This is a genomic window from Reyranella sp. (genome assembly GCF_017305915.1).
In the GTDB taxonomy this organism is placed as follows: domain Bacteria; phylum Pseudomonadota; class Alphaproteobacteria; order Reyranellales; family Reyranellaceae; genus Reyranella.
In genome coordinates this window covers 1-55,858 of the sequence record NZ_JAFKJN010000021.1, presented here as the reverse complement: position 1 = coordinate 55,858, position 55,858 = coordinate 1, and the positions used below count along the sequence as shown (strand labels likewise).

Here is a 55,858-nt window from a genome sequence, read left to right as displayed (position 1 = left end):
TGGGCATCGGGTTGCCGTGATAGGTGCCGGACAGGGTCGCGACCGACGACCAGAAGCGGCACATCTGCGCCAGGTGGCGATCCCAGTCGTGCACCCTGGAATCGAACACCGGACCCAGCATCGTATCGGCGCGCGCCTTCTCATAGAAGCGATCGACCAGGCGCTCGATCATGGCCTCGTCGATGCCGGTCTGGGCGACGATATCGGCGTGCGTCAAAGTAGTATTCATGATACCTATTTGACGTCTGTTAAGTGGTATTTCCAATACGCAATTGTACGGAGCGACAATGCGCCTCACGGCCTATACCGACTTCGGACTGCGCGCCCTGATGCGGCTGGCGGGCGAGCCCGAGCGCTCCTTCACCACCGACGAGATCGCCGGCGAGTTCGCGATCTCGCGCCATCACCTGATCAAGGTCGTGCGCGGGCTGGCCGAGGCGGGCTACGTCACGACGCAGCGCGGCGCGGGCGGCGGCTTCCGGCTCGCCCGGTCGGCCGAAGCGATCACCCTGGGCGAGGTCGTGCGCGACCTCGAGGAGGACCAGGCGCTGGTCGAATGCTTCCGCGCCGACGGCGGCGCCTGCGTGCTCACCCCGCGCTGCCGGCTGAAGAAGCGGCTTGCTGCGGCGCGGCAGGCGTTCCTCGACGAGCTCGACTCGACCACCCTCGCCGATTGCGTCTACCGCGCATCACCACGCTGAGATGGCCTCTCGATCAGGGCAGGAGGATCGAGGGATGGCGATCACGATGCCGAGGAAAGACGTTCCCGTGCGTCTGGCGCTTCGAGCCGGTCAAGTCGTGACAACCGCGCGCCCATTCGGCATGGTCCCAGCCCATGCGGTTGATCAGCTTTCGCCATGCGGACGCGTCGAAATTCGGTGCGGTCGTCGACGGCGGCATCGTCGATCTCAGCGCGCGCTGGCCGAGCCTGCGCGACGCCATAGCGGCCAAGGCGCTGCCGTCGCTGGCAACGTCCGTGAAGGGCGCCAAGCCCGACTTCGCCCTTGGCGATGTCGAGCTGCTGCCGGCGATCCCCAATCCCGACAAGATCCTCTGCATCGGGCTGAACTACGCCAGCCATGTCGGCGAGGTCGGCCGCCAGCTGCCGACGGTGCCCAGCGTCTTCTCCCGCCTGCACAACACCCTGGTGCCGCACGGCGGCGACATCGTCCGGCCGTCGGCCTCGACCAACTTCGACTTCGAGGGCGAGCTTGCGGTGATCATCGGCGAGCGCTGCCGCCACGTGCCGCGCGCTCGGGCCCTGTCGGTGATCGCCGGTTATAGCTGCTTCCTCGACGTCAGCGTGCGCGACTTCCAGAAGCATTCGGTGACGGCCGGCAAGAACTTCCCGGCGACCGGGCCGCTCGGCCCGTGGATGGTCACGACCGACGTGTTGCCCGATCCGCAGCAGCTCACCCTGGTCACCCGCCTCAACGGCGCCGAAGTCCAGCGCGACACGACCGATCACATGATCTTCGACGTCGCCACCATCATCGAATACCTCTCGACCGTGACCTGGCTGGAGCCGGGCGACGTGATCGCCACCGGCACGCCGGACGGCGTCGGGCTCGGCCGCAAGCCGCCGCTCTGGATGAAGGGCGGCGACAAGCTCGAGGTCGAGATCTCCGGAATCGGGGCTTTGCAGGTCGATGTCGTCGACGAGTGAACCGCTTCAGTTGCCGGCCGACGCCGGCTGGCAGCGTGACGCCAAGGTGATCGGCATCGTGGCGACCGCCCACTTCGTCAGCCACGTCTACATCATGCTGCTGCCGCCGATCTTTCTTCTGGTGAAGGATCATTTCGGCGTCGGCTACACGGAGATCGCGCTCGCGCTGACGGCCTACAACGTCATGTCGGCGCTGCTGCAGACCCCGGCCGGCTTCCTGGTCGACAAGATCGGCGCGCGCATCATGCTGACGTCGGGCCTGATCCTGAGCGGCATCGCGATCTGCATCTCGGCGCTGGTGCCCGGCTACTGGGCGTTCCTGATCGGCTACGCGCTGCTCGGCATCGCCAACACCGTCTACCACCCGGCCGACTACTCGATCCTGTCGGCCACGATCGACGGCAAGCGCATGGGCAAGGCCTTCTCGATCCACACCTTCGCGGGCTACCTGGGCAGCGGCGTGACGCCCGCCATGGTGGTCACTGCGGTGGCGATCTGGGGCTGGAACGGCGGCTTCCTGGTCGCCGCTGTGCTGTCCTTCGCCGCCGCCGTGCTGCTGACGGTGACCGGCAGCGTGCTGCCGCGGGCGCCGCGCAAGGCTGCCGCCGCCGCCAGGATCGACGATGGCAAGGTCGGGTGGAACCTGCTGCTGTCCGGCCCGATCCTGCGCAACCTCCTCTTCTTCTTCTGCCTCGCCATGGCCAACGGCGGCATCCAGACCTTCGCGGTGGTGTCGCTGGCCGCCATCCACGGCACCTCGGCCGAGGTCGCCAATATCGGCCTGTCGGGCTTCCTGCTGTTCAGCGCGGCGGGCGTGCTGCTCGGCGGCATCATCGCCGACCGCACGCCGCATCACGAGCGCGTCGCCGCGGTCGGCTTCGCCTGCACCTCGACCATGGCGGTGCTGCTCGGCTGGGTCGACATGCCGGCGGCGATCCTGATCTTCGTGATGTCCCTGGGCGGGCTATTGAACGGCATGATCCAGCCCAGTCGCGACATGATGGTGCGCGCGGTCACCCCGCCTGGCTCGTTCGGCAAGGTGTTCGGCTTCGTCACCACCGGCTTCAATCTCGGCGGCATGGTGGCACCGCTGACCTACGCCTGGCTGATGGATCACGGCCAGCCGCAGGCGATCTACATCATCGTCGTCCTGTTCATCCTGCTGGCGCTGGTCACCTGCATGACGCGCCGCAAGCCTGGAAGTGTGCCGTCATGGACTCGCTGACCCCCGCCACGTCCTCCCAGAAGGAGGCGCTGCTGCGCCGCTACGGCGCCTCGGGCCTGCCGGCGGCGGGACCGTGGAACGAGGCGATCGCCGCGATGCTCGATCACCGCTCGGTGCGCGGCTACAAGCCCGACCCGGTGCCGCCGGGCACCCTGGAAACGATGGTCGCCGCGGCCCAGTCGGCGGCCACCAGCTCCAACATGCAATGGACCTCGGTGATCGCCGTCAGCGACCCGGCCAAGAAGAAGGTGCTGGCCGAGATCGCCGGCAACCAGAAGCACATCGAGCAGTGCCCGCTTTACCTGTGCTGGGTCGCCGACATGACCCGCAACGCGGTGATCTCGGCCGAGCAGAAGGTCGATTTCGAGACCATGCCGTGGCTGGAGACCTTCATGGTCGCCTGCATCGACGTGGCGCTGGCGGCGCAGAACGCCGTGGTGGCAGCCGAATCGATCGGCCTCCGCACGGTCTACATCGGCGCCATGCGCAACGATCCCGAGCGGGTCGCAGCCCTGCTCGGCCTGCCCAAGCAGTCCTTCGTCGTGTTCGGCCTGTGCGTCGGCTATGCAACCGCCGAGGCAGCCGGCGAGGTGAAGCCGCGCCTGCCGCAGAGCATCGTGGTCCATCACGACGCCTATGACGGCGATGCCAAGGCCGCCGAGCGGAAAGCCTATGACGGCGAGATGGCGACGTTCGCCGCCCGCCACGAGATGCAGGCCTCGACCTGGACCCAGCGGGTGCTGAACCGGTTGGGCCCTCTCAAGTCGATGAACGGCCGCGAGCGCATGCGGGTCGCCCTCAAGACGCTGGGCTTCGAGGTCCGCTAAGCTGCCGCAGGAACCGGCATCGGTTCCTGCCCATTCCTTTCCCACGGGGGTTGTTGTTGCAGCAGGCATATTGCCGGTCCGCACGCTCGAGCCATTCCTGCTCGAGCGTGCGCAGCCGGCGGATGGCGATCATCCCGTCGACAGGTCTTTCTCGTAGAACACCGAGTACTGCGAATCGGGGTAATCGAGCACCGGGCCGCAGCGCGTGAAGCCCGCGCGCTCGTAGACCGTCCAGGCCGCGGGATGGCGGTCGCCGGTCTCCAGCACCAGCCGCCTGAGGCCTTCGCGCCGCGCCAGCGCCTCGATGCGCTCGACGATCGCCGCGCCGATCTGGCGGCCGCGATGGCTCGGCCGCGTATACATGCGCTTGACCTCGCCGACCGCATCGTCATGACGCTTGAGCGCGCCGCAAGCCACCGCCGCGCCGCCGTCGCGCGCCACGAACAGCGTGGTCGACGGCTCGGCCATCTGCTCCACCGTCAGGTGGAAGCTGAATTCCGGCGGCGTCAGCGCCAGCAGGGTCTCGTTCAGCTCCGCCACCAGGACGCGCACGTCGTCCTGCAATGGCGTCTCGACAGCGACTGCTATCACCGGGCGATCATCCGTGCGGGACCAGCACCTGGCGAACGGTGGCGACGTCCTGCAGGCGGTCGAAGCCTTCGTTGAGCTCGTCGAAGCCGATGCGCTTGCTCATCATGCGATCGACCGGCAGCTTGCCCTGCTGGTAGAGCGCGATGAACCGCGGGATGTCGCGCACCGGCACGCAGCTTCCCATGTAGGAGCCCTTGATCGTCTTCTCCTCGCTGACCAGGCCGCTTTGCTTGAAGGCGAAGTCGGCGCTGATCGGCGACAGGCCGGCGGTCACCGTGGTGCCGCCCCAGCGCGTCACCAGGTAGGCCGTCTCCATCGATTTGATCGTGCCCGCCAGATCGAAGGCATAGTCGACGCCGCCATCGGTGAGATCGCGGACCTGCTTCACATGGTCGGCGTCCCTGGCATTCACCGTGTCGGTGGCGCCGAGCTGGCGCGCGAGGCCGAGCTTGTCGTCGGAGAGATCGATCGCGACGATGCGGCCGGCACCGGCCAGCACCGCGCCGAGCAGACCCGACAGGCCGACGCCGCCCAGGCCAACAATCGCGACAGCGCTACCCGGCTCGATGCGACCGGTGTTGATCACGGCACCGACGCCGGTGACGACCGCACAGCCGAACAGCGCCGCGAGATCGAGCGGCAGGCTCTTGTCGATCACCACCACCGAGCCGCGATCGACGACCGCGTATTCGGCGTAGCAGGACACGCCGGACTGATGGTTCACCGGCTTGCCTTCGTAATGCAGGCGATGCTTGCCCGAGAGCAGCTGGCCCGCGGCGCGCGGCGCGACCGAGCGCTCGCAGATGTACGGCCGGCCTTCGAGGCAGCGCCGGCAGCGGCCGCAGCTCACGTTGAAGGTGAAGCAGACATGGTCGCCGGCCTTGACGTCGTGCACGCCCGCGCCGACCTCGACGATCTCGCCCGCGCCCTCGTGGCCCAGCACGATCGGCGTCGGCCGCGGCCGATCGCCGTTCAGCAGCGACAGGTCGGAATGGCAGAGCCCGCCGCCGCCGACCTTGACCAGCACCTCGCCCTCGCCCGGCGGATCGAGGTCGAGCTCGAGAATATGGATCGGCTTGGACTTGGCGAACGGACGCGGCAACCCGCACGCCGTCAGGACAGCAGCTTTCGTCTTCATCGGGATCCTCCATCTGCAGCCTAGCAAATCCTGAGAGCACCTCCTCCCCATTTGAATGGGGAGCAGTCCACGAGAGTCCACTTCGGTGTGGACCGGTTGGAGGTCGATGGCACCGAGGTTTCCGCCCGGAGTCCACGAGTCCATCGACTCCCGGCCCCCTTGAAAAAGCACTCACATCGCTCTCCAAAACTGGACTTGACGTTAATTAACGTAAATCATATATGGAACAGATGCAGAACGCAACCGGTCTTTCCATCCTCACCGCCTCCCAGCTGATGGCGGCGAACCAGCCGCCGCGCAGCGATCTCCTGCCGCCCTGGCTCGCATCCGACACGTCGGCGCTGGTCTACGGACCTCCCGGCATCGGCAAGAGCTTCCTGGCCCTGGGCGTTGCCTGGGCGGTCGCCTCGGGCGGCAGCTTCCTCGGCTGGCGCAGCACCCGGCCGCACCGCGTGCTCTATGTCGACGGCGAGATGGGCGCCGCCGAGCTGCGCGATCGCCTCGCCCTGTTCGGGCCGCTGCCCGACCACCTCTCGATTCTCGCCCACGATCGCGCCGAGGGGTTGCTCGATCTCGGCACCGAGGACGGCATCGTGCGCCTGATGGCGGCGTGGAACGATCCGCAGCTCCTGGTCCTCGACACGCCGTCGGCGCCCGCCGGTCTCGACGGCGACCCCGCACGCCGGGACCGGCTGCACTGCTTCCTGCTGCACCTGAAGCAGAACCATCGCGCCGTGCTGATGGTCGACCACGCCAACAAGCGGGGCGCGCTGAACGGCACGGCGCGACGCGCCAGCGCGGTCGACCTGGTGATGGCGCTGCGCCGGCCGTCCGAATCGGAGCCGGCAACCGTCGGCGGCAACGCCCGCTTCGAGATCCATTTCGAGAAGACCCGGCAGCGCGCCCAGCGGATGAAGCTGCCCCTTTTGCCGATACGGGCCGAGCTGCAGACGGTGGACGGCGCCGGCGCCTGGCGCTGGGACGCGGCGGCGGGGCGCGTCGAGCGCCTCGCCGTGCTGGTCAGGCAGGGGCTCAGCCGGCGCGACGTGTGCGAGGCGCTCGGCATCGAGCGCAGCTGGTTCTTCAGGCTCAAGGCCGAGGCCCGCGCCCGCGGGCTGCTGCCGCCAAAGGGGACGTCATGAGCGACCGCAAGCGCGACGCCTTCGAGCTGCCCGACACGATCGACCTCGACTCGGTCAACGCGGCGCAGGTCGCGCTGATCCGGCTGGTCGCGCAAAACCAGCTCGACGCTCGCGAGGCCTTGTACATCAGCCGGATGCTGGAGCATCGCCGCCGCGCCATCGGCACCGCCACGCTGTGGCAGAAGATGAAGGAACTCGAGGCGCAGGGCCGGCAGATGCGGGACGAGGCGCCATGACCAGCGAACGTGTCATCCAGGCGCACCTCGACCGCGAGCGCGCCCGGCGCAACGCAGCGGCTGCGGGCAAGCCGGACAAAGCGACGCCGCAGCAGAAGCTGGTACGCGCGGCCGAGACCGGCCGGTTCGAGGCGATCGTGGCGGCGGCGCAGCCGGCCGAGCCCCCGAAGATGGTGACGCCGGAGGAGCGCGAGGCCGAGTTGCGCCGCACCGGCCAGTGGACCGACAAGTGGCAGAGCGAGAAGTCAGACTCCCCCTCCCCCGTCCAAGCGCCTTCTGAGGCGCGCGCGGGGAGGCAGGGAGAGGGAGAGCAACAGGACGTGCGTGTGGCTTTCCCCCACCTCGATCCTCCCCCGTCTGACGGGGGAGGAGGCCCAGAGCTGACTCCGAACGAGCAATACATCGCCGAGCACTGCCGGTGGCGCCGCCGCGGGCCGGGCGACTATCGCGAGCGCGTCCCCTACGGCCGCTGCCTGACCGAGTACGACGTCTTCACGGGCGAGCCGATCGGTGACGGCTACGAGCACAGCGAGGAGGACGACGAATGGTGACCTCTTCCACCTCCCCCGTCAGACGGGGGAGGCCGGGAGGGGGGAGGGCCGCACGACGTACGCGTGGCTTTCCCCCTCCTCGATCCTCCCCCGTCTGGCGGGGGAGGAGGAAAGCCATGAGCGAGACCGAGCTGCTGCGCGCCTGGAAGGCCGACCCGCGCCGCTTCGTGCGCGAGCAGTTCGGCGTGACGCCCGATCCGTGGCAGGACGAGGTGCTGGCGGCGTTCCCGCGCAACCAGCGGCTGGCGATGAAGGCGTGCAAGGGGCCGGGCAAGACCGCCGTGTTGGCCTGGCTCGCCTGGAACTTCCTGGTCGTCAACCAGGAGCCCAAGATCGCCGCCACCAGCGTGAGCGGCGACAACCTGGCCGACGGGCTGTGGGCGGAGATGGCGAAGTGGCAGGCGAAGTCGCCGCTGCTCAGCGCCGGCTTCAAATGGACTCGCGACCGCATCTTCGCCAGGCGCCGGCCGCAGACCTGGTGGATGAGCGCCCGCACCTGGGCGAAGTCGGCCGACCCGGCGAGCCTCGGCCAGACGCTGGCCGGTCTGCACAGCGATTCTATCCTGTTCATCCTCGACGAAAGCGGCGGCATCCCCGACGCCGTGATGGCGACCGCGGAAGCCGCCCTCGCCTCGTGCGTCGAGGGCCACATCGTGCAGGCCGGCAACCCGACGCATCTCGAGGGCCCGCTCTACCGCGCCTGCACCAGCGAGCGCCGCCTGTGGCACCTCACCGAGATCACCGGCGATCCCGACGACCCCCGGCGCGCGACCCGCATCTCGGCGCAGTGGGCCGGCGAGCAGATCGAGAAGTACGGGCGCGACAATCCGTGGGTGCTGGTCAACGTGTTCGGCCGCTTCCCGCCCTCCTCGCTCGACACGCTGATCGGGCCCGACGAATGCGCCGAGGCGACGAAGCGCGCCTACCGGGCGGAGGACATCGCCGAGCAGCCGCGCATCCTCGGCGTCGACGTGGCGCGCTTCGGTGACGATTCCAGCGTGATCTTCCCGCGCCAGGGGCTGGTCGCCTTCCCGCCGATCAAGGTGCGCAATATCGACGGCACGCAGGGCGCCGGGCTGGTGGCGCGCAAATGGGAGGACTGGCAGGCCGACGCCTGCTTCATCGACGACACCGGCGGCTTCGGCTCGAGCTGGATCGACAACCTGCGCCGCCTCGGCCGCGAGCCGATCGGCATCGCCTTCTCCGGCCGCGCCGCCGACCCGCGCTACGACAACAAGCGGACGGAGATGTACTTCCAGGCGGTCGACTGGATCCGCAAGGGCGGCGCGCTGCCACCCGACACGAGCCAGGAGCTGATCGCGGCGCTCACGCGCACGACCTACTCCTTCCGCGGCGACCGGCTGCTGCTCGAGCCCAAGGACCAGGTGAAGGCGCGGCTGGGCTACAGCCCGGACGACGCCGACGCCTTCGCCCTCACCTTCGCCCAGCCGGTGGCGGCGCGGGACCGATACTGGGACCGGACGATGGAGGCGGCCGGGATGCGCCGGCGCTGGCGGGTGGGGCAGTGCCTTACGGAGTATGATCCCCTTTCACGGCGGTAAAATGGGTTCGAATCCCGTGGGGAGCGTGCTGTTCCATGAGTGATGACTAACTTCAATGAAACGGACAGTCTTGGGAGCAAGGGAAATCTCCAACGTATTCTCCGTATGGAAGTACGATTTCTCCATTCGGTGTTTTGACGGCCTTTGTTCCCAAGACCTTCACTGCCAAAACGACAAGCTCATTGCCCCGAAATCGTGTAGTTGGAACATTGCCGACAAGAAGCTCCGTATTTAGTTTGAAGACTGCTTCTGACTCAGAAAGCATTCTCACAAATTTGGTTTGCACACCCACAATCTTGTTGCGGTACTGAAAAGGATTGGCACCGAGGTTGGTGTCATCAGTCGTTCCTTCGACATGAAACTTCTCGATGAAATTCGATCGAGCTAGTCGCCTCTCGTTTTCTTGACGGGCCCGCTCCGCTTCGGCAGCGGCGCGCCGTGCCTCCGCGGCTTGCTGCGCTGCCTGCTGAGCCAAAATGCCGTCCCTATAGTCGTTATGGATCGTCCAATGATTTTCACTGGCCTTGAACAGAGCTTCGAACTCTAAGAACAGACCCTGATTATTGCGAAACGCAACCAACCAATTATCGCTTATCCCTTGCGCTTGGCGTCGCCGCACAGATTCCTCACACCTCTTGCGCGCCTCTCCTTTTATGTGGTCAACGAGTTCCGCCACGAAGTTTGGATCAAGAAGTCGATTCCTATCGTTCGGACTGTCGAATCCAGTAACGACGAAATTGTAGTCGAACGGAAGGTTGCCGAACCACCTGACTTGGACGTTCACTCCTCCGGGCATACCGCAGCCTACTTGCAAGTGCCGCCAAAGCTTCGCACCCTTGAAGTTTGATTCATCTTCCGGCAACTGGTCTTGGTTGCGGGGCTCCTGCTTCGCGTTTCGAGCCGCAACGAGCTGCTCTGCGTAAGACTGCGGCACGCCGAGACTAACCAAACTAGATACACCTACGTCGCCTCCACCCATGGTGACCAGCTTCCACCCTTGAGAAGCGGAGTACGAGAAAAGTGCTACCCCCCCAGTGTCGCTGACCTTGTCGATCCAGTCTTGCAGCGCCCAAGTCTCGACGATGGTCGTTCTACGAAGGACGTGGTTCGCGGCGTCCCGTACCTGCTTTTGAAAGGCTTGGACTACCTGTCGCTGAGCATCAGCGATCTTCGTGGGCTCTGCTGTCGCTCCTCTGAGCGTCGTTTGCTGTTCTATCCGAGGCCCATCCTTGACGACGAACAGCGTCGGGCGCTTTTGCTGCGTCGACAGAACTTTCAAGCAATCGGTTCCGGGTTGATATCGGCAAATCGCGGCATTCAGAAGAAATTCGTTATCGCCCGTCCAGTGAAATGCTTCATCCATCCTCATATTCAACAGCCTGCTGGGATCGTCGTTTCGCCCCCAATTCGGAAAGTGCGCATGGGCGCCAGTACTATTCTCTAAGACATGGACAAGCTGAAATCCCTCCAACCTACTCGCCAGCAGCGCGTATCTTTCATTCGGTGACCACTGGATCGAATCTCCATCCGATGCGTACTTACCTGCATTCGTAATTCTTAGCTCCTTCGATTCGCGGTCGAACAAGAACTGGTTCAAGAGAAGGTCACCAGAAAAGGTTGTCACGTACCGGAATCGGCCCGATGGTGATGCAGGTGACAGGTACGCGCGCGTTACTTGTGTGCGTCCACCTACGGGAGATTGGCTCTGTGCAAGTGGCGTAGTAAGCACCGTTGCGCCGAACCGCAACCTTCCGAAATTGTAATAGTCGGCACCCGCGTATTGCGCACTTCTGCTAACGTAAGTCTCGTCATTCAGGATTGCAAAATCGCAAGAACGCTCAGATGGTGTAAGAATAATCTTCTTGGAGGCACAAGCTTGCCCGGCGTCGGCCTGTATAGGAGAAGCAGCTTGGGCCTGCTGTATAGAACCCTGTACCGTATCCGCTGACTCTCCTGCACTACGCTCCTTGTAGATGTCGCCGCTCCAGACGAAGAGAGTAGTTCGTTCACGCCCGCCGCCGGAATAGTCCTTCCATATGCTCGCAATGTCGGCAAAGCCATTGGTCTTGCTCTGAAGATATCGAAAGGCACGCCCCTCCAGGATGACACGCCAGCCCGTCGCATCTTTCAAAATAATCGCTCTTGGACACCCAGCGGACCCGCATGTGCCATCGAACGTCATTTCAAATGTAGGCTGGCTGCCATCGCCTAGTTTTAGAGGCATGACGATGAGTTTCTGCGGCAGGCTCGGCACTTCTAGTGAACATCTCTCTGTCTGGCACTGCCATGTATTCCGATTCAAGTACCGAGCCGCGTCCTTGAAGGCATCAAACGGAGAGTCGGCATTCGCTCCGGCAACAAGCATTAAAGCGGCCACCCCGCCGCATATCATTTGTTTAAGCATCGCAGGCATCGCGATGGTCCACCTATGGAGAGCGAGGAAAAGCGACCGCGACATCGACCAACCAAAGTTCTTGAACACCCCAATCGTAGTCCCAAGCATTTGCCCCCTCCGCTTCACCATTTGTCGCGCAGTTGGAGCAGTCGTTCGCGGTTCGCCACCCCAGTGGCGATGACTCCATGACCGGGAATGCCCATGGTGGTGCGCTTCCTGCGCTTGCTGAAGTTCACATTGTAGAAGGGGCCGCCGACACCGACGCTCATTCCGGACTTGCTAAAGTTGAGCCGCAACAAGCGGCCAAACCGCACAGTTTTTCGGAATCGGAATCCCATCCCGTCCAGCCCCCAAAGTTGTGGAACGTTACCCGTGGCCTACCAGCGCCGCAACTTTCTGCCAGCGCGCATGGCCGATCTCGACGTTTCCATCTACATCCGAATCACTGCATCTGAACGGGCGATCAAGCGTCTCTACCGGTCCGCAGGCTGGCTTGGCTGACCCTAATTGGGTTCACCCTGTACGGGGATACCCCACGTACGACGACGTAGAGCGCACCGAGCGCTGTGAAGTAGACACCAGCGCTGAGAGAGAGGCCGCTCAGGAAGGGATCAAGGACGTAAGTAGCGATGCTCAATCCCACAAGAATCTCAAGCATCCCGTAGGCTCTCGGTCTCCTGCATCGGAAACCATACAGCACTGTTCCGAGCGAGAGAGCACCTACGATCAGGCCGATCTCAATCGCGAGTGCGCCGCCATGTCGGTCCATGAAGCGCGCCGTCGCCCTGCCCGACACTTCGATATGGCCCCACGATGACAAATAGAACGAAGCCGGCGATGTAGATCGCTCACACTGGTGCTTCTTTCACGGCAACCTCTCGTAAGACTTGCCGCTTCTCTTGTCAGTTGCCGCCAAATCGGCCCCAGTCTTCGCCAACCGCGCATCTCATTCTCCCATCAGGCGACTGTTCGTCAGGTAGTGACCATAGCGGACCATCTTCGCGATGCCCGCAGCTGCCCCGCCGGGTGCCCCGCACCACAACTCAGCGCTTAAAGCATTCGGATCTCATCCAACGGCGATGGACTGCCCGAAACAATCTTCCTAGCTTTCATCGTTGGATTGGGGAGGCAACCGGCCGAAACCATGAGCCCGACACCGGACGTCGTGATTGCAGGCGGCGGGATTGCCGGCAGCGCGCTGGCGGCCGTTCTGGCGCGCGGCCATGTCCAGGTCGCGGTGCTGGAGCACGACCTCGCGCCCGTCGATCGCGTGCGCGGCGAGAGCCTGGCGCCGTGGGGCGTCATCGAGCTCCGCCGCCTTGGGCTGTACGACGCCCTGGTCGGCGCCGGCGGCGTGTTCACGAACCTGTCCGTGCCGCACGACGAGAACCTGCCGGGCGAGCAGGCCCTGCCGTTCGCCCAGAGGTTCACCGACGCCGTACCGGAGGTGCCCGGCATGTTGTGCATGAGCCATCCCGCGATGTGCCGCGTTCTTGCCGCGGCGGCCGAGGCGGCCGGCGCGGTCTTCCTGCGCGGCGTGACGGACATCGCGGTGACGGCCGGTGGGACGGGCGGTGCGCCGCCGCACATCGGCTTCAGCCACGGCGGGCAGCGCATCGCCTGGACGCCGCGCCTGATCGTCGGCGCGGACGGACGCAACTCGCCCGTACGCCGGCAGTTGGGCTTCACGGTCCATGCCGATCCGCCGCACAATCTGCTTGGCGGGATGCTGGTCGAGGGCGTGCCCGACTGGCCGCAGGACCGCCAAGTGTGCGGCACCGAGGGGCGCACCCATTTCCTCATTCTCCCGCTGGGCGGCGATCGCGTGCGGCTCTATCTCGGCTACGACTTTGCCGACAGGTCGGCCTACGCCGGCGCGCACAGGCGGCAGAAGCTGATCGACACTTTCGCTGGCCTCGCCTGCCTGCCCCAGGCCAGCATGATCGCCGCCGGCCGGCCCATCGGGCCATTCAATGCCTTCTCCAACGAGGACCACTGGATCGACGACCCGACGGCGCCTGGCGTGGTACTGGCGGGCGACGCGGCGGGTCACAACGACCCGATCATCGGCCAGGGCCTGGCGATCGCGCTGTGCGACGTGCGGCTGCTGAGCGAGATCATCCGAGAGGGCAGACGCGACCCAGGCGCCTTTCGTCCCTACGTCGAGGAAAGAGCCGAGCGCATGCGCCGGCTGCGCATCACCGCGCGGCTGCGGGCAAAGCCCAATGCCGAGTTCGGCGAGGAGGCGCGGCAAAGGCGCCCGCGGGCCGCACGAAGGGTCCGCGACGACAAGGCGCCGACACCCCTCGGCGCGATTCTGCTCGGGCCGGAAAAGCTTCCGGCCGCCTTCTTCGAGCCGTCCACAATCGACGCCCTGATGGCGCCGTAGCCGGCCGCCATGCAGCGAGATCGAGCCGCCGTCGATCTCTCTCAAACCTGGATCAACTCCAGGACGTCTGATCCTTTGGAAGGCGATTGCTGGGATCATAGACGTCGACCCTGTGCGGAAGGTCTGGACCCCATTTCCAAAGGACGAGATTGGTCATGCCGGGCTTGGCGCCGCGCGCAAAGGACGGCACGAGAATTCCTGCGTGACCACTCGCCCGGAGACGGTCGGCCAACGCCCAGGACGCCGGTATCCGTCCCTCCGAAACGTCGAGCATCCAGGGACAGTCCAAGTCGGCCAGACGCACGTTGTTCGCCTTCCGGCCAGCGTCATCTCTCAGATCGGCAAGGTCGTCGACGTCGACGTCATACGAGCACACCGTCAAAGGATCGAAACGACGAGAGAAGCCATGGCCCATCTCGGCAAACATCCCGTCGATCGTAAGCGCGAGGTAGAGAGCCGGCACGCCCTTGGCGTTGAACCGGCCCCCGTGGGCCTTCGCCCCTTCGCCCGAATGCGGTTTGAATGCCCATCGGGGATCGTGGGCGCGATAACACGTTCCTCGAAATCTCAAGCAAAGCCGCCGAGCGCCACATGATCGAGATAGTCCCGAACGGCGGTTGCTTTCCCGTCTTTCACGAGGGACTCCGCGGTGCGGCCCCCAAACTCGGGAATTGGCTCCGCACGATACCACGCCATTGCCTGATCCTTGCCGCCCGCCCAGTCCGAAACGCGATCGACGATCTCGAGCATTTCCCTGAGACGCGCCTGGGTCTTTCCGGAACCGGCGCGATTCGTCCGGTAGAGCGTGTCGACGCTGAGGCCCGCGGTCTCCGCCAACTGAGCCTTCGACATCCCGAGTGATTGCGCGACGACCTCCACGGGGAGCTTGCCGCCCTTAACGGCAACAATCCCCGACAAACGGCCTTTGAGCGCCCCCTTGAAACCGGAACCGCGCACCTTCGGCTCCGAGAAGCCCTTCTTCGGTCTCACCGTGAAGGCATGGTCCCCTGCCGCCGGAAGCCGGGATCGCCGAGGCTTGCCCTTGGATGTCATGCGATTTGTCCGTAATTTATGTCGTATTATATGGCGTCACGCGATCCTTGAACAAGGGCCTCCCCGCAGGACGTCAGGGCTATCGCATTTGGCCTCTTCCGTCGTCTCGACCCAGGCCCGAAGGGCCGCGCGGAGAGACCTTCGCTCAGCAATAGGCCGTTTATCGTTGAGAGAAGGTCTCTCCACTCCGCGCTTCGCGCTCCGGTCGAGACGACGGGGAAGGCCAAATGCGATTGCCCTGCGCAGGACGCGGAGTGCTTTGGGTGATGGCCCGCCTACGCGATCCCTCCATCGACACGGACCAGCGAGCCCGTGGTGAAGCTCGACGCGCTGGAAGCGAGATAGAGCGCGGCAGTGACGATCTCCTCCGGCTGCCCGCTGCGCTTCGCGGCCGCCGTCGCGTTCTTCTTGTGCTCTTCCGGCCAGGCCTTGCTGACGTCGGTCAGGAAGCGGCCGGGCGAGATGGTGTTGACCCGCACCTTTGGCCCGTACTCGTGGGCGAAGGCTTCGGTCAGCGCGTTGAGCGCCGCCTTGGCCCCGGCATAGGGCGCGATCTGCGGCCGCGGACGCAGCGCCCCGGCGCTGCTGATATTGATGATCGAGCCGCCGTCGCCCGCCGCCATGCGGCTGCCGACCAGCGACATCAGGCGGAACGGCGCCTTGAAGTTCAGCGACACGATGCGGTCGAACAGCTGCTCCGGCGTCTCCAGCGACGATGGTGCGAGCGGCGACGACCCGGCATTGTTCACCAGGATGTCGACCTTGCCGAAAGCGGCGTAGGCGGCATCCGCAAGCCCCTCGAGCTCCTGCCAGTTGGCGACGTTGCAGGCATAGGGCACCGCCTTGCGGCCCATCGCCTTCACCTCGGCCGCGACCTTCTCGCAGGCATCGAGCTTGCGGCTGGTCACGAAGACGTCGGCGCCATGGGCCGCGAAGGCCTTCACCATCTGGTAACCGAGGCCGCGGCTGCCGCCGGTTACCAGCGCCACCTTGCCCGTCAAGTCGAAGAGATTGGTCATGCTTTCTTTCTCCTCTCCCCCACCAGGGGGAGAGGATGGGTGAGGGGGAATCGAAAGCGCGTGCAACCCCCTCACCTAGCCTCTCCCCCTAGCGGGGGAGAGGAATATGAACCCATAGCGTCGCTGGCATGTCACTTGCTAAGTGTATCTGTGGAGCGAAACAGCCCGGGCCGTCATGAGCATCCACGTCGCGTTGCATCATCGCACGACCTACACCTACGACCGGCCGGTCGCTCTGGGGCCGCAGATCGTGCGCCTGCGGCCGGCGCCGCACAGCCGCACCCAGGTCCTGTCCTACGCGCTCAAGATCGAGCCGAAGGATCACTTCATCAACTGGCAGCAGGATCCGCAAGGCAATCACCTGGCCCGCCTGGTCTTCCCGGAGAGGACCACGACGTTCGAGGTCGCCGTCGACCTGGTCGCCGACATGACGGTGATCAACCCGTTCGACTTCTTCCTGGAGCCTGAGGCCGAGCAGTGGCCGTTCGCCTACGACCCCTCGCTTGCCGAGGAGATCGCGCCGTTCCGCAAGCTCGAGCCGCCCGGCCCGCTCCTGCAGAAGTGGCTCGACTCGGTCGACCGTAAGAAGAAGCAGCGCACCGTCGACTTCATCGTCGGCCTCAATGCGCGGCTGCAGAAGGAGATCGGCTACGTCATCCGCCTGGAGCCGGGCGTGCAGACCTGCGAGGAGACGCTGGGTCTTACCAAAGGCTCGTGCCGCGACACCGGCTGGCTGCTGGTCACCATCCTGCGCCATCTCGGATTCGCCGCCCGCTTCGCTTCGGGCTACCTGATCCAGCTCACGCCGGACGAGAAGCCGCTCGACGGTCCCGAGGGCCCGACGCACGACTTCACCGACCTCCATGCCTGGTGCGAGGTCTACCTGCCGGGCGCGGGCTGGATCGGCCTCGATCCGACGTCGGGCCTGCTCACCGGCGAGGGCCACATCCCGCTCGCCTGCACGCCCGAGCCGGCGAGCGCCGCGCCGATCGAGGGCGCGGTCGACGACAGCGAGGTGCAGTTCTCCTACGACATGACGGTGACGCGGGTGCGCGAGACGCCGCGCACCACCAAGCCCTACAGCGAGCCCGCCTGGCAGGCGCTGCTCGGCGTCGGCGAGGCGATCGAGCGCGACATCCGGACGGCCGGGCTGAAGCTCACCATGGGCGGCGAGCCGACCTTCGTGTCGATCGACGACATGGACGGCGCCGAATGGAACACCGAGGCGCTGGGCTCCGAGAAGCGGCGGCTGGCCGGCGTGCTGTTCCGCAAGCTCGCGCACCGATTCGCCCGGGGGCCGCTGCTGCATTTCGGTCAGGGCAAATGGTATCCCGGCGAGCAACTGCCGCGCTGGGCGCTCGGCTGCTACTGGCGCAAGGATGGCGAGCCGATCTGGCGCGATCCGGCGCTGACCGCGCTGGAGACCAGGCCGACCGGCGTCACGCCCGAGATCGCCAACCGCTTCGCCCTGGCCTTCGCCGAGCGGCTGCAGCTCAACCCCGGCCATCTGTTCGAGGCGTTCGAGGACACCTGGTACTACCTCTGGCGCGAGCGGCGGCTGCCCAGCAATGTCGAGGTCGACGCCAGCAAAGCCAAGGATCCGATGGAGCGCGAACGCCTCTCGCGCGTGTTCGAGAAGGGCCTCGAAACGCCGGTCGGCACTGTGCTCCCGATCGCACGCGAGTCGAACGGACGCGGCCGCTGGCGCAGCGGGCCGTGGTTCCTGCGCAGCGAGAAGTGCTACCTGATCCCCGGCGATTCGCCGATCGGCTACCGCCTGCCGCTCGATTCCCTGCCGTGGGCGGCGCCGGCAGACGCCGGTTTCATGGCCGAGCCCGATCCGATGATCAGCCATCCGGCGCTGCCGCCGCTCGACGCCTTCCGCCGCGCGCCGGTGCTGCGCCGCCAGGCGCCGCCGGTCGCGGCCGCCAATCCCAATGGCGACGTCAACGGCGATGCCTCGCGCGCCGAGATCTGGCGGCGGGCGCTGGCGTCCGATCTGGCCGGCAAGCCCGGCGTCGGCTCCTCGCCCGACTGGATCGTGCGCACGGCCATCGCCTTCGAGCCGCGCGACGGCCATCTCCATGTCTTCATGCCGCCGGCCGAGCGCACCGAGGACTATCTCGAGCTGGTCGCCGCGGTCGAGGATACCGCCGAGGAGCTCGGCCAGCCGGTGTTCATCGAGGGCTATCCGCCACCGGGCGGCGATTCGCGGCTGCTCAATTTCAGCGTCACGCCCGATCCCGGCGTCATCGAGGTCAACATCCATCCCTCGGCGGATTGGCGCGAGCTCGTGGACAAGACCGAGATCGTCTACGACGAGGCCCGCACGACGCGGCTGGGCGCGCAGAAATTCATGATCGACGGCCGCCACACCGGCACCGGCGGCGGCAACCACGTCACGCTCGGCGGACCGTCGGCGGCGGAGTCGCCGCTGCTGCAGCGGCCCGACCTCCTGAAGAGCCTGCTCGGCTACTGGCTCAACCATCCGTCGCTGTCGTACCTGTTCTCCGGCCTGTTCATCGGCCCGACCAGCCAGCATCCGCGCATCGACGAGGCGCGCAACGACGCGCTGCACGAGCTCGAGATCGCCTTCCGCCAGATCGAAGCGGGTCGCCAGACGCCGCCCTGGCTGGTCGACCGGCTGTTCCGCAACCTGCTGGTCGACGCCACCGGCAACACCCATCGCGCCGAGTTCTGCATCGACAAGCTGTTCACCCCGGAGAGCGCCTCGGGCCGTCGCGGCCTCCTGGAAATGCGCGCCTTCGAGATGCCGCCGCACTGGCGCATGAGCGTGGCGCAGCAGGCGGTGCTGCGCGGCCTGGTCTCGGGCTTCTGGCAGAAGCCCTACGACCGGCGGCTGAGCCGCTGGGGCACGCGCCTGCATGACGACTTCATGCTGCCGCACTTCGTCTGGCAGGATTTTTCCGACGTGCTCGACGACCTGAAGTCGGCCGGCTACCGCTTCGATCCGCAGTGGTTTGCCCCGCACTTCGAGTTCCGCTTCCCCCTGATCGGCTGTTTCACCCAACGCGGACTCGAATTGGAATTGCGCCACGCGTTGGAACCCTGGCACGTGCTGGGCGAGGAGCCGGGCGGCGGCGGCACCGTGCGCTATGTCGACAGTTCGCTGGAGCGGCTGCAGGTCAAGGTCGAGGGCCTGAACGACGCCCGCCACGTCGTCGCCTGCAACGGCTACCGCCTGCCCCTGCACGCCACCGGAAATGCCGGCGAGTACGTCGCCGGCGTCCGCTATCGCGCGTGGCAGGCCGCCAACGCGCTGCACCCGACCATCGGCGTGCATGCGCCGCTGACCTTCGACATCCACGACACCTGGAACGGCCGCTCGATCGGCGGCTGCACCTATCACGTGGCCCATCCCGGCGGCCGCAACTACGACCGCATGCCGGTCAACGCCAACGAGGCCGAGGCCCGCCGCCGCACGCGCTTCTTCCCGATCGGCCATACCGGCGGCCTCGCCCCCGAGCCCCGACCGCTCGACAATCCCGAGCACCCGCTGACCTTGGACCTGCGCCGGGCCTGAGATAGGGTCCGCGGCTGATGGAGTCGCTGCGCGGCCTTAGCTCCTCGCCGGAGCAGGCGTACGACGAGCTGGTCACCGGCCAGAAGTCGATCCGCTACCACTGGCAGGGCATTTTGAGCGTGATCCGCGCCCTGCCCGGCGACGGCCTGAGCGAGCGCATGGAAAGCGCGCGCCGCCAGCTCGAGGAATCGGGCGCGACCCTCAACCTGCTCGACGAGCGCGGCAAGCCGACCTGGAGCTTCGACCCGCTGCCCTTCGTCATCACTCCCGACGAATGGTCCGCCCTCGAGGACGGGCTGGTCCAGCGCGCCGCCCTGCTCGACGCCATCCTCGCCGACCTCTATGGGCCGCAGACCCTGCTGGCCGAGCGGCGGCTGCCGCCGATGCTGGTCCACGCCAACCGCCACTTCCTGCGGCCCTGCCGCATCACCGACGCCCAGCCGCCGGGGCGCTGGCTCGACCAGTACGCGGTCGACCTGGTGCGGCTCGGCAACGGCCGCTGGCATGTGCTGGCCGATCACACCGAGGTGCCGTCGGGCGCGGGCTATGCGCTGGAGATCCGGCGCGTGCTGGCGCGCAGCCTGCCCGAGGCCTTCCGCTCGATCCCGGTGCGCCATGTGCGCTCCTTCGTCGACCGCTGGCACAATTCGCTCGCGGGCCTGGCGCCGCCGGGCGTGGCGCGGCCCAACATGGCCGTCCTGACGCCGGGCTCGCTGTCGGCCAGCTACTTCGAGCATGTCTATCTCTCGCGCGCGCTCGGCGTGCCGCTGGTCGAGGGCGGCGATCTGGTGACGCGCGACGGCGAGGTGCTGATCAAGACGCTGGCCGGCCTGCGCCCCGTGCACATGCTGCTGCGCCGGCTCGACAGCTCCTTCGCCGATCCGCTGGAGCTGCGCGCCGATAGCGCGCTCGGCGTCACCGGCCTGGTGGAAGCCACGCGCACCGGCAAGATCGCCGTGGCCAACCCGCTGGGCTCGGGCCTGGTCGAGACGCCGGCGCTGATGCCCTTCCTCGAGCGGCTGAGCCAGCACCTGCTCGGCCAGCCGCTGAAGCTGCCGTCGCTCGACGTCTGGTGGCTGGGCGAACCCTCGGCCTATGCCTTCGCCAAGGCGCATCTCGATTCGATGATCGTGCGGCCCTGCCTCGGCCACGACCGCGAGCCGATCGTCGTCGGCATGCTGGAGGGCGAGGCGCGCCACGCGCTGGAGCAGCGCATCGCGGCCCACCCCGGCCACTTCGTGGCGCAGTACCCGGTCGTGCCGTCGCTGAACCCGAAGTGGGACGGCGAGGCGCTGGTGCCGTCGGCCGTGGTGCTGCGCTGCTTCGTGATCGCCGACCCCTCGGCAGACCTCGGGGCAGGCGGCGCGAGCTGGCGCGTGCTGCCGGGCGGGATCGCGCGCCAGCCGGCGGGCGACACGCCCCTGCACCAGCTCGGCCGGCTCAACGGCACGCTGAAGGACGTCTGGGTGCTGGCCGAGGACGCCGCCGACGTGCAGCTCCCGACCAGCCGCCGCTTCCACCAGATCGAGATCGACCGCGGCAGCGCCGACCTGCAAAGCCGCGTCGCCGACAACCTCTATTGGCTCGGCCGCTACATCGAGCGGCTGGACAACGACGCGCGCCTGTTGCGCACCACCGCCACCCGCGTGGCGCAGGGCGTGATCGGCGTGCGCGAGGGCATCGAGCTGCGCCTGCTCGGCAAGCTGATCGACCGCGCCAACCTGATGCCGCCGCAAGCCGCCCTGTCGGCGCCCGACAGCGCGGCGTTCCAGCAGGGCCTCGCCGGCGTCGGCTCCGACCAGCGCGGGCTGCCGACGGTGCTCGACGCCATCCAGCGCCTCGCCGGCAACCTGCGCGACCGCTTCTCCGCCGACATGACCATCGCCGTCGGCCCGCTGATGAGCGAGGTGCGCGACCGCCTGCTCGACGCCCGCGACAACCTCGACGAGCTGATCGCCGCCCTCGACGACATCATCCGCTTCGTCGCCACCGTGTCGGGGCTCGCGCAGGAGAACATGACGCGCGGCCCCGGCTGGCTGTTCCTCGACCTCGGCCGGCGCATCGAGCGCGCCCAGTTCGTGCTCGGCTCGGCGCTGGGGCCGATCCAGCAGTCGCCGATCGACTGGGACGCCGCGATGCGGCTGGCGCTGGAGCTGTGCGACAGCTCCATCAGCTATCGCTGGCGCTATCTCGGCCAGCTGCAGCCCGCGCCCGTTCTCGACCTGGTGGTGCTCGACGACAGCAACCCGCGCGCCTTCGCCTTCCAGATGCGCTCGATCGCCAGCCATCTCGACCGGCTGGCCCAGGCCTCGGGCACGCGCGTGCCCGACCTGTTGATCTCGCTCGACAAGGATCTCTCCCGCGCCGTCAACCTGTTCATGGGCGACGAGAAGTCGTGGCGGCACGAGGGGCTGGCGCTGGGCGGGCTGCGCGAGATCGCGTCGGACGGCCTGCTGCGGCTGGAGGAGCTCTCCGAGGCGATCACCAGGGCCTATTTCAGCCACGTGCCGGCGGCGCAGGCGGTCGGCTCGACACCGTCGATGGCGGCGAGCTGATGCAATACCTGCTGTCGCACCGCACGACCTACACCTACGACAGCAGCGTCGACTCGGCGCATCACATCGCGCATCTGCGGGCGCGGGCGTTTCCCGGCCAGAAGGTCTCGTCGATCGGCATCGTCACCCAGCCGCTGCCGGCGCTGGCGGTGCAGCATGTCGACCATTTCGGCAACCTGATCGACATCTACCGCATCGACAAGCCGCACCAGCGCTTCGACATCGAGGTGCGCGCCTCGATCGACGTGTGCTTCCCCGAGCCGCCGCCGGCGGCGGACACGCCGCCGTGGGAGGAGATCCGCAAGGCGCTGAGCGGCGGCGGCTTCCCGGCATCGATCGAGGCGAGCGAGTTCGTCCACGACTCGCCGCTGGTGCCGGGCGACGACTCCCTCAGGACGTACGGCGCCACGTCGCTGACGCCGGGCCGGCCGATCCTCGACGCCGCGCGCGAGCTCACGGCGCGCATCAAGGCCGACTTCGACTACCATCCCGGCGCCACCGACATCTCGACGCCGCTGCACGACGTGTTCGAGGGCAAGGCCGGCGTCTGCCAGGACTTCGCCCATGTCATGATCGCGGCGCTGCGCGCGCACGGCGTCGCGGCGGCCTATGTGTCGGGCTACATCCGCACCCTCCATTCGCCGCAAGAGGTCGAGCTGCGCGGCGCCGATGCCAGCCACGCCTGGGTCGCCGTGTGGTGCGGCGAGGCCGCCGGCTGGGTCCATCTCGACCCGACCAACGACCTGGTCGCCCACGAGGACCATATCGCGGTCGCCTGGGGCCGCGACTTCTCCGACGTCAGCCCCTTGCGCGGCGTCATCCTGGGCGGCGGCAACCACGTCTACAGCGTCGCCGTCACCCTGGTGCCGACCGGCTGAACCTGGAATCCGGCCCGCTCCCGGACGGATCCGATATCGATTCCATAAGGGTTTTAGCCCCGCGTCCGGGAATCCGGCGCCATCCCCCCGGCCGGACAGTGCCGGACGGCCCGGACGGTCCGGACACCGGACTGCGAATTATTTTCTACTGAGACAACCGATCAGCGGCCTCGCTGCGCGCCGGCGCGGTAAAGAGGGTGCGCCGCCGCACCTCATTCACCGAGGAAGTCCTTCGTCCACTTGGTGTAGTCGGCGTCGCGCGTCACGCGCTTCATCAGCTCCGCGTCGGCCACGCCCTGCAGCTTCGCCGGTGGCGTGCCCTCGCGCAGCGCCTTGAGCGTCTCGTAGACCGCCTTCACGCCGGCGGCGAACGGCTGGTGGCCCTGCAGCGCGATGCGCACGCGGCGGCTGGCGAGATAGTCCTTGTCGGTCAGCTCCGGCGTCGCGCCGCCCAGGATGATCGGCAGCCCGGTCGCGGCGGAGAGCGCATCGAGCTCGGCGCGCGTCTTCACCCCGACGAAGAACAGTGCATCGACGCCGACCGCCTCGTAGGCCTTGCCGCGGGCGATCGCATCGTCGAGACCGCTGATCTGGATGGCGCTGGTGCGGCCGGCGATCGCCAGCAGCGGGTCCTGCCGGCCCGCCAGTGCCGCCTTCATCTTGCCGACGCCCTCGGCGATCGAGGTCAGGCGCGGCTTGGTGGTGCCGAAAGGAGTCGGCAGCTCGGTGTCCTCGATGCTCATGCCGCCGATGCCCGCGGTCTCGAGCTCCTCGACCGTGCGCTTGACGTTGAGCGCATTGCCGTAGCCGTGGTCGGCATCGACCATCAGCGGGAGATTGCCGGCGCGGTTGATGCGATAGGCCTGCTGGGCGAACTCGCTCAAGGTGAGCACGATCAAATCGGGCGCACCCAGCACCGTGAGCGACGCCGTCGAGCCCGCGAACATGCCGAGCTCGAAGCCGAGATCCTCGGCGATGCGGGCGGAGATCGGATCGAAGACCGAACCGGGATGGACGCAGATGTTGCCGTTCAGGACGGCGCGAAAGCGCTGACGGCGATCGGTCCAATGCATGGCGTTTCCTCAGACTTTCTGCGTTCCGACGGGTTGCATTCCGACGGGCAAACCGGACGCCTTCCCGCGGCCCCTTGCCGGGGCGTAGCGTTCTTAGCACCGGCGGGACGGAGGCGCGACGCCCGCCGAAAAACGAACAGGCGCCATTCGGGAGAAACGCCATGTTCGAGGTCCTCGACCGACAAACGCGTCTAACCGGGAACCAGAAGAAGATCCTCGCCGCCGCCATCATCGGCGACGCGCTGGAGTTCTTCGACTACTTCCTGATCGGCTTCGTGCTCGCCTTCCTGATCGGGCCGTGGAAGCTCACCTTCAACCAGTTCGCGATCGTGTTCCTGTCGTCGGGCGTCGGCGCGCTGCTCGGCGCCTATGCCTGGGGCTGGGTTGCCGACCGCATCGGCCGCCGGCCGGTGTTCATCGGCACCGTGCTCAATTTCTCGATCGCCACCGGCCTGCTCTACTTCACGCCGGACAACGGCTGGGTCTATCTCACCGCGCTGCGCTTCTTCGTCGGCTTCGGCGTCGGCGGACTCTATTGCGTCGACCTGCCGCTGGTTCAGGAGTTCATGCCGAGCCACAAGCGCGGCTGGATCGGCGGGCTGGTCACCTGCATCATCCCGCTGGGCGTCGGCCTGGGCGGCGTGCTCGGCGCCGTCATGGGGCCGACCGAATGGCGCATCCTGTTCGCGATCGGCCTGTTGCCGGCGCTGGTCGTCCTGCTGGTCCGCCTCTGGGTGCCGGAATCGCCGCACTGGCTGGTTCGCCAGGGCCGCTACGAAGAGGCCCGCACGTCGCTCGCCTGGGCGCTCCAGGTCGATCCCAAGTCGCTGCCCCTGCCCGACGCCAAGACGCTGGGCGAGCCGATCAAGACCAACTGGTTCGACCTGTTCAAGTATCCGCGCAGCCTCGCGGTATCGTGGCTGGGCAATGCCGGCGCCCAGACCGGCGCCTACGGCATCGCGTTGTGGGCGCCGACCCTGTTCGTGCTGATCCTCAAGGTGACGCCGCAGGAAGCCGCCAAGATGTTCATCCTGCTGACGGTCAGCGGGTTCATCGGCCGGCTGAGCTTCTCCTACCTGTCCGAGAAGATCGGCCGGCGCAATTGCGGCGGCCTGCTGGGCTTCGGCGCGGCGTTCTTCATCATCCTCGCCGGCTACAACTACAACACCATGGTGTCCGGGGTGTCGGCCTTCTGGCTGATCCTGGCGGTGGCGATGTTCTTCGTCGACGGCGGCTTCGCCATCGTCGGGCCCTACGCGGCCGAGGTCTGGCCGTCGCACCTGCGCACCTCGGGCATGGGCTCGGCCTACGGCTTCGGCGGTATCGGCAAGATCATCGGGCCGCTCGGGCTCGCCATGATCGTGGGCTCCAGCAACTTCGTGAAGCCGGACGTGCCGCTGACCGCGATTCCGACCGCTTTCCTGTATCTCGGCGGCTGGTTCGCGCTGGCCGGCGTGGTCTATTATTTCCTGGGCATCGAGACCCGGGGCAAGTCGATCGAGCAGATCGACCGCGAACTGGCGACCGCCTGAAGACGAGAGGAGCCGAGTGGACACGCTGTTGACCTCTGCCGAGCTGGCGGGCGATCCCGACGTGATCGCCCGCGCCGAAGCCGTGCAGCCCGCCGTCGCCGCGGCCGCGGCCGAGATCGAGGAGAAGCGGCGCCTGCCCGGCCACCTGCTCGACAAGCTGCATGAGCAGAAGCTGTTCCGTCTGCTCATGCCCCGAACCAACCAAGGCATCGAGACCGACCCGATCACCTTCTTCCACGTGATCGAGACCATCGCCCGCGCCGACGCCTCGACCGCCTGGTGCCTCAGCCAGGCCGGCGGCTGCGCGATGACCGCGGCCTATCTCGACCTGCCGGTGGCGCAGGAGATCTTCGGCAGCGCCGACGCCGTGCTGGCCTGGGGACCGGGGCCGAGAGTGAAGGCCGTCGAATGCGAAGTGGACGGGGTCCGGGGCTACAGAGTGACCGGCGTATGGGCTTTCGCCTCGGGCGGCCGGCATGCGACGTGGCTCGGCGCCCACTGCCCGATCTTCACGCCCGACGGCGCGCCCAAGAAAATGGCCAACGGCTACCCGGTCGAACGCACCATGCTGGTGCCGGCCTCGGTGGTGCAGTGGACCGACATCTGGGACGTCGTCGGCCTGCGCGGCACGGCATCGGACCAGTTCGCGCTGACCGACCATTTCGTGCGTCGCGATCATTCCTTTGCGCGCAACTTCGCCGATCCGTCGTACGGCCGCCGCGAGCCGGGGCCGCTCTACCGCATGTCGGCGATGACCTGCTACGAGACCGGCTTCGCCGGCGTGGCGCTGGGCATCGCCCGCGGCGCGCTCGACGAGTTCGTCGAGACCGCCAAGACCAAGATCCCGCGCGGCGCCAGGAGCCCGATCCGCGACAGCGCCGTGGTGCAGATGGGCCTCGCCCAGGCCGACATCCGCGTGCGCTCGGCGCGCGCCTGGCTGCTGCAGTCGCTGGCCGAGATCTGGAAGCGGCTGCAGGCCGGCGGCGATCTCACGGTCGAGGACCGCATCGTCATCCGCGGCGCCTCGACCCACGCCATCCATTCGGCGCGCGAGGCGGTCGACTACGCCTACAATGCCGCCGGCGCGACGGCGATCTTCCATAACCATCCGCTGGAACGCCGCTTCCGCGACATCCACACCGTGACCCAGCAACTGCAGGGCCGGTCGAGCCATTTCGAAACCGTCGGCGCCTGGATGATGGGCGCCGACACCGATCTCACCTGGGTATGAACATTAGGGTCTAAGGGAGCAACCCATGCCGCTTGGTATTCTGCAGCACTACACCATCGAGCCCTCGAACCTCGAGGCCACCAAGGACTTCTATTGCGACGTGCTCGGGCTCGAGAACGGCGACCGTCCGCCGCTCGGCTTTCCGGGCTACTGGCTCTATTCGGGCGGCGTGCCGACCGTGCACCTGCTGGGCGACCGCAAGCCGCGCGAGGGCATCGTGGTGCGCGGCACAGAGAAGAAGTTCGACGACACCGGCCGCTTCGACCATATCGCCTTTTCCGCCAGCGATCTCGCAGGCGTGCGCAAGCGCATCGAGGGCAAGAAGGTGAAATTCCGCGAGCAGGTGATCCCGCGCACCGGCGGCACGCAGATCTTCCTCTACGATCCCGACGGCGTCGGCGTGGAGCTGAACTTCGATCCCAGCGAGACGCCGGCCGACAAGCGCGCAGAAGCCGCCAAGCGCTGAGCCATGATCGTCTCGGTCGAGGTCCAGGCCGTCGAGCCGCTGGCCGACGGCGCGCCGTTCGGGTCGGCCGGTGCCTACGAGAAGGTGATCGGCATCGCCAAGGGCTGTATCGATCCGTCGGCGCCCGGCAACAAGGCCATCGCGCTGATCGACAGGGCGCCGCGCAACGCCAGGGGGCTGGTCGAGTACACGACCGACTTCTATGTGCTGCGGCCCAGGGACCCGGCCAGGAGCACCGGCCGCATCCTCTACGAGGTCAACAATCGCGGCCGCAAGATGCTGTTCGGCAACATCGCCGACGGCCCGCAGGGCATCAACGACCCGCAGAAGATCGAGGATGTCGGCAACGGCTTCCCGATGCGCCGCGGCTGGATCGTCGTCTGGTCGGGCTGGGATCCCGACGCGCCTCGCGCCAACAAGGGCCTCGGCCTGACCGCGCCGGTCGCCACGGAAGATGGGAAGGTTGGGGGCAAGCCGATCACCAAGACCGTGCGCGAGGAATGGGTCTCGGGCACGCGCGTCGGCGTGCTGGAGGCGTTCAAGCTCTCCTACGAGGCTGTATCGACCGACCAGAGCAAGGCGATGCTGACGGTGCGCGAGCGCGCCTCGGACAAGCCGACACCGGTGCCGGCGGCCGAATGGTCGTTCGCCGACGGCCGCTCGATCAAGCTCAAGGACAAGGCCAGGCTGGGCTATCTCTACGAGTTCACCTACCAGGCCAAGAACCCGAAGGTGCAGGGTCTGGGCTTCGCCGCCACCCGCGACTTCGTGAGCTGGCTGAAGCACGATCCGAAGGCCGTCGAGGTCGCCGGCCGGCCGGTGACGCATGCGATGGGCATCGGCTTCTCGCAGGCGGGCCGCTATCTGCGCCATCACATCACCGCCGGCTTCAATCGCGACGAGCAGGGCCGCACCGTGTTCGACGGCATCCACAGCCATATCGCGGGCGTCGGGCGGCTGTTCTTCGACATGCCGTTCAGCCAGCCGGCGCGCACCAACACCCAGCACGAGGACAATGGCTTCCCCGAGGCCTGGTTCCCGTTCTCGACCGCGACGCTCGAAGACCCGCTGACCAAGGCCAAGGGCTCGGTGCTGCACGGCGACAACGATCCCAAGCTGATCGAGACCAATACCTCGACCGAGTACTGGCAGAAGGGCGCCTCGCTCTTGACCACCGATCCGCTCGGCACGAAGGACGTGGCGCTGCCCGACAATTGCCGGGCCTACATGATCGCCGGCACGCAGCACGGCGGGCGCGCCGGCGCTGCGTCCGACGCCGGCCCCAACGTCAATCCGCGCAACCCGCACAATCCGATGGCCGCGGTGCGGGCGTTGCTGGTGGCGCTCGAGGAATGGGTCGTCTCCGGCAAGGCCCCGCCGCCCAGCCGCGTGCCGACGCTGGCCGACGGCACGCTGGTCGAGCCGGACAAGACCGGCTTCCCGGACATTCCGGGCGCCGCCGTCGTGCGCACAACCAATCGGGTGGCGCCGCTCGCCGACTGGGTGAAGCCCGCGCCGGCCGATCAAGCCTATCGTACCCTGGTCAGCCGGGTCGATCCCGACGGCAACGAGGTCGCCGGCATCCGCCTGCCCGATATCGCCGTGCCGCTCGCGGCCTACACCGGCTGGAACGAGTACAAGCCGCCCTATCCGAAGGGCGAGATCGCCGATCGCGACGGCAGCTACTTCGCCTTCCCGCCGGCCAAGATCGCCCAGCGCTACAGGAACCGCGCCGACTACGTGGCGAAGGTACAGGCCGCCGTCGATGACCTCCTGAAGGATCGCCTGATGCTTCAGGAGGACGCCGACCGCTACCTCGAGAAGGCGCGCAACGAAGTGAGGGTGACTCCCTGATGGCGACGCTCGACCGCAACGGCGTGAAGATCCATTACGAGGTCCATGGCCCCAATGGAGGGCAGGCGCCGACCCTCCTGCTGAGCCACGGCTACAGTTCGACGGCGCGCATGTGGGATGGCCAGGTCGCAGTGCTGAAAGACCGTTACCAGGTCGTCGTGTGGGATTTCCGCGGCCACGGTGAGAGCGACTATCCCAAGGATGGCACGCAGTATTCCGAGGAGCTGACGGTCGGCGACATGCTGGCGCTGCTCGACAAAGTCGGCGCCAAGACGGCGATCGTCGCCGGCCTGTCGCTGGGCGGCTACATGTCCTTGGCCTTCCATGCCAGCCATCCCGAGCGGGTGCGGGCGCTGATGCTGTTCGACACCGGCCCCGGCTTCAAGAAGGACGAGGCGCGGGCCAAGTGGAACGAGACCGCCAACAAGCGCGCCGCCGACTTCGATGCGCGCGGCCTCACCGCGTTGAACAGCAGCGACGAGGTCAAGCTGACCCGCCATCGCGACGCCTCGGGCCTCGCCGGCTCGGCGCGGGGCATGCTGGCGCAGCAGAACGACCGGGTGATCCAGTCGCTCGACAGCGTAAAGGTACCGACGCTGGTGTTGGTGGGCGCCAACGACACCAACTTCCTCGCCGCCACCGACTACATGGCGGCCAAGATCAAGGGATCGACCAAGGTGGTGATCCCCGACGCGGGCCATGCGGCCAACCTGCATCAGCCCGCGCGTTTCAATCAGGCGGTCGAGGCATTTTTGGCTAAGTTGCCAGCGGGCTAAGCACGACCTCACCCTGAGGAGCGGCCGTAGGCCGCGTCTCGAAGGGTGGGCAACGATACGGTGATTCCACCCTTCGAGACGCGACCCTGCGGGCCGCTCCTCAGGGTGAAGTGGAATTTAAAGGAGGAAAGTCATGGGCAAGCGGATCGCAGTCGTCGGAGTCGGCGCGCTGGGCGGATATGTCGGCGGATGGCTGGCGCATAGCGGCGAGGACGTCACCCTGATCGATTTCTGGCCGGAGAACATCGAGACCATCCGCAAGAACGGGCTGGAGCTCGACGGCGTCACGCCGGAAGAGAAGATCGTGGTCAAGAACGCCAAGACCATGCACCTCACCGAGATGGAGCAGCTGTCGCGGCAGAAGCCGGTCGACATCGCCTTCGTGTCGATGAAGTCCTACGACACCGAATGGGCGACCGCGCTGATCAAGCAGTACCTGGCGCCGGACGGCTTCGTGGTGTCGCTGCAGAACTGCCTCAACGAGGAACGCATCGCCAACCAGGTCGGCTGGGGCAAGACGGTGGGCATGATCGCCTCGCTGATCTCGGTCGACATGTTCGAGCCGGCGCGCATCCGCCGCACCGTCGCCAAGGGCGGCGACAAGCACACCGTGTTCCGCGTCGGCGAGGTCCATGGCCGCATCACCAAGCGCGTCGAGGAGCTGCGCGACATGGTGGGCCGCATCGATTCGGCCAAGACCACGACCAACCTGTGGGGCGAGCGCTGGGCCAAGCTCTGCCAGAACGGCATGAAGAACGGCGTCTCGGCGGCGACCGGCCTGACCGGCAGCGACTGCGACCGCAACGACGCCATCCGCCGCTTCTCGATCAAGCTGGGCGGCGAGGCGGTACGGGTCGGCCAGGCGCTGGGCTACCACATCGAGAAGATCGGCAAGTTCGAGCCCGAGACGCTGGCCAAGGCGAGCGAGGGCGACAAGGCCGCCCTCGACGAGGTCGAGGCGATCCTGCGGCCGGGCTCCAACACCAATCCCAACCCGCGCGCCGACATCCAGCGCCCGTCGATGGCCCAGGACATCCGCAAGGGCCGCCGCACCGAGATCGAGTTCATGAATGGTTACATCGCCGATCGCGGCAACCATATCGGTGTGCCGGCGCCGACCCACGCCAAGCTCACCGAGATCGTGAAGAAGGTCGAGCGCAAGGAAGTCCCGGCCGCGCCGGCGCTGCTCGGCGGCTGACGGAGCTTTTCTCGGATACGATGGCAAGAAGCGGAGTTTGAGACAGCCGCTTCGCTCCTAGCTTGCGGGACGTCACCCAAGCCAGGAGCGAAGACCATGTCCAAGGAAAGCGACAACAAGGCGATCGTCGGCCGCTGGTTCACCGATTTCTGGGGCCCGACCTGCGATCTCGCGATCGTCGACGCGCTCGCCGCCCCGAACATGCTGCTGCAGTACTCGCTGCACGAGCCGCGCCGCGGCCATGCCGACATCAAGGCGTTCATGACCGACTTCCGCGCGGCGTTTCCAGACCTCGCCTTCGGCGGCGCAGCGGACCTGATCGCCGAGGGCGATTATGTCGTCGGCCAGTGGGTCGGCGGCGGCACGCACACCGGGCCGGCGTTCAGCGATTTCCTCATGGGCGCGCTGCCGGCCAACACCGGCCGCAAGATGCGCTTCACCGGGACGACCGTGCTGAAGCTCGAGAACGGCAAGATCGTGTCGGAGATCGGCCTCGATGACGGCGTCACCGCCCTGACCCAGCTCGGCCTTCTCAGGAAGGCGGCCTGATTCTTTCTCGAATTCGAAGGTGGAAGGCGGAGTGTTTGGCGCGCTCCGCCTCCCCATAGTCGGGCCCGAGACAAGGATCGGAGCCTGAAAATGACCGAAACAGAGAAAGACCCGCGCTGGGCGCGCATCGTTGCCCGAGACCGCACCGCCGACGGCCAGTTCTGGTACTCAGTGGCGACGACCGGCGTCTATTGCCGGCCGTCCTGCCCGTCGCGCGGCTGCAATCCGAAGAACGTGGCCTTCCACGACTCGCTGGAGGCGGCGATGGCGACGGGCTTTCGCCCCTGCAAGCGCTGCAACCCGGAGGGCGTGCCGCGGGAGGCCGCGAACGCCAGGCTGGTCGAGCAGGCCTGTCGCCGGATCGAGCACAGCGAGGAGATGCCGTCGCTCGGCGCGCTGGCGGCCACGGTGGGCTTGAGCAAGAGCCACTTCCATCGGCTGTTCAAGGCGGAGACCGGATTGACCCCCAGGGCCTACGCGGCCGGGCGCCGCGCCGGGCGCTTCCGCGAGCACCTGGCGAACGGTCAGTCGGTGACCGAAGCGATGTACGACGCCGGCTTCAACTCGAGCGGGCGCCTCTACGAGCAGGCCAACGGGATGCTCGGCATGACACCGACCCGCTATCGCGCGGGCGGCGTGGACGAAGAGATCCGCTTCGCGGTCGGCCAGTCGTCGCTGGGCGCCATTCTCGTCGCTTCGAGCGCCAAGGGTGTCGTGGCGATCCTGATCGGCGACGACCCGGAGGCGCTCGCCCGCGACCTGCAGGACCGTTTTCCGAAGGCGCGCCTGGTCGGCGGCGATCGCGACTACGAGGATCTCGTGGCCCGGATCGTCGGCGCCGTCGAGACGCCGGCGCTCGGCCTCAACCTGCCGCTCGACATTCGCGGCACCGCCTTCCAGCAACGTGTCTGGCAGGCGCTGCGGGAGATTCCGGCCGGCGCGACCGTCACCTATTCGGACATCGCGAGCCGAATCGACGCGCCGAGATCGGTGCGCGCCGTGGCGAGCGCCTGCGCATCGAACGCCATCGCCATCGCCATTCCCTGCCATCGCGTCGTGCGTCGCGACGGCTCGCCCTCGGGTTACGCCTGGGGCGTCGAGCGCAAGCGACGCCTGCTCGACATCGAAGCGAGTGCCCGCCTCGCGATCGGTGCCGCGGGCGCCGAGCAGAGGAGCAGCCGATGAGCGACGACATCCGCTACGCCTGGGGCGAGAGTACCCTCGGCGCCTTCATCGCGGCGCAGAGCATGGACGGGCTCGTCGCCTTCGAATTCGCCGATCGCGGCAGCCCGCTGGACAGGCTGAGGGAACGCCTTCCTCAGTCGACGCTGCGCGAGGATGCGGCCGGCCTGGCCGCCATCGTCGCCGCGCTGTCGCGCCTGGTGGATCGTCCGGACGAAGCCTCCGACATCGCGCTCGATCCGCGCGGTTCGGACTACGAGAAGCGCGTCTGGAGCCTGCTGCGGGAAATCCCCGCCGGCACGACGGTCAGCTACGGCGAGATCGCCGCGCGGATGGGCACGCGCGACGCGCGCGACGTGACGGCGGCCATCGCGGCCAACGGCATCGCGATCCTGGTGCCGTGCCATCGCGTCCTCAAGAAGGACGGCTCGCTGTCGGGCTATCGCTGGGGCGCGCGGCGCAAGCGCGCGCTGCTCGAGCGCGAGCGGCGTTAGAGCGGGCGATCCGGGCTCTAGCCACCGTAGAAGACGTTGTCGCCGAGTTCCTTCATCTCGAGGATCGCGGCGTCGGGGCGGCCCGTAAAGGGCTTGGGCAGGTGCGCCTCGACCACCTCGCCGACCACGATGTGGTGGTCGCCCTGCTCGACGATGGTCGTGACCTTGCACTCGACGGCGCCGGCCGCGGCTTCGAGCAGCGGCGCGCCGGTCGTGCCCTTGGCGTATGCCTGGCCGCTGATCTTGCCGTCCGCCACGGTGGCCGGCTTGAAGAAGGTGAAGGCAAGCCCCTTGCCCTCCTTGCCCAGCATGTTGAGGGCGAAGGCCTTGGCCGACTTCACCGCCTGGTAGGCGCCCGAATCGGTCTTCACGCCGACCACCACCAGGGGCGGCGCGAAGGCGGTCTGGGTGACCCAGTTCACCGTGGCGGCGGCGACGTTGCCTTTGCCGTCGTCGGCGGTGAGCACGTAGATGCCGTAGGGAATCATCCGCAGAACGGCTTTCTTGGCGTCGGCGTTCATCGGCTTCCTCCTGCTGTTGCTATGCTGCGAGCTTCACCCCGGTCTTGGCGTCTTCCTTGATCAGGTCGGCGCCCTTCTCGGCCACCATGATGGTCGGGGCGTTGGTGTTGCCCGACGGCACGGTCGGCATGATCGAGGCGTCGATCACGCGCAGCCCGGCGATGCCGTGCACGCGCAGCCGGTCGTCGACCACCGCCATCGGGTCACTGCCCATCTTGCAGGTGCCGACGACGTGGTAGGTCGTCTGGCCAGTGCGGCGGGCGAAGTCGAGCCATTCGTCGTAGCTCTGCACCTTGTCGCCGGGATTGTTCTCGAAGGCGACGTACTTCGACAGCGACGGATGCGAGACGATCTTGCGGGCGATCTGCATGCCCGCGACGGTGGCGTCGCGATCGGTCTGCGCCGACAGGAAGTTCGGCCGGATCGCGGGCTCGCTGCCCGGCGTCGCCGACTTGATGTGGATCGAGCCGCGGGAGTCGGGCCGGCACTGGCCGATCACCACCGTCATGCCGGGATCCTTCTCCAGCATGCGCTTCTGCGCCGAATCGTAGCTGGCATGCGCCATGTGGAACTGCATGTCCGGCGATTCGAGGCCGGGCCGCGTCCGCACGAAGCCGTAGACCACGCCGGCGGTCAGGCTGAGCGCGCCGCGACCGGCGGTGTAGTACTTCAGCACCTCCTTGACGAGGTTCAGGCCGCGCGTCTCCTGGTTCAGGGTCGAGATGTCGGCCTTGCAGCGCCAGTTCATGCGCGGCGCGAAGTGGTCGCCGTAGTTCTCGCCGACGCCCTTCAGCGCGTGCTTCACCTCGATGCCGTGGCGCTTCAGCAGCTCGGGCTGGCCGATGCCGGAATGCTCCAGCACGCCCGGCGACTGCACCGAGCCGCACGACACGATGACCTCGCGGCCGCAGCGCGCCTCGCGCTTCCGGCCATGCACCGTGTAGGCGACGCCGACGCAGCGCTTGCCGTCGAGGATGACGTTGGAGACCAGCGCATCGGTCTCGATGCCGAGATTGGAGCGGCTGCGCGCCGGATCGAGGAAGGCGCGCGCCGTCGACCAGCGCTTGCCGTCCTTCATCGTCACCTGGTAGTAGCCGAAGCCTTCCTGGTTGCCGTTGTTGTAATCCTTGTTCTTCGGGAAGCCGCTGGCGGCGGCGGCGTCGATGAAGGCGTCGCACAGGGGATGGGTGTCGCGCATGTGGGCGACGTTCAGCAGGCCACCCTTGCCGCGGCTCGCGTCGGCCTCGCCCTCGAAGTGCTCCGACTTCCTGAAGTACGGCAGGATGCTCTCGTAGGACCAGCCGCGATTGCCGAGCTGCCCCCAGGTGTCGTAGTCGAGCGGCTGGCCGCGGACATAGAGCATGCCGTTGATCGACGACGAGCCGCCGAGGGTGCGGCCGCGCGGGCACGGGATGCGGCGGCCGGCCATGCCGTCCTCCGCCTCCATCTCGAAGTTCCAGTTGAACTTGTCGTGGTTGAGCAGCTTGGTGAAGCCGGCCGGGATGTCGATCCACATCGACTTGTCGCGCGGCCCCGCCTCGAGCAGCAGCACCTTGACGGACGGATCCTCGCTCAGCCGGTTGGCCAGCACGCAGCCCGCCGAGCCGCCGCCCACGATGATGTAGTCCCAATCGGCCATTTCACTGCCTCCCTGTGCGGGAGACAGCTTAGCGCAAGTGGCAGGAAACGTGATGCCCCGGCGCAATTTCGCGCAGCAAGGGCGATTCGACCTTGCAGCGGGCCACGGCATACGGGCAGCGGGTGTGGAAGTGGCAGCCCGAGGGCGGGTTGACCGGGCTCGGCACGTCGCCCTGCAGCACCCGCTTCTGGCGCTTGATCGCCGGGTCGGGCACCGGCACGGCCGACAGCAGCGCCTCGGTATAGGGATGCTGCGGGTTCTTGAAGATCGACCTTGTGTCGGCGTGCTCGACGATTCGGCCGAGATACATCACCGCGATGCGATGGCTGATGTGCTCGACCACCGCGAGATTGTGGCTGATGAACAGGTAGCTGAGCTGGCGCTCGCGCTGCAGGTCCTGCAGCAGGTTGATCACCTGCGCCTGGATCGAGACGTCGAGCGCCGACACCGGCTCGTCGCCGACGATCAGCTTCGGTCCGAGCGCCAGCGCCCGGGCGATGCCGATGCGCTGGCGCTGGCCGCCCGAGAACTGGTGCGGGAAGTTGACCATCTGCGCCGGACGCAGCCCGACCCGCTCGAACAGGGCCGCCACCTGCTCCTGCCGCTCCTTGCCCGAAGAGACGCCGTGGACGTAGAGCGGCTCGCCGACGATGTCGCCGGCAGTCATGCGCGGGTTGAGCGACGAGAACGGGTCCTGGAAGACGATCTGCATCTGCTTCCGGAACGGCCGCAGCTCCTTCTTGCTGAGCGGCGCGATGTCCTGGCCCATCACCTTGACGGTGCCGCCGGTCGGCTCGATCAGGCGCAGCACGGCGCGCCCGGCCGTCGTCTTGCCGCAGCCCGATTCGCCCACCAGCCCGAGCGTCTCGCCCTCGTTGATGGTGAAGCTGATGCCATCGACGGCGTAGACGTAGCCCACGGTCCGGCGCAGCAGGCCTTTGCGCACCGGAAAGTGCTTCTTGAGGTCGGTGACCTCGAGGACGGGCTGGTTCGATTTAGCCATGGGGATGCCAGCACGCGGCCCAGTGGCCGGGCTTCTTCTGGTCGTAGGTCGGCCGCTCGCTGCGGCACTTGTCGTCGGCGCGCGGGCAGCGCGGCGCGAAGGCGCAGCCCTCGGGCAGCGCGAACAGGGGCGGCACGATGCCCGGGATCTCCGCCAGGCGGCCGTTGTCTGCCGCCTCCTCGCCGCGCAGCAGGTCGAGCCGCGGGATCGAGTTGAGCAGGCCGCGCGTGTAGGGATGCATCGGGTCGGCGAACAGCTCGCCGACCGCCGCCTCCTCGACCTTGCGGCCGGCATACATCACGATCACCCGGCGCGCCGTCTCGGCGACGACGCCGAGATCGTGGGTGATCAGGATCACGGCGGCGCCGAACTCGCGCTGCAGCTCGACGATCAGTTCCAGGATCTGCGCCTGGATGGTGACGTCGAGCGCGGTGGTCGGCTCGTCGGCGATCAGGACCTTCGGGTTGCAGGCCAGCGCCATGGCGATCATGGCGCGCTGGCGCATGCCGCCCGAGAGCTGGTGCGGATATTCCTTGGCCCGCTGCTTGGGCTCGGGGATCTTCACCAGGTCGAGCATCTCGACGGCGCGCTTGTACGCGGCCTTCTTGTCGAGGTCTCGATGCAGGATCAGCGCCTCGCTGATCTGCTTGCCGATGGTCATGACCGGGTTGAGGCTGGTCATCGGCTCCTGGAAGATCATCGAGATGTCGTTGCCGCGGACCTTGCGCATCTCCTCCTCAGAGAGCTTGAGCAGGTCCTTGCCGCCGAGCTTGATCTGGCCCGAGACGATGCGGCCGGGCGGATCGGGGATCAGCCGCATCAGCGAGAGCGCGGTCATGCTCTTGCCGCAGCCCGATTCGCCCACGATCGCCAGCGTCTCGCCCGAGGCGACGCCGAAATTCACGCCGTCCACCGCCTTGACGATGCCTTGCCGCGTGTAGAACCAGGTGCCGAGATTCTCGACTTCGAGCAGGTCCGTCATGAACGCTGCCGCGGATCGAGGATGTCGCGCAGCGCGTCGCCCAGCAGGTTGGTGCCGAACACGGTCAGGCTGATGGCGACGCCGGGGAAGATCACGAGCCACGGCGCCGTGCGCACATACTCGGCGGCAGATTCGGACAACATACGACCCCACGAAGGATGCGGCTCGGGAATGCCGAGGCCGAGGAAGGACAGCGACGCCTCGACCAGGATCGCCGAGCCGAGCTGGGCGGTGGCGAGCACGATCAGCGGCGCCAGCGTATTGGGCAGGACGTGGCGCACGGCAATGCGCAGCTCGCCCATGCCGACGGCACGGGCCGCCTCGACGAACGGCTGCTCGCGCAGGCTGAGCGTGTTGGAGCGCACGACGCGCGCCACCGTCGGCACCAGCGGGATGGCGATGGCGAGGATGGTGTTGCGCAGCGACGGCCCCAGCGACGCCGCCATGACGATCGCCATCACCAGCAGCGGCAGGGCCTGCATGATGTCGAGCAGGCGCTGCACGATCAGGTCGAACCAGCCGCCGAGATAGCCGCTAGCCAGGCCGACGCTGATGCCGATCAGCGCGCCCAGCCCCATGGCGCCGGCGCCGACGGCGAGCGAGATGCGCGCGCCGTGGACGATGCGGCTGTACATGTCGCGGCCCATGAAGTCGGCGCCCAGCCAGAACAGGTGGCTGGGCGCCGCCAGCGAGAACTTGGAGTTGGTCGCCGTCGGGTCGACCGGCGCGATGATGTCGGCGAACGCCGCCGTCAGGATGAACAGCGTCACGATCACGGCGCCGACCGCGCCCAACGGGTAGCGGCGGGCGAAGAACCGGATGCGGCTCCACCATCCGGTGACATGGGCGCCGGCGCGGGTGAGCTCGGCTTGATGGTCGATGGCTACCATGGCGTCAGTCCGCGAATTTGATGCGGGGATCGAGGGCCATGTAGGCCATGTCGACCAGGAAGTTGACCATGACCACCACGAAAGCGATCAGCATCACCAGGTTCTGCACGATCGGATAGTCGCGCCACAGGATCGCTTCCACGAGAAAGCGGGCGACGCCCGGGATGTTGAACACCGTCTCGGTGACGATCAGGCCGCCGACCAGGAACGCCGCCTCGATGCCGATGACCGTCACCACCGGCAGCAGCGCGTTGCGCAGGGCGTGGTTGTAGTTGACCGAATTGTTGGTGGCGCCCTTGGAGCGCGCGGTGCGGACGTAGTCCTGGCGCAGCACCTCGAGCATCGACGAGCGCGTCAAGCGCATGATAAGCGCCGAGCTTCGGAAACCCACCACCAGCGCCGGCAGGCCGAGCATGGCGACGTCCTGCAGGAAGCCATGCGGATTGGAATCGTAGATCGGGATGGTGCCGAACCAGTGGACCGCCGCCATCAGCACCAGCAGGCCAAGCCAGAAGCTCGGTAACGACAGCCCGCTGAGACTGAGCACCCTGAGGAAGTAGTCGAGCCCGGTGTTCTGCCGCACCGCGCTGATCACGCCGAACGGCACGCCGAACAGGATGGAGAAGAAGATCGCCATGCCGGCGAGCTTGGCGCTGATCGGGATGCGCGGCGCGATCTCCTCCAGCGCCGGCCGCTCGGAGACATAGGCATAGCCCAGGTCGCCGCGCGACAGGCCGCTGATCCAGCTTATGTACTGCTCGGCAATCGGCCGATCGATGCCGAGCTCGCGCGCGATCTTGGCCTTCTCCTTGGGGTCCGCGCCCGAGGCGTCGACCAGGATGTCGGCGATGTTGCCCGGCACCAGCCGCAGCATCACGAAGATCAGCACCGACATCCCGAACAGAGTCAGGGCCATCAGCAGGAAGCGGCGGACGAGATAGGACCCCATCAGAACCTCCACCCCTGTCGTCGCGAGCGCAGCGAAGGACCTGGCGGATCGACCCCCGGTTCCGATGCCGGCGCGAGATCCTTCGCTGCGCTCAGGATGACAGGAGGCATCATCGCTACTTGTCCAGCCAGGCGTCTTCGAAACGCCAGCCGTTGTAGATGCTGTTCACCTGCAGCAGGATGCCCTTGACCTTGGGGTCCCAGCAGGTGTTCGCGACGTTGTAGCCGATGATCGGCCGCGCGCCGTCGTCGGCCAGGATCTGCTCGATCTTCCAGACCAGCTGCTTGCGCTTCTCGCGGTCCTGCTCGGCCGACTGCTGGTCGATCAGCTTGTCGACCTCGGGGTTCTTGTAGTGCGTGTAGTTGCGGTCCGAGGTCGAGTAGTAGTTCTCGTAGAAGTTCACGTCGGGATCGTCGATGCCGACGCCGGTCAGGTTCATGCCGACCTGGTAGTCGCCGCGCTGGATCTTAGTGTACCAGACGGTGGTGTCGATCGGCTCGAGCTCGCCGTCGATGTAGATCTGCTTGAGCTGGTCGATCAGGATCACCGCCGGGTCGCGGTAGATCGCGATGTTGCGGGTGGCGACCTTGATCTTGAGCATCTTGTCGGGGCCATAGCCCGCCTTCTTCATCAGCTCCTGGGCTTCGGCCAGGGTCTTCTTGCGGTCGGGCGAGTGGCCGAGCAGCTTCGGCAGCTGCTCCTTGGGCATGCCCCAGAAGCCGGCCGGCGGCGGCAGCATCACCGCACCCTCGAGGTCGTTGCCCTGGCTCAGGATGTCGTGGAACGCCTTGTTGTCGAGCGCCAGCACCATCGCCTTGCGGATGTCGGCGTTGTTGAACGGCTCCCTGTCGCGGTTGACCAGCAGATTGGAGCTGACGTTGGTCGGCCGCGCCTCGCAGACGGCGTCGGCCTTGTTGGCCTTGACGTCCTTGAGCAGCGGGAAGGTGACGTCGGAATCGAACGTCATGTCGAACTCGCCCGACTGGAAGCCGAGCATGCGCGTGCTGCGGTTCGGCACGATCTTCCAATCGATGGCGTCGAGGTAAGGCCGGTCCTTCTTCCAGTAGTCGGGGTTCTTCACCAGCTTGATCGATTCGTTGCGCTTGAAGTCGACCACCTTGAACGGACCGGTGCCGATCGGCTTGGACCGCATCGCGCGGTCGGGCACGTGGCAGGCATAGACCGGCGAGTAGCCGCCGGCGAGCATCGTCAGGAACGAGGGCTGCGGCCGGCCGAGCACGAAGGTGACCTCGAAGTCACCGTTGGTCTTCACTTCTTTGAGGTTGGAGTACCAGAGCTTGCGCGGGTTCTTGCGGATGATCGCCTTGTCCTCCGGCGCGTGGCCGGCGAGCGAGTCCCAGGTGCACTTGACGTCGGCCGAGGTGAACGGCTTGCCGTCGTGCCATTTCACGCCCTGGCGCAGCTTGAAGGTGAGCTGGGTGTTGTCGGCGTTGTAGGTCCAGCTCTCGGCCAGCTCCGGCACGATGTGGTCGGGGCTGTTCACCTTCTCCCTGGGATCGAAGAAGACGAGGTTGTTGAACACGGCCATGAACGGCTGGTTCACCGAAATCGTGGATTCCTCGTGGATCGAGGCGCTCGGCGGATTGTCGCGGTGCGAGATGCGCAACGTGCCGCCGGCCTTTTGCGCGAAAGCCGGCACCGCTGCCCACACCAAGGCAGCAGACGACGCGGCAAGAATCGCCTCACGCAAACGCATAGCTATTTTCCTCCCAGACGACGAACGCGGACGCTAATTCTATTTGTCTTGCTTGTTGCGACGCTAGCAGATCATCTGCAACGGCCTAGCGTCAAGCCGACGCGGGCTTCTTTGACCGATCTTTGACCGAAGGGCCTTTGAGCTCGATTTGATTGCCTTCGGGATCGTGGAAATAGACCGACAAACCGGTCCCTTCCGCGCCATAGCGTTCGACGGTTTCGCCCACCGTAATGCCGAGCGGCGAAAGCCTGCTTTCGATGGTCGGACGGTCGAACGGCTCGATGCGGAAACAGAGGTGATCCATGTTGCCGCCTGCGTCGGGCCGCTCGCCCTTCACCAGGTCAAGCATCGACGCGCCGGCGCGCATCTGCACGAGGCTCAGCCGCTCCAGGGTGCGCTCGACCTTGAAGCCCAGCGCCTGCTCGTAGAACCGCACCATGCCGGGCAGGTCGCGGACCCGCAGGACGACGTGGTCGATCCGTTCGACATGGAAAGTCATGGTCGCTAGCCTAGCGCAAACCCGGAGGGAGAGACATGGCCCAGACAATCAATTCAGCCAAGGCGCGGCTCAAGAAGGGCGAGCTGGCGATCGGCTGCGGCATCCGCCTGGTGCGCAACGTCGACATCATCAAGATCATGAAGGCGGCGGGCTTCGACTGGATGTTCATCGACTGCGAGCACGGCTCGACCTCGATCGAGACGGCCTGCGAGCTCTCGGTCGCGGCCCAGGATTCCGGCGTGGCGCCGATCGTGCGGGTGCCCTACGGCCAGCTCACCATGGCGACCCGCGTCCTCGACGGCGGCGCGATGGGCATCGTGATCCCGCACGTCGATACGCCGGAGGAGGCGCGCGAGATCGCCGACAAGCTGCGCTACCCGCCGCGCGGGCACCGTTCGGTCGGCGGCGCGGACGCGCAGTTCGACTATGCCCCGCCGCCGCTCGGCGAGATGACCAAGGCGATCGACGAGCAGATGCTGCTCACGGTGATGATCGAGACGCCCAAGGCGGTCGAGAACGCCGAGGCGATCGCCGCCGTGCCGGGCATCGACTGCCTGCTGGTCGGCTCGAGCGACCTGTCGATGGAGCTCGGCATCCCGGGCGACCGCGGCCACCAGAAGATCCAGGACAGCGTCGACAAGGTCGTGGCGGCCTGCAAGAAGCACGGCAAGTGGCCGGGCATGGGCGGCGCCTACAGCGACGAGCTGCTGAAGCTCTATACCGGCAAGGGCATGAAGATGATCCTGTCGGGCAACGACATGCCGCTGATGATCGCCGCGACCAAGGCCCTCCAGAGCAAGGTGCGGGCGTTCCAGAAGTAGTTTCTTCTGCTGGGGCGCGTCACTCCAGTGACGCGTTCTTATCTGTTCTGCACCGTGCGGGCTCTCGCGCCTCAGAAGGCGCTGCCGCCCGCCAGCGCGTATGAACGCGCTACCGCTTCCCTTCGATCTCGATCTCGATCAGGTGAGGCTTGCCGGACGCGAAGGCGGCTGCGACCGCCTTCTGGATGTCGTCGGCCTTGGTGATGTGCGTGCCGGCGATGCCCATGCCCTTCGCCAGGTCGACGAAGCCCAGCACCGGACCGGTGAGGTCCATGTGGGCGTAGGGCTTGTTGCTCTTCACGTCGAAGCGCGCGCGATAGGCGTCGATATTGTGCTTCAGCACGCGATATTCGCGGTTGGCGAGGATCACGAACACGATCGGCAGGTCGTGATGCGCCGCCGTCCACAGCGCCTGGATCGAGTACATCGACGAGCCGTCGCCTGATACGCAAAGAATCGGCCGCTTGGGATCAGCGACCGCCACGCCGAGCGCGCCGGCGACGCCCTGCCCGATGCCGCCGCCGCGGCCGCTGAAATAGTCGCCTGCGCCCTTGAAGGTGAAGGTCTTGAACAGATCGAGATTGGCGGTGATGGTCTCGTCGACCACCACGACATCGTTGGGCGCGCCCGCCTTGATCTCGGCCATGCAGCGCGCCATCGAGGTCGGCGTGCGCGACCACGCCTTCTCGACGCGCGCCTTCTGCGCCGCCTCGTCGGCATCCTTCTGCGCCGTCAGCGTGTCGTTGCGCTTGGCCGCCCCCGCGATCTTCGGCAGTGCCGCGTCCAGCGCCTCGAGCGCGGCGCCCATGTCGGCCAGCACGCCGGCATCGACCGCGAAGTTGTAGGCGAGCCGCCGCGCGCCGGCCTCGACCTGCAGCACCTTGCAGCCCGCCGGGATGGGCGAGCCGGGCGCGTACCAGACTTCCTCGAAGAACGGCCCGCCGAGCAGCAGCACGGCGTCGGTGCCGGCGAGCTGCTTGGCGACGCCGGGCGCGTCGAACGCAAGCGTGCCGCGATAGGACGGATGATCGGTCGGGAAGGAATTGCGCGCCCGCAGGCCCTCGAACCACACGCCGGCGCCGAGCTTCTCGGCGATGCTCACCAGCCGGCCGACCGCGTCGGCGCGCGCCACGTCGTCGCCGGCGACGATGACCGGGCTGTTCGCCGCCTGCAGATGCCTGACCAGCGCGGCGATGCCCGCCGAATCGGGCCGGCTCCTGTCGAACATCGTCGCGGGCTTGCCGGCGGGAATATCCGTCTCCTGCTCCATCACGTTGATCGGCAGGGCAACGAAGACCGGACCGGCCGGCGCTTCGTTGGCGATCTTGAAGGCGCGCTGCAGGATCGGGCCGAGCTCGTCGGCGGTCTCGACCTGCACGCTCCACTTGGTGACCGGTGCCGCCATCGCCGCGAGGTCGTGGCCCAGCACCGGATCGCGCAGGCGGGCGCGCGTGTCCTGCTGGCCCGCGGTCACGACCATCGGCGAATTCTCCTTCAGCGCGCCGTAGATCATGCCGATCGCGTTGCCGAGACCGGGCGCCACGTGCAGGTTCACGAAGGCCGTCTTGCCGCTCGCCTGCGCGTAGAAGTTGGCGGCGCCGACCGCGACGCCTTCGTGCAGGTGCACGACATACTGCAGGCTCGGGTAATCGAGCAGCGAATCGAGCAATGGGCTCTCGGTCGTGCCGGGGTTGCCGAAGATGCGCTCGACGCCGTGATTGACGAGGGTCTGCATCAGGACCTGGCGGCCGCGCATGACGTTTTCTCCCGAGGTTATGCCCTGCTAGAAGCACGGCATGGCCGATCTTGTCGAGGGTGCAACGGGTCTGGAGGCTGCGGAGCGGATCGCGCGCCGCGATCTCGCCCGGCTCAATTATCCGCCCGCCAACTGGGTGCCCGAGCGCTTCGGCCCGGACGGAAAGCGCGTGCTCGACGTGCTGGTCGTGGGCGCCGGCATGTGCGGCCAGACCGCAGGCTGGAATTTGCTGCGCGAGGGCATCCGCAACATCCGGGTGATCGAGCGCAACTTCTATCGCCGCGAAGGGCCGTGGAACACCACGGCGCGCATGCCGATCCTGCGCTCGCCCAAGCATCTGACCGGGCCCGATCTCGGCGTGCCCTCCCTCACCTTCCGCGCCTGGTACGAGGCGCAGCACGGCAGCGCTGGATGGGAGGCGCTCTACAAGGTGAAGCGCCTCGATTGGATGGATTACCTCTTGTGGGTACGCAAGGTGGTCGACCTCCCGGTCGAGAACGGCGTGGCGCTCGAGCGCGTCGAGCCTGCCGGAAAGTTCCTGAAGACGACGCTGTCGACGGGCGAGCAACTCCACGTGCGCAAGCTCGTGCTCGCAAACGGCCGCGACGGATCGGGCGGATTCAAATGGCCGCGCTTCCCCTCGTTCGATCCCGACAGCCCGAAGCGCGCGGGCAAGGTCTTCCATACGCTGGAAGAGATCGACTTCGGCAAATTCGTCGGCAAGCGCATCGGCGTGCTGGGCGTGCTCGCCACAGCGATCGACAACACCGCGACGGCGCTCGAAGCCGGCGCCCGCGAGGCGATCTGCTACGCCCGCCGGCCGCACCTGCCGCAGGTCAACAAGTCCAAGGGCGCATCGTTCCCGGGCTTCCAGCGCGGCCAGGGCATGCTCGACGACGACTGGCGCTGGAAGATCTACACCTACATGCTGTCGGCCGGCTCGCCGCCGCCGCACGAATCGGTGCTGCGGGTGCAGAAGCTGCCGGGCTTCTCCTTCCGATTCTCGGAGCCGTGGCTCGACGTGATCGTCGATGGCGACGGCGTCACGGTGAAGACGACCAAATCGGTCGAGCGCTTCGACGTCGTGCTGATGGGCACCGGCTTCGATGTCGACATGAGTCGACGGCCCGAGTTCGCGGCCTTCGCAAGCAACATCAAGATCTGGGGCGACACCCGCTCGCCCGAGGATGCGAAGGCCAATGGCGAAGCGGCGCTCTATCCTTATCTCGGGCCGGGCTTCGAGCTGATGGAGAAGGAGCCGGGCCGCACGCCGCTGCTCTCCGACATCCATCTGTTCAACTGGGGCAGCATCCTGAGCCAGGGCGCGCTGGCCGGCGACATCCCCGGCCTGTTCGTCGGCTCGCCGCGGTTGGTGCAGGCAATTTCGCATAGCCTGTTCAGGGCCGACGTGGCGCAGCACGCCGAGAACATGTTCAATCAGGAGGATCCAGAGCTCGCGCCCACGGACTACTACGTGCCGAGGGAGAAGAGGTCGGGGACGCTGTAGGACTCATGCTGGGAGGGGGAACGCCAATGCAGGCGGACTATGTCGTCGTCGGTGCAGGTTCGGCGGGCTGCACGGTGGCGGCGCGGCTGTCGGAGACCGGCGCGTCGGTGATCCTGCTTGAGGCCGGGCCGACCGACTGGTACCCCTGGATCCACATCCCGGCCGCGATGCGCAAGCTGCTGCGCAATCCTCTGGTGAACTGGAACTACACGACCGAGCCGGAGCAGAGCTCGGGCGAGCGGCGCCTCGACTGGCCGCGCGGCCGCACGCTGGGCGGCACCTCGTCGATCAACGGCATGCTCTATGTGCGCGGCGCGCCGGCCGACTTCGACGGCTGGGCGCAGATGGGCTGCCGCGGCTGGAGCTACGACGACGTGCTGCCCTACTTCCGGAAGGCCGAGACCTACGCGCAGAAGGGCGACCCCGAGGTGCGCGGCCAGGACGGCCCGCTCAAGGTCGAGGACTACCGCACCATCCTGCCGCTCACCCACCACTTCGTGAAGGCGGCGCAGGAGGCGGGCTTCCCGTTCAATCCCGATCTCAACGGCAAGCAGCGCTACGGCGTCGGCTATTCGCAGATGACCCGGCGCGGCCGCTGGCGCGGCTCGACGGCGCAGACCTTCCTGCGCGAGGCGCGAAAGCGGCCGAACCTGCGCGTCGAGACCGAGGCGCAGACCGGCAAGCTGCTGTTCGAGGGCAAGCGCTGCGTAGGCGTCGAATTCATCCGCGGCGGCGACACCACGACGGTGCGCGCCAACCGCGAGGTGATCGTGTCGGGCGGCACGGTGAACTCGCCGCACATCCTGCAGATCTCCGGCATCGGTCCGGCCGCGCACCTGCAGAGTCTGGGCATTGCCGTGCTGCACGATTCGCCCGGCGTCGGCGCCAACCTGATCGACCACTACGTGATCCGCCTGGTGCATCGGATCCAGGGCACGCGAACGGTGAATGAGCTGGCGCGCTTCCCGGGCTACCTGCCGGAGATCCCGAAGTTCTTCCTGATGGGCAATGGCGCGCTCACCTTCGGCGTCACCACCGCGCAGGTGTTCTGCGACAGCCGCGAGGGCCTGGCCTCGCCCGACCTGCAGCTCCTGTTCACGCCGGGCAGCACCAACACGCTGAAGTTCGGCCAGCTCGACGACCAGCCGGCGATGAGCTGCGTGGTCTGCGTGGTCAAGCCCGACAGCCGCGGCACCGTGATGGCAACGTCGGCCGACCCGTTCGCGCGGCCGGCGATCAAGCCCAACTACTTCACCACCCGCACCGACGAGCTGGCGCTGCTGGGCGGCACCCGCCACGTGCGGCGCATCTTCAGCCAGCCGGCGCTCGCGCCGTACAGCCTGGGCGAGACCTCGCCCGGGCCGGACATCCGCAACGACGACGAGGTCGTGGCCTATGCCCGCAAGTTCGGCAACACGCTCTATCACCCGGTCGGCACCTGCAAGATGGGCGAGGATCCACGCGCGGTGGTCGATTCGCGGTTGCGCGTGCGCGGCATCCAGGGCCTGCGGGTGATCGACGCCTCGGTGATGCCGACGCTCACCACCGGCAACACCAATGCGCCCACGATCATGATCGGCGAGAAGGGCGCAGCGATGATCCGGGAGGATGCAACCGCCTAACGAACCGCCTAAACTCGGCGGCATGAAGCTCGCCCTCCTGACGGCAATCGCAGTCACCGTCGCTGCAACCTCGGCCCAGGCGCAAGCGCCCTCGACCGACGATCTGTCCCGCCGCGCCATCGAACGGCGGGGCGTCGAGGCGATGATCTGGGCCATGCCGGCGGTCAACGCCGACCTGATGCTGCAGGAGATGCTCGCCAAGACCAAGGCGAAGCAGAACGACATCGTCCTCTGGTCACGGCCGGCCGACCGGAAGAACCAGACGCTGACGCCCAATCCCGATTCGATCTACTTCATGTGCTTCTGGAACGTGAAGGACGGGCCGATCGTGATCGAGGTGCCACCGGCGGTCGGCGGCTCGATCGCGGGCAACATCGTCAATGCCTGGCAGATGCCTTTGGAAGACGCCGGCCCCGACGGCGCCGACAAGGGCAAGGGCGGCAAGTACGTGATCCTGCCGCCCGGCTACAAGGGACAGGTGCCGCAGGGTTACTTCGTACTCCACTCCGACACCTACACCGGTTTCGCGCTGCTGCGCTCGAACCTCGCCAGCCATGCCGATGCCGACATCGCCAAGTCGGTCGCCTACGGCAAGCGCATCAAGGTCTACAAGCTCGCGCAGGCCGCCAACCCGCCAGCGGCCAATTTCGCCGATGCTTCCGACGTGCTGTTCGATTCGACCATCAAGTTCGACGCGAGCTTCTTCCGCAACCTCGACCGCGTCGTGCAGACCGAGCCGTGGCTGCAGCGCGACCGGGCGATGATCGATCCGCTGCGCACGCTGGGGATCGAGAAGGGCAAGCCCTACCAGCCGGATGCCACGGCCGAGGCGGCGTTGAACGCCGCCGCCCGCGAAGCGCGCGCCGTGCTGGAGAAGCGCTACGATGAGGGCTTCCCGATCATGAATCCCGGCATCCGTTGGTTCCCGGCGGCGACACCCGAGGTCGCGAAGGCTGCCGAGAGCGGCTACGCCGATCCCAACAGCTATCCGGTCGACCTCCGCGGCGTCACCTACACGCTGGGCTTCACCGGCATCAAGCGGCTCGGCACCGCGCAGTTCTATCTCATCGCCAACAAGGACAAGGACGGCAACGCCTTCGACGGCAACAGCACCTATCGCCTGACCGTGCCGGCGAACGCGCCGGTCAAGCAGTACTGGTCGGCCACGGTCTACGATCGCGAGACCCATGCGCTGGTGCGCAACATGGCGCGCGCGTCCGTCGCCTCGATCAGCAACGGCGTGCAGAAGAACGCCGACGGCTCGGTCGACGTGTTCTTCGGGCCCGAGGCGCCGGCCGGCAAGGAAGCCAACTGGGTGCCGACCGATCCGGCGCGCAAGTTCGAGCTGATGTTCCGGCTCTACCAGCCGCAGAAGCCGCTGTTCGACAAGACCTGGAAACTGCCCGACGCGGAGAAAGTCGCGACCCCATGAAGAAGATCGTCACCGCCGCCGGCGCGGCGTTGCTGCTCGCCGGCTGCTACCAGGTCGGCTCGCTGGAAGGCACCCAGGTCGAGCCGATCACCGTCGAGGGCCGCAAGTTCGAGGTGCGTCTGCGGCCGACCGGCAATCCCAACGAATGGCGCCTGGAGATCAACCGCGCGACCATAGTGATCGGCCCGGAGTACGAGACCGAAGGCGATCGCGCGCGCGAGGTGGCGCGACGCGTCATGGAGCGCACCTGCAAGGGCAAGCCCTATAATCAGCCGATCGACGGCATGCGCGGCATCAACTACTACACGACCTTCACCTGCGGATAGGACAACTCCTCCCCATTCAAATGGGGAGGTGGCGCGGTAAGCCGCGACGGAGGGGTTGTGAGCGCCACCGCCGCTGCGGCCTATGACCCCTCCGTCAGCGTATGACGCTGACACCTCCCCATCTGAATGGGGAGGAGTGCTTCGTTAGTGTTGCCGGGTCTCGAATTCGTGGAACTCGCTCATGAAGGGCGCGGCGACGGCGGCGTTCAGCTTGCAGTCGAGGAAGAGCGGCCCGTCCGGCCTGGCCAGTAGCGGCGCCACCTTCTGCAGGTCGTCGAGCGTGCGGATGGTCGCGGCCTGGAAGCCGAAGGCCTCGGCGATCGGGGCATAGTCGACGTCCGGAAACACCGACTTCGCCACCGGCAGGTCGCGCATCTTGAGGAAGTGCAGCTCCGCGCCATAGGCGCAATCGTTCATCAGCACGACGACCATCGGCAGGTCCTCGCGCACCACCGTCTCGAGCTCGCCCATCGTCATCAGGAAGCCGCCGTCGCCGATCACCAGGACCGTGGTCTCGGCCGGCCGTGCCTTGGCCACACCCAGCGCCGTGCCGAAGCCGAGGCCGATCGAGGCGAAATCGCTGGTCAGCTTGAAGTGGCCCGGCCCCGGCACCGACAGGTAGGGCACGATGCCGAGGAAGTTTCCGGCGTCGTAGACCAGGTTGCGGTTGGCCGGCAGCAGCTTCTCGAGCGCCACGCCGAGCGAGCGCGGATCGACCGTGCGCGACGTGTTGGCCGGCTGGAAGTCGCGGGCGATGTCGAATTTCGCGAGGAAGCGCAGCGTCTCCTCGGAGCGGAACGGCCGCTCGGTGTTGGAGCCGGCCGGGAGCGCCTCCAGGAGCGCCTCGGCCGCCAAGCGCGCATCGCCGACCACCGCGACGTCGGCCGGATGCCAGCGGCCGATGTGGCTTCGGTCGGTGTCGACCTGGACCAGCGGCACCTTGGGCAGCGAATGGCCGAAGCTCATGGTGAGCATGTTGAGGCCGGCGCCGAACGCCAGCACGCAATCGGCCTCGGCGATCATCCGCCGGGCGGCGGAATGCGAGAACGAGCCGACGATCCCGAGATTGCAGGGATGGCCGCGGAACAGGTCCTTGCCGCGGGCGGAGGTGACCAGCAGCGCGCCGATCCGGTCGGCAAGCTGCTCGAGCGCCGCCTTGGCGCCAGCGCGATGCGCGCCCAGGCCGGCGACGATCAGGGGCTTGCGGCTCTGGCGCACTACGGCAACGGCTGAGTCGATCGCCTGCGGCTGCGGCGCGACCGGCGCCGACGGTGCTTTCTTCGCGGTAGGCGCCGTCGCGCCGTCGGCCAGCTCCATGTCGGCAAGCTGGACGTTGACGGGCAACAGCAGCGCCGCGGCCCCGCCCTGCAGCGCCGCCGCGGCCGCGTCCGCCAGAGCGCCGCGCGCGGTATTCGGGCTGGTCGCGACGAAGGTCCGGATGCCGGCAGCGCCGAGCACGCCGGCGGCGTTGAAGCCCTTGTAGTCCGGTCCGATGCCGTTGACAGAGCCGGTCGACACCGCCGCCTCGCCGTAGATGATCAGCACGCGCGAGCCGGTGCGGCTGGCATAGGTGGCGGCGTGCATCCCGTTCGCCGTGGCCGGACCGCGCCCGATCACCGCCACCCCGAGACCGCCGCTGCGATAGGCATAGCCCTCGGCCATCGCGATGGCGTTGTTCTCGTGCCGCGCGCCGTAGAAGCGGATGCCGGCATTGTCGAGCGCCGTGGCGAAGACCGCGGTGTCGTCGCTCATCAGGCCGAACACCTGCTCGACGCCCAGCGCCTTGATGTCCTCGACGAGCACCTGATAGGTCGGCGTACGGACAGTGGTCATGGGCTTGCGCTCCTTTGGATTGTCGGCGCAGGCTAGCGCCGGAAAGCGGTGGAGACCATCATGCGCGGAGTCGTGTTCACGGGCGACCGGGCCCTCGAGCTCATGACCTTTCCCGATCCGACGCCGGGACCGGGTGAGGTCGTGCTGGAGATGAAGGCGTCCGGCATGTGCGGATCGGACCTCCATCAGTACCGCCGGCCGAAAAGCCAGGCGACGGGCACCATCGCCGGGCACGAGCCGTGCGGCGTGGTCGTCGCCGTCGGCCCCGGCGTGGCCGCCGCGGAAGCCAAGGTCGGTGACCGCATGATGGTTCATCATTACCAGGGCTGCACCCAATGCAGCCATTGCCGGTCGGGCTGGCAGCAGCTCTGCCAGGAAGTGCCGGTCAAGGTGTACGGCGGCAACGCCCACGGCGGACACGCGCGCTACCTGAAGGTGCCGGCCAACACGATGGTGCCGCTGCCCGAGGCGCTGAGCTTCTCCGCCGGCGCCGCGATCTCCTGCGGCTCGGGCACCGCCTACGGCGCGCTGCGGCGCATGAACCTCTCCGGCCGCGACACCATCGCGATCTTCGGCCAGGGACCGGTCGGGCTGGCCGGCACGCAATTCGCCAAGGCGATGGGCGCGCGGGTGATCGCGTTGGACATCAGCCCGCAGCGGCTGGCCCGCGCCAAGGAGTTCGGCGCCGACGAGGTGGTCGATCCCGGCTCGAACGATCCGGTCGCGGCGATCAAGGAGCTGACGCACGGCCGCTACGCCGACCTCACGCTCGACACCTCCAGCCATCCGGACGCGCGTCTCAACGCCATCCGCAGCACCAAGGTCTGGGGCACGATGTGCTTCGTCGGCGAAGGCGGCGACGTGACGATCGAGGTCAGCCCGCACCTGCTGCGCCGGCAGCTCACGCTGATGGCCTCCTGGACCTTCTCGAATGTCATCCAGGCCGAGTGCGCCCAATTCTGCATCGAGCGCAACATCGACGTCGACAAGCTGTTCACGCATCAATGGACGCTCGACCGGGCGGACGAGGCCTACACGCTGTTCGACAAGCAAGCGGACGGGAAGGGCGTGTTTCTGATCTGAGAAGGCATTCCTCCCCATTCAAATGGGGAGGAATTTCTCAGTCGATCGTCGCTCCCACCGCCTTCACCACCTCGGCCCATTTCAGGCGGTCGGCGTGGACCGTCGCCTTGAACTGCTCGAGCGTCTCGTAGCGCGGCGTGTTACCGAGCTCGATCATCTTCTTCCGGATCTCGGGGTCCTCGAGCGCGACCTTCAGCGCGGCGTTCATCTTCTGCGCGATCGGCTGCGGCAGGCCCTTGGGCGCGAAGACGCCGAACCAGGTGTAGCTCTCGTAGCCGGGCACGCCGGCCTCGTCGATCGTCGGCACGTCGGCGATCGCCGGCACGCGCTTCCTGGTCGTGACGCCGAGCAACCGCACCTTGCCCGCTTTCCAGTGCGGGATCGCGGTCTGCACCTGGTTGAAGATGCAGCAGACGTCGCCGGCCAGAACGCCCTGGATCGCCTCCGGCCCGCCCTTGTAGGGCACGTGCACCATGTCGAGCTTGGCCTTGTAGACGAATTCCGCAAAGGCGAGATGCGTGCCGGTGCCGTTGCCGGTCGAGGCGTAGTTGTACTTGCCGGGGGCCGCCTTCACCTTGGCGATGAAGTCCTGCACCGAGTTGGCGTCGATCACGTTGGGATTAATCATCAGCACGTTGGAGACGTCGTTCAGGCTCGAGATCGGCGTGAAGTCGGTCTCGATGTCGAACGGCAGGCGCTTGTAGAGCGCGGCGTTGACGCCGTGCGTCGCCGCCGTGCCGAGCAGGAAGGTGTAGCCGTCGGACGGCGCGCGCGCGACCAGCTCCGAGGCGACGTTGCCGCCGGCACCGGGCTTGTAGTCGATCACCAGGCGCTGGCCGAGCGACTTCTCGAGCGAGGGCTGCAACATACGCGCCACCACGTCGACGCCCGAGCCCGCCGGAAACCCCATGTAGAGATTGATCGGCTTGGCCGGCCAGTCCTGCGCCTGCCCGATCGACGGCAGCAGCAGGGCGGCAAGGGCAAGCGCGGCGCGGCGCAACAGGGGCATGACGGTCTCCGGAAAGGGGTCAGATCGATTGCTCGGACTTTTCGATGCGTTCGAGCCAGTCGTCAACGAGGGCGGCCAGCAGATCGGTCGATTCGGTCGGCCAGCCGTGCGTTGCACGGTCCACCACCACGAAGGTCGCACGCGGATAGCTCTCCAGGATCTGCCAGGCATCGCGATAGCCGACCGTCGTGTCCTGCCGCGCGGTGATGATCAGGGCCGGCTTAGTGAAGCCCTTTTCCGCCGCGGCGAGGTCGAAGGAAAAGCTGTAGCGCTTGGGATCGGCGCGCATCTCGAGTACCCATGGCGCCGTCCCCTCGATCGCCGGTTGCACCAAGGTCTTGAAGCGGCGCCGTGCCCGCTCGATGTAGGCGGGCGCCTCGACCAGCAGGGTCCCCATCGCCGCCCGCTCCGCCGGATCGAGGGCCGCCATCGCGCTTTCGTTGCGCACCAGCGGCTCGCCGGACGGCAGGGTGCGCTTGGCGGTGTCGGCGATGATCGCCGGCACGCGCAGCAGCAGGCCGGCCACCTGCTCGCGCCGGCGGGCGGCGATCGCGCGTGCGAGATAGCCGCCGCCCGAGGTGCCCGCCAGCACGAAGCGCTCGCCCGGAAGCACGCGGTCGATGAAGGCCAGCACGGCAGCAAGCATGTCGTCCTGGGTGCGAATGCCGCCCTTCGAGACGGAGAGCCCCATGCCCGGCAGGTCGGCATAGAGCCGCCGCCACGGCCGCGCGGCGAAGATCGGCTCGTAGTCGGCGGTCTCCACCCGGCGGTTCATCGTCCAGCCGTGCAGGAACAGGATCGGCCGGCCCTCGCCGTGCACCTCGTAGTCGATCGTCGCTGTGTCGAGCTCGCACTTCATCGCTACTATGCTGGGGCAACGACGAAGGAATGACCATGGGCTACATGACCGACGAGCGCCGGATGATCCAGGAGACGGCGCGCGCCTTTGCCATGAAGGAGGTGCTGCCGATCGCCAACAAGCTCGATCCGGAGAAAGGCGACATTCCGCGCGAGCTGATCCAGAAGCTGGCCGACATGGGCTATTTCGGCATCGTCATCCCCGAGCAGTATGGCGGCCTGGGGCTCGGCGTCTTCGAATACTGCCTGATCACCGAGGAGCTGGCGCGCGCCTGGATGAGCGTCGCCAGCATCATCGCCCGCGGCAACGGCCTCAGCGCCGGCCGCGGCATGACCGACGCCCAGCGCGCGGTGTTCCTGCCGCGCGCCGCCCGTGGCGAGTTCCTGGGCGCCGCCGCCATGTCGGAGCCCGACGTCGGCTCCGATCTCGGCAACATCTCCTGCCGCGCCCGCAAGGACGGCGATTCCTGGGTGATCAACGGCAACAAGTACTGGTGCACCTTCGCCGACGGCGCCGATTACATCATGCTGGTCGCTCGCACCTCCGATCCGCCGGATCCCAGGCGCAAGCATGTCGGCCTCTCCTCCTTCCTGATCGAGAAGCCGCGCGGGACCCTGCCGCCGGGCGTGAAGGGCGCCCCCATCCCGAAGATCGGTTACTTCGGCTGGAAGACCTGGGAGCTCGCCTTCGACAATTGCCGCCTGCCCGCCGAGGCGCTGATCGGCGAGGAAGGCCGCGCCTTCTATTACATCTCCGCCGGGCTGGAGCGGGCGCGCGCCCATACTGCGGCGCGGGCGATCGGCCTGGCGCGCGGCGCGCTGGAGGACGCGACCGCCTACGCCCAGGAGCGCCGCCAGTTCGGCCAGGCGATCGGCGAGTTCCAGAACACCCGCTTCCGGCTCGCGCGCATGGCGACCGAGATCGAGGCGTCGCGGCAGCTGATGTACTTCGTGTGCGACGAGATCGACGGCAAGCGCCGCTGCGACAAGGAAGCGGCGATGGTGAAGTTCCACGCTTCCGAGATGGCCGAGCGCGTGACCTCCGAGGCGCTGCAGATCTTCGGCGGCGCGGGCTATACCACCCTGCACGCCGTCGAGCGCTACTGGCGCGACGCGCGGCTGACCAAGATCTTCGAGGGCACGTCGGAGATCCAGCAGCGCATCATCTCCGACCACCTGCTGGGAAAACCCCAGGAGCGCAAGGAGGCAGCCGCCTGACCATGAACGACACTGCGATCCGCCTGCTGCGCGGCGCCCTCCTGTTCGCCGCGACCGGCATGATCCAGGTCCTCGCCCAGCTTGCGCTCAGCCGCATGCTCGAGGTCCTGCCGCATCCGCGGCGGTCCCTGGCGCCGACCTTCTACATGCTGGCGCACAGCGTGGTGGCCGTGCTGGTGCTGATGGCCGGACACATGATCCAGGTCACGCTGTGGGCGGTGCTCTATCGCTTCGAATTCGACGAGTTCCGCAGCTTCAGCACGGCGCTCTATTTCTCGCTGGCGAACTTCACCACGGTCGGCGCCAGCGACCTGACGCTGCCGACCCTCCACCGTATGGTCGGCGCGCTCGAATCGGCGGCCGGCATGCTGATGTTCGGTTGGTCGACGGCGCTCTTGGTGCGCGTGGTCCAGCGCACCGACCGCAGCGGCCAGGAGGGATAGATGAGCGACGAGATCGACCGTTTCGTCGCAACCGCGCCCCGGACGCGCTTCGCCTTCGCCATCAAGGCCAAGGTCGGGCCGATCCAGGACCTCGGCGAGATCGCGCGCAGGCACCGGCGCATCATCGACATCCTGGGCGGCGAGGTTGCGGGGCCGATGCTCGAGGGCGAGATCCTGCCGGGCGGCGCCGACTGGCAGATCGTGCGGCCCGACGGCACCATCGAGGTGGTGGCGCGCTAGACCATCCGCGCCCGATCGGGCGCGCTGGTCTATGTGCAGAACGAAGGGCTGCGGGCGGCAAGCCGGGAGGTCCTGGCCCGCATGTCGCGCGGCGAGCTGGTGCGCCACGACGGCTATCACTTCCGCACCGCCCCGCGCTTCGAGACTGCCGAGCCGTCGCTGAAGAACCTGGAGCGCGCGACCTTCGTCGGCGTGGCGGCGCGCACGCCCGACCGGGTCGTCATCGGCTTCCACGAGGTCCTCTAGGGTCTGTTGAGATTCACCGAGAGTTTATGACGGCGGCGGCGAGGTAGATAGCCGAGCTGAAGCTGATGTCGGTCTTATCGGCACGCATGGCGATGCGCTTGAACTCCTTGAGCTTGCCGAAGAAGTTCTCGATCAAGT

Annotated in this window: 51 protein-coding genes and 2 pseudogenes (1 of these 53 cut by a window edge); 31 read left to right on the top strand and 22 right to left on the bottom strand. The window is 67.2% G+C overall.

Features of this window, described 5'->3' with window-relative positions:
• On the bottom strand, positions 1-229 hold the 5' portion of the coding sequence (locus J0J01_RS21055) for a group III truncated hemoglobin (RefSeq protein ID WP_296384234.1). Its footprint begins 209 nt before the window's first position; 229 of the gene's 438 nt are visible here — the first part of the coding sequence; the start codon lies at positions 227-229; its stop codon lies beyond the left edge, outside the window.
• A 58-nt stretch (positions 230-287) separates the two neighbouring features.
• Here J0J01_RS21055 and J0J01_RS21050 point away from each other — a divergent pair, with 58 nt between their 5' ends.
• From J0J01_RS21050 to J0J01_RS21035, 4 genes are all read left to right on the top strand, one after another.
• The gene (locus J0J01_RS21050) at positions 288-701 is read left to right on the top strand and encodes an Rrf2 family transcriptional regulator (protein ID WP_296384233.1); all 414 of its coding nucleotides are present in this window, start codon (positions 288-290) and stop codon (positions 699-701) included.
• A gap of 134 nt (positions 702-835) precedes the next feature.
• Positions 836-1,666 carry a fumarylacetoacetate hydrolase family protein gene (locus J0J01_RS21045; RefSeq protein ID WP_296384231.1) on the top strand — a complete coding sequence of 277 codons (831 nt, stop codon included), beginning with the start codon at positions 836-838 and terminating at the stop codon, positions 1,664-1,666.
• Positions 1,650-2,891: an MFS transporter gene (locus J0J01_RS21040; protein WP_296384229.1), complete on the top strand. Its 1,242-nt coding sequence runs from the start codon at positions 1,650-1,652 to the stop codon at positions 2,889-2,891. Before J0J01_RS21045 ends, J0J01_RS21040 begins: the two co-directional genes overlap by 17 nt.
• Positions 2,879-3,718, top strand: coding sequence for an NADPH-dependent oxidoreductase (locus J0J01_RS21035; protein ID WP_296384227.1), 840 nt, complete (start codon positions 2,879-2,881; stop codon positions 3,716-3,718). Before J0J01_RS21040 ends, J0J01_RS21035 begins: the two co-directional genes overlap by 13 nt.
• A 129-nt stretch (positions 3,719-3,847) precedes the next feature.
• Here the strand turns inward: J0J01_RS21035 and J0J01_RS21030 are convergent, their stop codons facing one another.
• Positions 3,848-4,309: a GNAT family N-acetyltransferase gene (locus J0J01_RS21030; RefSeq protein WP_296384225.1), complete on the bottom strand. Its 462-nt coding sequence runs from the start codon at positions 4,307-4,309 to the stop codon at positions 3,848-3,850.
• 7 nt (positions 4,310-4,316) lie between these two features.
• Positions 4,317-5,447 (bottom strand): zinc-dependent alcohol dehydrogenase family protein, encoded by a 1,131-nt coding sequence (locus J0J01_RS21025; RefSeq protein ID WP_296384222.1) that lies wholly within the window; start codon positions 5,445-5,447, stop codon positions 4,317-4,319.
• Between the two features lie 230 nt (positions 5,448-5,677).
• On the opposite strand from J0J01_RS21025, the gene J0J01_RS21020 reads away from it, so the two are divergent.
• The 4 genes from J0J01_RS21020 (at position 5,678) to J0J01_RS21005 (ending at position 8,938) form a co-directional block, all read left to right on the top strand.
• On the top strand, positions 5,678-6,589 hold the full coding sequence (locus tag J0J01_RS21020) for an AAA family ATPase (RefSeq protein ID WP_296384220.1): 912 nt from the start codon (positions 5,678-5,680) through the stop codon (positions 6,587-6,589).
• Positions 6,586-6,825 carry a hypothetical protein gene (locus J0J01_RS21015; RefSeq protein ID WP_296384218.1) on the top strand — a complete coding sequence of 80 codons (240 nt, stop codon included), beginning with the start codon at positions 6,586-6,588 and terminating at the stop codon, positions 6,823-6,825. The genes J0J01_RS21020 and J0J01_RS21015 overlap by 4 nt, the downstream gene beginning before the upstream one ends.
• Positions 6,822-7,376 (top strand): hypothetical protein, encoded by a 555-nt coding sequence (locus tag J0J01_RS21010; RefSeq protein ID WP_296384215.1) that lies wholly within the window; start codon positions 6,822-6,824, stop codon positions 7,374-7,376. The genes J0J01_RS21015 and J0J01_RS21010 overlap by 4 nt, the downstream gene beginning before the upstream one ends.
• Positions 7,377-7,492: 116 nt before the next feature.
• Positions 7,493-8,938, top strand: a complete 1,446-nt coding sequence (locus tag J0J01_RS21005) for a hypothetical protein (RefSeq protein WP_296384213.1) — start codon at positions 7,493-7,495, stop codon at positions 8,936-8,938.
• A 52-nt stretch (positions 8,939-8,990) separates the two neighbouring features.
• On the opposite strand, the gene J0J01_RS21000 is transcribed toward J0J01_RS21005, so the two are convergent.
• Both J0J01_RS21000 and J0J01_RS20995 read right to left on the bottom strand, forming a co-directional pair.
• The gene (locus J0J01_RS21000; protein WP_296384211.1) at positions 8,991-11,441 is read right to left on the bottom strand and encodes a hypothetical protein; all 2,451 of its coding nucleotides are present in this window, start codon (positions 11,439-11,441) and stop codon (positions 8,991-8,993) included.
• 14 nt (positions 11,442-11,455) lie between these two features.
• On the bottom strand, positions 11,456-11,671 hold the full coding sequence (locus J0J01_RS20995) for a DUF4236 domain-containing protein (protein WP_296384210.1): 216 nt from the start codon (positions 11,669-11,671) through the stop codon (positions 11,456-11,458).
• Positions 11,672-11,705: 34 nt separating this feature from the next.
• On the opposite strand from J0J01_RS20995, the gene J0J01_RS20990 reads away from it, so the two are divergent.
• A complete protein-coding gene (locus J0J01_RS20990) occupies positions 11,706-11,834 on the top strand; it encodes a hypothetical protein (protein WP_296384207.1) in 129 nt (42 codons plus the stop codon).
• A gap of 643 nt (positions 11,835-12,477) precedes the next feature.
• Entirely contained in the window at positions 12,478-13,722 is a 1,245-nt protein-coding gene (locus tag J0J01_RS20985) for an NAD(P)/FAD-dependent oxidoreductase (RefSeq protein WP_296384205.1), read from the top strand.
• 52 nt (positions 13,723-13,774) lie between these two features.
• Here the strand turns inward: J0J01_RS20985 and J0J01_RS20980 are convergent, their stop codons facing one another.
• The 3 genes from J0J01_RS20980 to J0J01_RS20970 form a co-directional block, all read right to left on the bottom strand.
• Entirely contained in the window at positions 13,775-14,293 is a 519-nt protein-coding gene (locus J0J01_RS20980; RefSeq protein ID WP_296384202.1) for an RES domain-containing protein, read from the bottom strand.
• Entirely contained in the window at positions 14,290-14,775 is a 486-nt protein-coding gene (locus J0J01_RS20975) for an MbcA/ParS/Xre antitoxin family protein (RefSeq protein ID WP_296384200.1), read from the bottom strand. Before J0J01_RS20975 ends, J0J01_RS20980 begins: the two co-directional genes overlap by 4 nt.
• A gap of 275 nt (positions 14,776-15,050) precedes the next feature.
• A complete protein-coding gene (locus J0J01_RS20970; RefSeq protein ID WP_296384198.1) occupies positions 15,051-15,794 on the bottom strand; it encodes a glucose 1-dehydrogenase in 744 nt (247 codons plus the stop codon).
• 175 nt (positions 15,795-15,969) lie between these two features.
• On the opposite strand from J0J01_RS20970, the gene J0J01_RS20965 reads away from it, so the two are divergent.
• From J0J01_RS20965 to J0J01_RS20955, 3 genes are read left to right on the top strand one after another with little or no spacing between them, the layout of a single operon-like run.
• Positions 15,970-19,338 (top strand): transglutaminase family protein, encoded by a 3,369-nt coding sequence (locus J0J01_RS20965; RefSeq protein WP_296384196.1) that lies wholly within the window; start codon positions 15,970-15,972, stop codon positions 19,336-19,338.
• A gap of 17 nt (positions 19,339-19,355) precedes the next feature.
• The gene (locus tag J0J01_RS20960; protein WP_296384194.1) at positions 19,356-21,893 is read left to right on the top strand and encodes a circularly permuted type 2 ATP-grasp protein; all 2,538 of its coding nucleotides are present in this window, start codon (positions 19,356-19,358) and stop codon (positions 21,891-21,893) included.
• Positions 21,893-22,771: a transglutaminase family protein gene (locus J0J01_RS20955; RefSeq protein ID WP_296384192.1), complete on the top strand. Its 879-nt coding sequence runs from the start codon at positions 21,893-21,895 to the stop codon at positions 22,769-22,771. The genes J0J01_RS20960 and J0J01_RS20955 overlap by 1 nt, the downstream gene beginning before the upstream one ends.
• A 212-nt stretch (positions 22,772-22,983) precedes the next feature.
• On the opposite strand, the gene J0J01_RS20950 is transcribed toward J0J01_RS20955, so the two are convergent.
• Complete coding sequence (locus J0J01_RS20950) at positions 22,984-23,844, bottom strand: isocitrate lyase/PEP mutase family protein (RefSeq protein WP_296384190.1); 861 nt, start codon at positions 23,842-23,844, stop codon at positions 22,984-22,986.
• Positions 23,845-24,005: 161 nt separating this feature from the next.
• Here J0J01_RS20950 and J0J01_RS20945 point away from each other — a divergent pair, with 161 nt between their 5' ends.
• The 9 genes from J0J01_RS20945 (at position 24,006) to J0J01_RS20905 (ending at position 33,126) form a co-directional block, all read left to right on the top strand.
• Positions 24,006-25,376 carry an MFS transporter gene (locus tag J0J01_RS20945; RefSeq protein WP_296384189.1) on the top strand — a complete coding sequence of 457 codons (1,371 nt, stop codon included), beginning with the start codon at positions 24,006-24,008 and terminating at the stop codon, positions 25,374-25,376.
• A 16-nt stretch (positions 25,377-25,392) separates the two neighbouring features.
• Entirely contained in the window at positions 25,393-26,607 is a 1,215-nt protein-coding gene (locus tag J0J01_RS20940) for an acyl-CoA dehydrogenase family protein (protein WP_296384188.1), read from the top strand.
• Positions 26,608-26,632: 25 nt separating this feature from the next.
• On the top strand, positions 26,633-27,073 hold the full coding sequence (locus tag J0J01_RS20935) for a VOC family protein (RefSeq protein ID WP_296384187.1): 441 nt from the start codon (positions 26,633-26,635) through the stop codon (positions 27,071-27,073).
• A 3-nt stretch (positions 27,074-27,076) separates the two neighbouring features.
• Entirely contained in the window at positions 27,077-28,927 is a 1,851-nt protein-coding gene (locus tag J0J01_RS20930) for an alpha/beta hydrolase domain-containing protein (protein WP_296384185.1), read from the top strand.
• Positions 28,927-29,703, top strand: coding sequence for an alpha/beta fold hydrolase (locus J0J01_RS20925; RefSeq protein WP_296384182.1), 777 nt, complete (start codon positions 28,927-28,929; stop codon positions 29,701-29,703). Before J0J01_RS20930 ends, J0J01_RS20925 begins: the two co-directional genes overlap by 1 nt.
• A gap of 133 nt (positions 29,704-29,836) precedes the next feature.
• Positions 29,837-30,901, top strand: a complete 1,065-nt coding sequence (locus J0J01_RS20920; protein ID WP_296384180.1) for a 2-dehydropantoate 2-reductase — start codon at positions 29,837-29,839, stop codon at positions 30,899-30,901.
• A gap of 96 nt (positions 30,902-30,997) precedes the next feature.
• Complete coding sequence (locus J0J01_RS20915) at positions 30,998-31,450, top strand: ester cyclase (RefSeq protein WP_296384179.1); 453 nt, start codon at positions 30,998-31,000, stop codon at positions 31,448-31,450.
• Between the two features lie 90 nt (positions 31,451-31,540).
• Positions 31,541-32,635, top strand: a complete 1,095-nt coding sequence (gene ada / locus J0J01_RS20910; protein WP_296384177.1) for a bifunctional DNA-binding transcriptional regulator/O6-methylguanine-DNA methyltransferase Ada — start codon at positions 31,541-31,543, stop codon at positions 32,633-32,635.
• Positions 32,632-33,126, top strand: coding sequence for a methylated-DNA--[protein]-cysteine S-methyltransferase (locus tag J0J01_RS20905; RefSeq protein ID WP_296384175.1), 495 nt, complete (start codon positions 32,632-32,634; stop codon positions 33,124-33,126). Before ada ends, J0J01_RS20905 begins: the two co-directional genes overlap by 4 nt.
• Before the next feature lie 17 nt (positions 33,127-33,143).
• On the opposite strand, the gene J0J01_RS20900 is transcribed toward J0J01_RS20905, so the two are convergent.
• The 8 genes from J0J01_RS20900 to J0J01_RS20865 all read right to left on the bottom strand — a co-directional run bounded on the left by J0J01_RS20900 (position 33,144) and on the right by J0J01_RS20865 (position 41,326).
• Positions 33,144-33,647 (bottom strand): flavin reductase family protein, encoded by a 504-nt coding sequence (locus J0J01_RS20900; RefSeq protein ID WP_296384173.1) that lies wholly within the window; start codon positions 33,645-33,647, stop codon positions 33,144-33,146.
• Positions 33,648-33,666: 19 nt separating this feature from the next.
• Positions 33,667-35,286, bottom strand: coding sequence for a GMC family oxidoreductase N-terminal domain-containing protein (locus J0J01_RS20895; RefSeq protein ID WP_296384171.1), 1,620 nt, complete (start codon positions 35,284-35,286; stop codon positions 33,667-33,669).
• Positions 35,287-35,314: 28 nt separating this feature from the next.
• The gene (locus J0J01_RS20890; protein WP_296384168.1) at positions 35,315-36,289 is read right to left on the bottom strand and encodes a dipeptide ABC transporter ATP-binding protein; all 975 of its coding nucleotides are present in this window, start codon (positions 36,287-36,289) and stop codon (positions 35,315-35,317) included.
• Complete coding sequence (locus J0J01_RS20885; RefSeq protein WP_296384166.1) at positions 36,282-37,271, bottom strand: ABC transporter ATP-binding protein; 990 nt, start codon at positions 37,269-37,271, stop codon at positions 36,282-36,284. The genes J0J01_RS20890 and J0J01_RS20885 overlap by 8 nt, the downstream gene beginning before the upstream one ends.
• Positions 37,268-38,161: an ABC transporter permease gene (locus J0J01_RS20880; protein ID WP_296384164.1), complete on the bottom strand. Its 894-nt coding sequence runs from the start codon at positions 38,159-38,161 to the stop codon at positions 37,268-37,270. Before J0J01_RS20880 ends, J0J01_RS20885 begins: the two co-directional genes overlap by 4 nt.
• A 4-nt stretch (positions 38,162-38,165) precedes the next feature.
• Complete coding sequence (locus J0J01_RS20875) at positions 38,166-39,110, bottom strand: ABC transporter permease (RefSeq protein WP_296384162.1); 945 nt, start codon at positions 39,108-39,110, stop codon at positions 38,166-38,168.
• Positions 39,111-39,225: 115 nt separating this feature from the next.
• On the bottom strand, positions 39,226-40,827 hold the full coding sequence (locus J0J01_RS20870) for an ABC transporter substrate-binding protein (RefSeq protein ID WP_296384160.1): 1,602 nt from the start codon (positions 40,825-40,827) through the stop codon (positions 39,226-39,228).
• A 91-nt stretch (positions 40,828-40,918) separates the two neighbouring features.
• Positions 40,919-41,326 carry a VOC family protein gene (locus tag J0J01_RS20865; protein ID WP_296384158.1) on the bottom strand — a complete coding sequence of 136 codons (408 nt, stop codon included), beginning with the start codon at positions 41,324-41,326 and terminating at the stop codon, positions 40,919-40,921.
• A gap of 35 nt (positions 41,327-41,361) precedes the next feature.
• Here J0J01_RS20865 and J0J01_RS20860 point away from each other — a divergent pair, with 35 nt between their 5' ends.
• Positions 41,362-42,147 carry an aldolase/citrate lyase family protein gene (locus J0J01_RS20860; RefSeq protein WP_296384156.1) on the top strand — a complete coding sequence of 262 codons (786 nt, stop codon included), beginning with the start codon at positions 41,362-41,364 and terminating at the stop codon, positions 42,145-42,147.
• A gap of 109 nt (positions 42,148-42,256) precedes the next feature.
• Here J0J01_RS20860 and J0J01_RS20855 read toward each other — a convergent pair whose 3' ends face one another.
• On the bottom strand, positions 42,257-43,903 hold the full coding sequence (locus tag J0J01_RS20855) for a thiamine pyrophosphate-binding protein (RefSeq protein WP_296384152.1): 1,647 nt from the start codon (positions 43,901-43,903) through the stop codon (positions 42,257-42,259).
• Positions 43,904-43,943: 40 nt separating this feature from the next.
• On the opposite strand from J0J01_RS20855, the gene J0J01_RS20850 reads away from it, so the two are divergent.
• The 4 genes from J0J01_RS20850 to J0J01_RS20835 are packed head-to-tail and all read left to right on the top strand — an operon-like array spanning position 43,944 to position 48,790.
• Positions 43,944-45,410, top strand: coding sequence for an NAD(P)/FAD-dependent oxidoreductase (locus J0J01_RS20850; protein WP_296384150.1), 1,467 nt, complete (start codon positions 43,944-43,946; stop codon positions 45,408-45,410).
• 26 nt (positions 45,411-45,436) lie between these two features.
• Positions 45,437-47,032 carry a GMC family oxidoreductase N-terminal domain-containing protein gene (locus J0J01_RS20845; protein ID WP_296384148.1) on the top strand — a complete coding sequence of 532 codons (1,596 nt, stop codon included), beginning with the start codon at positions 45,437-45,439 and terminating at the stop codon, positions 47,030-47,032.
• Between the two features lie 22 nt (positions 47,033-47,054).
• Positions 47,055-48,464, top strand: coding sequence for a DUF1254 domain-containing protein (locus tag J0J01_RS20840; RefSeq protein WP_296384146.1), 1,410 nt, complete (start codon positions 47,055-47,057; stop codon positions 48,462-48,464).
• Complete coding sequence (locus J0J01_RS20835) at positions 48,461-48,790, top strand: lipoprotein (RefSeq protein ID WP_296384145.1); 330 nt, start codon at positions 48,461-48,463, stop codon at positions 48,788-48,790. Before J0J01_RS20840 ends, J0J01_RS20835 begins: the two co-directional genes overlap by 4 nt.
• A gap of 144 nt (positions 48,791-48,934) precedes the next feature.
• On the opposite strand, the gene J0J01_RS20830 is transcribed toward J0J01_RS20835, so the two are convergent.
• Positions 48,935-50,623 carry a thiamine pyrophosphate-dependent enzyme gene (locus tag J0J01_RS20830; RefSeq protein ID WP_296384143.1) on the bottom strand — a complete coding sequence of 563 codons (1,689 nt, stop codon included), beginning with the start codon at positions 50,621-50,623 and terminating at the stop codon, positions 48,935-48,937.
• A gap of 60 nt (positions 50,624-50,683) precedes the next feature.
• Between J0J01_RS20830 and J0J01_RS20825 the strand changes: the two genes are divergently transcribed.
• Positions 50,684-51,706 carry a zinc-binding dehydrogenase gene (locus J0J01_RS20825; RefSeq protein WP_296384141.1) on the top strand — a complete coding sequence of 341 codons (1,023 nt, stop codon included), beginning with the start codon at positions 50,684-50,686 and terminating at the stop codon, positions 51,704-51,706.
• Between the two features lie 37 nt (positions 51,707-51,743).
• Here the strand turns inward: J0J01_RS20825 and J0J01_RS20820 are convergent, their stop codons facing one another.
• Together J0J01_RS20820 and J0J01_RS20815 are read right to left on the bottom strand one after the other, a co-directional pair.
• Positions 51,744-52,715: a tripartite tricarboxylate transporter substrate binding protein gene (locus J0J01_RS20820; protein WP_296384139.1), complete on the bottom strand. Its 972-nt coding sequence runs from the start codon at positions 52,713-52,715 to the stop codon at positions 51,744-51,746.
• 19 nt (positions 52,716-52,734) lie between these two features.
• Positions 52,735-53,574, bottom strand: coding sequence for an alpha/beta hydrolase (locus J0J01_RS20815; protein ID WP_296384137.1), 840 nt, complete (start codon positions 53,572-53,574; stop codon positions 52,735-52,737).
• A gap of 35 nt (positions 53,575-53,609) precedes the next feature.
• Here J0J01_RS20815 and J0J01_RS20810 point away from each other — a divergent pair, with 35 nt between their 5' ends.
• From J0J01_RS20810 to J0J01_RS20800, 3 genes and pseudogenes are all read left to right on the top strand, one after another.
• Complete coding sequence (locus J0J01_RS20810; RefSeq protein ID WP_296384135.1) at positions 53,610-54,791, top strand: acyl-CoA dehydrogenase family protein; 1,182 nt, start codon at positions 53,610-53,612, stop codon at positions 54,789-54,791.
• A 2-nt stretch (positions 54,792-54,793) separates the two neighbouring features.
• The gene (locus J0J01_RS20805; protein WP_296384133.1) at positions 54,794-55,234 is read left to right on the top strand and encodes an ion channel; all 441 of its coding nucleotides are present in this window, start codon (positions 54,794-54,796) and stop codon (positions 55,232-55,234) included.
• Positions 55,235-55,720, top strand: a pseudogene (locus J0J01_RS20800) (DUF3237 domain-containing protein).
• A 13-nt stretch (positions 55,721-55,733) separates the two neighbouring features.
• Here the strand turns inward: J0J01_RS20800 and J0J01_RS20795 are convergent.
• Positions 55,734-55,858: pseudogene (locus J0J01_RS20795) on the bottom strand (transposase); the annotation flags it as partial.

Excerpts from the sequence above, each read along its gene's own strand:
- J0J01_RS21050 (WP_296384233.1), top strand. The coding sequence starts at position 288 with ATGCGCCTCACGGCCTATACCGACTTCGGACTGCGCGCCCTGATGCGG.
- J0J01_RS21045 (WP_296384231.1), top strand. The coding sequence starts at position 836 with ATGCGGTTGATCAGCTTTCGCCATGCGGACGCGTCGAAATTCGGTGCG.
- J0J01_RS21040 (WP_296384229.1), top strand. The coding sequence starts at position 1,650 with ATGTCGTCGACGAGTGAACCGCTTCAGTTGCCGGCCGACGCCGGCTGG.
- J0J01_RS21035 (WP_296384227.1), top strand. The coding sequence starts at position 2,879 with ATGGACTCGCTGACCCCCGCCACGTCCTCCCAGAAGGAGGCGCTGCTG.
- J0J01_RS21025 (WP_296384222.1), bottom strand. The coding sequence starts at position 5,447 with ATGAAGACGAAAGCTGCTGTCCTGACGGCGTGCGGGTTGCCGCGTCCG.
- J0J01_RS21020 (WP_296384220.1), top strand. The coding sequence starts at position 5,678 with ATGCAGAACGCAACCGGTCTTTCCATCCTCACCGCCTCCCAGCTGATG.
- J0J01_RS21015 (WP_296384218.1), top strand. The coding sequence starts at position 6,586 with ATGAGCGACCGCAAGCGCGACGCCTTCGAGCTGCCCGACACGATCGAC.
- J0J01_RS21010 (WP_296384215.1), top strand. The coding sequence starts at position 6,822 with ATGACCAGCGAACGTGTCATCCAGGCGCACCTCGACCGCGAGCGCGCC.
- J0J01_RS21005 (WP_296384213.1), top strand. The coding sequence starts at position 7,493 with ATGAGCGAGACCGAGCTGCTGCGCGCCTGGAAGGCCGACCCGCGCCGC.
- J0J01_RS21000 (WP_296384211.1), bottom strand. The coding sequence starts at position 11,441 with ATGCTTGGGACTACGATTGGGGTGTTCAAGAACTTTGGTTGGTCGATG.
- J0J01_RS20995 (WP_296384210.1), bottom strand. The coding sequence starts at position 11,671 with ATGGGATTCCGATTCCGAAAAACTGTGCGGTTTGGCCGCTTGTTGCGG.
- J0J01_RS20985 (WP_296384205.1), top strand. The coding sequence starts at position 12,478 with ATGAGCCCGACACCGGACGTCGTGATTGCAGGCGGCGGGATTGCCGGC.
- J0J01_RS20975 (WP_296384200.1), bottom strand. The coding sequence starts at position 14,775 with ATGACATCCAAGGGCAAGCCTCGGCGATCCCGGCTTCCGGCGGCAGGG.
- J0J01_RS20970 (WP_296384198.1), bottom strand. The coding sequence starts at position 15,794 with ATGACCAATCTCTTCGACTTGACGGGCAAGGTGGCGCTGGTAACCGGC.
- J0J01_RS20965 (WP_296384196.1), top strand. The coding sequence starts at position 15,970 with ATGAGCATCCACGTCGCGTTGCATCATCGCACGACCTACACCTACGAC.
- J0J01_RS20960 (WP_296384194.1), top strand. The coding sequence starts at position 19,356 with ATGGAGTCGCTGCGCGGCCTTAGCTCCTCGCCGGAGCAGGCGTACGAC.
- J0J01_RS20955 (WP_296384192.1), top strand. The coding sequence starts at position 21,893 with ATGCAATACCTGCTGTCGCACCGCACGACCTACACCTACGACAGCAGC.
- J0J01_RS20950 (WP_296384190.1), bottom strand. The coding sequence starts at position 23,844 with ATGCATTGGACCGATCGCCGTCAGCGCTTTCGCGCCGTCCTGAACGGC.
- J0J01_RS20945 (WP_296384189.1), top strand. The coding sequence starts at position 24,006 with ATGTTCGAGGTCCTCGACCGACAAACGCGTCTAACCGGGAACCAGAAG.
- J0J01_RS20935 (WP_296384187.1), top strand. The coding sequence starts at position 26,633 with ATGCCGCTTGGTATTCTGCAGCACTACACCATCGAGCCCTCGAACCTC.
- J0J01_RS20930 (WP_296384185.1), top strand. The coding sequence starts at position 27,077 with ATGATCGTCTCGGTCGAGGTCCAGGCCGTCGAGCCGCTGGCCGACGGC.
- J0J01_RS20925 (WP_296384182.1), top strand. The coding sequence starts at position 28,927 with ATGGCGACGCTCGACCGCAACGGCGTGAAGATCCATTACGAGGTCCAT.
- J0J01_RS20920 (WP_296384180.1), top strand. The coding sequence starts at position 29,837 with ATGGGCAAGCGGATCGCAGTCGTCGGAGTCGGCGCGCTGGGCGGATAT.
- J0J01_RS20915 (WP_296384179.1), top strand. The coding sequence starts at position 30,998 with ATGTCCAAGGAAAGCGACAACAAGGCGATCGTCGGCCGCTGGTTCACC.
- ada (WP_296384177.1), top strand. The coding sequence starts at position 31,541 with ATGACCGAAACAGAGAAAGACCCGCGCTGGGCGCGCATCGTTGCCCGA.
- J0J01_RS20905 (WP_296384175.1), top strand. The coding sequence starts at position 32,632 with ATGAGCGACGACATCCGCTACGCCTGGGGCGAGAGTACCCTCGGCGCC.
- J0J01_RS20900 (WP_296384173.1), bottom strand. The coding sequence starts at position 33,647 with ATGAACGCCGACGCCAAGAAAGCCGTTCTGCGGATGATTCCCTACGGC.
- J0J01_RS20895 (WP_296384171.1), bottom strand. The coding sequence starts at position 35,286 with ATGGCCGATTGGGACTACATCATCGTGGGCGGCGGCTCGGCGGGCTGC.
- J0J01_RS20890 (WP_296384168.1), bottom strand. The coding sequence starts at position 36,289 with ATGGCTAAATCGAACCAGCCCGTCCTCGAGGTCACCGACCTCAAGAAG.
- J0J01_RS20885 (WP_296384166.1), bottom strand. The coding sequence starts at position 37,271 with ATGACGGACCTGCTCGAAGTCGAGAATCTCGGCACCTGGTTCTACACG.
- J0J01_RS20880 (WP_296384164.1), bottom strand. The coding sequence starts at position 38,161 with ATGGTAGCCATCGACCATCAAGCCGAGCTCACCCGCGCCGGCGCCCAT.
- J0J01_RS20875 (WP_296384162.1), bottom strand. The coding sequence starts at position 39,110 with ATGGGGTCCTATCTCGTCCGCCGCTTCCTGCTGATGGCCCTGACTCTG.
- J0J01_RS20870 (WP_296384160.1), bottom strand. The coding sequence starts at position 40,827 with ATGCGTTTGCGTGAGGCGATTCTTGCCGCGTCGTCTGCTGCCTTGGTG.
- J0J01_RS20865 (WP_296384158.1), bottom strand. The coding sequence starts at position 41,326 with ATGACTTTCCATGTCGAACGGATCGACCACGTCGTCCTGCGGGTCCGC.
- J0J01_RS20860 (WP_296384156.1), top strand. The coding sequence starts at position 41,362 with ATGGCCCAGACAATCAATTCAGCCAAGGCGCGGCTCAAGAAGGGCGAG.
- J0J01_RS20855 (WP_296384152.1), bottom strand. The coding sequence starts at position 43,903 with ATGCGCGGCCGCCAGGTCCTGATGCAGACCCTCGTCAATCACGGCGTC.
- J0J01_RS20850 (WP_296384150.1), top strand. The coding sequence starts at position 43,944 with ATGGCCGATCTTGTCGAGGGTGCAACGGGTCTGGAGGCTGCGGAGCGG.
- J0J01_RS20845 (WP_296384148.1), top strand. The coding sequence starts at position 45,437 with ATGCAGGCGGACTATGTCGTCGTCGGTGCAGGTTCGGCGGGCTGCACG.
- J0J01_RS20840 (WP_296384146.1), top strand. The coding sequence starts at position 47,055 with ATGAAGCTCGCCCTCCTGACGGCAATCGCAGTCACCGTCGCTGCAACC.
- J0J01_RS20835 (WP_296384145.1), top strand. The coding sequence starts at position 48,461 with ATGAAGAAGATCGTCACCGCCGCCGGCGCGGCGTTGCTGCTCGCCGGC.
- J0J01_RS20830 (WP_296384143.1), bottom strand. The coding sequence starts at position 50,623 with ATGACCACTGTCCGTACGCCGACCTATCAGGTGCTCGTCGAGGACATC.
- J0J01_RS20825 (WP_296384141.1), top strand. The coding sequence starts at position 50,684 with ATGCGCGGAGTCGTGTTCACGGGCGACCGGGCCCTCGAGCTCATGACC.
- J0J01_RS20820 (WP_296384139.1), bottom strand. The coding sequence starts at position 52,715 with ATGCCCCTGTTGCGCCGCGCCGCGCTTGCCCTTGCCGCCCTGCTGCTG.
- J0J01_RS20815 (WP_296384137.1), bottom strand. The coding sequence starts at position 53,574 with ATGAAGTGCGAGCTCGACACAGCGACGATCGACTACGAGGTGCACGGC.
- J0J01_RS20810 (WP_296384135.1), top strand. The coding sequence starts at position 53,610 with ATGGGCTACATGACCGACGAGCGCCGGATGATCCAGGAGACGGCGCGC.
- J0J01_RS20805 (WP_296384133.1), top strand. The coding sequence starts at position 54,794 with ATGAACGACACTGCGATCCGCCTGCTGCGCGGCGCCCTCCTGTTCGCC.